This is a genomic window from Afifella sp. IM 167 (assembly GCF_020144925.1).
Lineage (GTDB): Bacteria > Pseudomonadota > Alphaproteobacteria > Rhizobiales > Afifellaceae > Afifella.
Window position 1 is genome coordinate 111,522 of sequence record NZ_NSLC01000001.1, and the last position, 54,974, is coordinate 166,495.

Below are 54,974 nucleotides of genomic sequence, written 5' to 3' on the forward strand. Positions count from 1 at the left end.
CACGATGACCGTGTTGCCGACGACGGCCGGGCTCGCGCCGGAAAGCACGCCCGCATTCTCCGGAATGCCCGGATAGGTCCAGGCCTCCGTGCCGTCGGCGACGTTGACCGCGTGCAGCACGTTCGTCTGCGTCACCACATAGACCTTGCCCCCGGCTGCCGTCGGCGCAGAGCGCGCCGGCGCCTTGAGGTCGTAGGTCCATACGCGCCCGCCATTGCTCGGATTGAGAGCGACGAGCTCGCCATAGCCGGTGGCGACGAGGACGACGTTGTCCGCCGAGGTGACGCCGCCGCCCGGGGAGCGGCTCTTCTCTCCCTCCGGCTTCAGCGCCACGGCCCATGCCTTGCCGCCGCCGGTGGAGAGCGCCGTCACCGTGCCGTCGGCGTCATAGGCGTAGATGCGCCCGCCGGAGATGATGGGCGGCGCGGAGGAGCGCGCATTGCGCTTGCCGGAGCCGAAGACGCGAGCCCGGAAGGCCGTCGCCGAAGCGTTGCCGGCGAGAGCCACGTTGCCCGGCGCATTGGCGGCGTTGCCGCCCGGCTGCGGCCAGTCGCTGCTCGTCGCCGCGCCGATCGCCACCGAACCCTCGGCGCGATTCGCCTCGTCGACGACGAGAACCTCGTGCCGTTCGCCGGGGAGGATCTCTTCCCTGGAGCCGAACGGGTTGATGGCGCCGAGCGAGCTGCAGCCCGATACGAGCGCCGCCAGTGCCGCAAGGCTCGCCAGCCGCACCCAGATTTTCGTCTGCCTTGTCATGAGCTCCGCCCGCTGTCCTTGCCGGCTCCAAAGGGCCTTATTGCGTCATTTCTGTGTCGGATGCGGCTTCGCCGGCCGAATTCGGCTCGCCCGCGCCGGCCGTACCGCTGTCGCTTGCCGTGCCCGCCTCGCCCGCTGCCGGCGTTTCCGCCTGGCCGTCGATCACGGCGATCATCAGCCCGGCGCGCGAGCGCAACCCCTGAGGAGCCTGCGCGTCCTCGCCGATGGAGATGAAGCGCTCGCGGGCCGCTTCCAGATCGCCGCGCTGATAGGCGACCAGGCCGAGAATCTCGCGGGCCGAATAGCGCCAGGGATTGCCGGCCTCGTCGAGGCCCTCCACCCGGCTCTCCGCCCCGTCGAGGTCGCCCGCATCGAGCGCGATCAAAGCGCCGCGCACATGGGCGAGATCGCGCATCACGGAGGGCACGGAGCCGTCGCTGGCGATGTCGTCGAAAGCTTTCAGAGCCGCCGAACGGTCCTCGCCGGAAGCGGCGAGCTCGGCCTCGCGAAGACGGGCGAGCATGCCGTAGCCGCCCCCCTCGCTGGCGAGCTTGTCGAGCGTGGCGCGGCCTTCCTCGACATTGCCCTTCTCGATGCTCTCCAGCGCGGTGAGATAGCGGTCGCCGGTCTCGCTCGCCTGCTTGGCCTGCCACCAGACATAGCCGCGATAGCCGCCGGTGATCACGACAACCAGGACGCATACGGCGATGATGAGGAGCCCGAAGCGGTCCCACAGGCTCTTCAGCTGCTCGCGGCGCAGCTCTTCGTCCACCTCGCGGATGAAGGGATCGGACGTGCGGTCGTCTTGGGTCATCGCCTCTTAGGATTCTTTTTCCCGCGGCCTCGGGGCGCGGCGGGTTTGGACTGGGCTTGCCAGGGCGGGCGGAACCTATCCAGTTTGCCCTTCCCGCGCAATGCGTGGCTCGGCGCGGTCTTGCCGCCTATTTCGGCTTTTCTCCGTAGACATGCTCCGGCCCCGGAAAGCTCTCCTCGCGCACCGCCTCGGCATAGGCGGCGACCGCCTCCTCGATATGGGCGCGCAGCGAGCCGAACTTCCGGACGAATTTCGGCACCCATTCGTTGAGGCCGAGCATGTCTTCAAGGACGAGCACCTGACCGTCGCAGGCCGGCGAGGCGCCGATGCCGATGGTCACCGCCGGCACCGCCTCGGTGATGCGCCGCGCCACCGGTTCCACGATGCCTTCCATGACGATGGCGAAGGCGCCCGCCTCGGAGATCGCCATGGCGTCCTCCTCCAGCGCCTTCTGCCCCTCCTCCGACCGCCCCTGCACCCGGAAGCCGCCCATCGTGTTCACCGATTGCGGCGTCAGCCCGACATGGCCCATCACCGGCACGCCGCGCCGCGTCATGAAGGCGACGGTCTCGGCCATGTGCTTGCCGCCTTCGAGCTTCACCGCCCCGGCGCCGGTCTCCTTGAGAATGCGCGCGGCGTTGTGGAAGGCCTGCTGCGGGCTCTCCTCGTAGGAGCCGAAGGGCATATCGACGACGACGAGGGCCCGGCTGGAGCCGCGCATCACGGCAAGCCCCTGCAGGATCATCATCTCCAGCGTCACCGGCACGGTCGTCTCCAGCCCGTGCATGACGTTGCCGAGCGAATCGCCGACGAGGATAAAGTCGACGTACTGATCGACGATGCCGGCCGTATGCGCATGGTAGGCGGTGAGCGAGACGACCTTCTCGCCGCCCTTGCGCTTGGCGATATCGACCGCCGTCAGCCGGCGAAGCTTGTTTTGAACGGACAAAATTCCTCCCAGGAGCTTTCGCTCTCTTACCGGCCGGCGAAATGCCGGCGAACGGGCACCGAACCTTAGCCGAGCGGCGAGACGCCGATCAGCCATTTGTGCAGGAAGAGCAGGAAGGCAAGCCAGAGCGCAAGCCCGATGCCCATGCGGATGAGCTCCGGCCGCCACGGCCCGGCCATGCGCACGACGCCGGCGCGCCTGTCGCGCCGGCGCGCGGCGGCATAGTCGGCGATCGCCCAGACGAGGAACGAGCCGAACAGGAAGATGTCGGCGAGGGTGCCGTTGGCCAGAAGATGGGCGAAGGCCCACACCTTGACGCCGAGCACCATCGGATGGCCGACGGCGGCCCGGACCGGGCCGCGCGATCCGTTGAGCGCCACGAGCGCGAAGGCCGCGGCGTTGAGGAGAATGCCGACATGGCGCGTCCAGACCGGCGGATCCCAGATGACGACCGGCGCCTGGCGCGCCATGCCGTAGCCCCAGACGATGAGCAGGAAGCCGAGGATGGAGGCAAGCGAGTAGATGCCCTTCCACACCCCTTCGCCGCGCTCGGCGATCAGGCGCTCGCGAAAATCCTCGCCCCAGATGCGTACCGAATGCGCGCCGAGGAAAAGGATGAGGCCGAGAATGAGGACGAACATTGCCGGAAGCCTCCTGCGGGGCGGCGGCCCGCCGCCGGCAATTCGCTAGCTCGAAACCGCCCCCCTCACAAGGGACGCGATGTCTCCCCATCGGCGCCTTGCGGCCCGCCTCCACCGAAAGGCCCGTTTGCCTCCGCCGAAAATCTGTGCCCCTTAGGGCGACCTGCCCGCTTCGGGATGCGTCCGGCCATGCCTGGATGCCCCCTTCGGGCGGCCATTCTCCGCAATATCGCACATCCGGAAGGCGCGCGCCGACAGGTGCAGCGACGTCTCACCATCGGACTGACCATGAAAGCCCTTTACGCCTATCGCGACCAGTGGACCGGAAACCTGCGCGGCGACATCCTCGCCGGGCTGGTGGTGGCGCTTGCGCTGATCCCCGAGGCCATCGCCTTTTCCATCATCGCCGGCGTCGACCCGAAGGTCGGCCTCTACGCCTCCTTCTCGATCGCGGTAATCGTGGCCATCACCGGCGGGCGGCCGGGCATGATCTCGGCGGCGACGGCGGCCACGGCCGTGCTGATGGTGACGCTGGTGAAGGAGCACGGGCTTGAGTATCTGCTGGCCGCGACCGTGCTGGCCGGGCTGATCCAGATCGCCGCCGGCCTCGCCAGGCTCGGATACCTGATGCGCTTCGTCTCGCGCTCGGTCATCACCGGCTTCGTCAACGCGCTGGCGATCCTGATCTTCATGGCGCAGGTCCCCGAACTGATCGGCGTGACCTGGGTGACCTATGCGATGGTCGCCGCAGGGCTTGCGATCATCTACCTGTTCCCGCTCCTGACCACCGCCATCCCCTCGCCGCTGGTGACCATCGTCGTGCTGACCTCGGCGGCGATCGCGCTGGGGCTCGACGTGCGCACCGTCGGCGACATGGGGGAACTGCCCGACTCGCTGCCCGTCTTCCTGATCCCGGACATCCCCCTCAATTTTGAGACGCTGCAGATCATCCTGCCCTATTCGGCGGCGGTGGCGGCGGTCGGGCTCCTGGAAAGCCTGATGACCCAGACCATTGTCGACGACCTGACCGACACCCCCTCGAACCGCAACCAGGAATGCATCGGACAGGGCCTTGCCAATACCGCGACCGGCTTCATCGGCGGCATGGCGGGCTGCGCCATGATCGGCCAATCGATGATCAACGTGAAATCGGGCGGACGCGGGCGGCTGTCGACTTTCGCGGCGGGCATGTTCCTCCTGTTCATGATCGTGGCGCTGGGAGACCTGGTGGCGCAGATCCCGATGCCCGCCCTGGTGGCGATCATGATCATGGTGTCGATCGGTACCTTCTCCTGGTCCTCCATCCGGAACCTGCGCGAGCATCCGCGCTCCTCCTCGATCGTGATGCTGGCGACGGTGTTCTTCGTCGTCTACACGCACAACCTCGCCATCGGGGTGCTGGTGGGCGTCCTGCTCTCCGGCATCTTCTTCTCGGCCAAGATCGCCCAGCTCTTCCATGTGAGCTCGGAAATCTCGCCCGACGGCCGCCAGCGGACCTACGTCGTCGCCGGCCAGCTCTTCTTCGCCTCGACCGAGGATTTCATGAAGGCGTTCGACTTCAAGGAGGCGCTGGAGCACGTCACCATCGATGTCAGCCGCGCCCATATCTGGGACGTCTCGTCCGTTGCGGCGCTCGACATGGCCGTGCTCAGGTTCCGCCGCGAGGGCGCGACGGTGGAGATCAAGGGCATGAACGCGGCCTCCGAGACCATCGTCGACCGCCTCGCCGTGCACGACAAGCCAGGCGCCATCGACACCTTGATGGACCACTAGGGGGATGGACCACTGAGGGGGAACAGAAAATGCCCGCAATCCTGATGGCGCTGGTCGATGGATCGGCCTATTCCGAAAGCGTCTGCCGCCACGCCGCCTGGATCGCCCGGCGCACGGGGGCGCAGGTCAAGCTCTACCACGTGCTCGATCCGCGCCGCGCCCCGGGCCAGCGGGACCTTTCCGGCTCGATCCGGCTGGGGGCGCGCACGAACCTTCTGAAAAAGCTGAGCGCCCTCGACGAGCACCACGCCAAGCTCGCCCAGGCCCATGGCCGTGCCATCCTGGAGGACGCCAAGGCGCTGATCGAGGCCGAAGGCGTGGCCGACGTCATCACCCGGCTGCGCCACGACGACATCGTCGCCACGGTCGAGGCCAAGGAAGGCCCGGCCGAGATGATCCTGATCGGCAAGCGCGGCGAGGCCGCAGGTCTCGACAAGCCGCATCTGGGCTCGAACTTCGAGCGGATCGTGCGCGCCAGCCACAAGCCGATCTTCGTGGCGAACCGCGCCTTCAAGCCGATCAAGCGCCTGCTGATCGCCTATGACGGCGGCGTCTCGGCGATGAAGGCGGTCGAATACGTGGCGCGCGATCCGCTCTTTACCGGGCTCGAGGTCATTGTCGCGACCGCCGGATCGGAGAATGCCGAGCTCACCCGCGCCCTCGAGAACGCGCGCGCCACGCTCAATTCCGGCGGCCACGCGGCCGAAGCGCGCGTGCTCAAGGGCGCGCCCGAGGAGGCGCTCGGCGAGATGGTCGAGAGCGGCGAGATCGATCTTCTGGTGATGGGCGCCTACGGCCATTCGCGCATCCGCACGATGGTGATCGGCTCCACCACCACCGAGATGATCCGCACCTGCCGATGCCCGGTCGTCCTGATGCGATGAGCCGGGCGGCCGGCGGATCTGCGCGGACCCGAAATGCTCTGCCCTGCCTTCAGCTGGTGACCACCAGCGTGACGCCCGAAACCGCCAGAAGCACCAGCACCAGCGCGTGGAAGCGCCGGTCGGAGAGCCGGCGATAGGTCCTCGCGCCGAGGAAGGCGCCCGCGAAGGTGCCGGGAAGCGCCGTGAGCACCAACACGCCGAGCCCGTCGGACGACAGGCCGGAGAGGAAGTGCCAGGCGACGACGGCCGCCAGGATCGTCAGGTTGAAGGTCTGGAAGACGCTGCGACGCTCGTCCCTTCCCCAGCCGCGCAGCGTCGCCCAGACCGTCGGGATCGGCGCGGAAAGGCCAGCAAGGCCGCCCATGATGCCGCCGGCAAAGCCCGCCACGGCGTCGGCGGGCCGGCCGCCCCATCGCAGCTGCATGTTGACCCGCCCGAAGAGCATCCAGGCCGAAAAGGCGATGAGAAAGACGCCGATGCAGGTGCGGAAAATATCGATGTCGACGCGCGTCAGGAGCAGGGTGCCGAGCGGCACGCCGAGAAGCCCGGCGGCGAGCATCGGCCAGACGCGCCGCCGGTCGACGGCGTGCCAGATCGTCGGCAGGGTCTGCGCCTGCGCCGCCACCGAGCAGATGGCGACGAGCGTTGCGGCCGGCGCCGGCTCGATCACATGCAGCCAGAAGCCGAGCGCGACCAGCCCCGTGCCGAAGCCGGCGAGGCCGGTGACGAAGCCGCCGGCAAAGCCGCCGGCGAGCACGACGAGAAGCCCGCCCATCGTCAGCATGAGGCCGCCACAATCAAATCTACCCTCTGAAGCCCGTTCGATACCGAACAGCGACCAGGAAACAGGGAGGAAGGCATGCGCGATCTCGTTCTGCCGGCGGAAGGCAGCTGCAGGTGCGGAAAAATCCGGTTCCAGATCAGCGCGCCGCCCCTGATGACGGCGGCCTGCCATTGCCGGGGCTGCCAGAAGATGTCCTCCAGCGCCTACTCCCTCAGCGCCGCAATTCCAAGCGAGGTCTTCCGGATCGTCGACGGCGAACCTGTCATCGGCGGCCTGCACGGGGCCAGTCAGCACTTCTGCTGCCCACATTGCATGAGCTGGCTCTTCACCAGGCCGGAGGGAATCGACTTCATCGTCAATGTGCGCCCGACGATGTTCGACGAGACCGGCTGGTTCGAGCCCTTCATCGAGACCTATGTGAGCGAGGCCTTTGCCTGGGCGAAAACGGGGGCCGTGCACAGCTTCGAGAAATTTCCCGAAATGAGCGCGTTCGGCCCGCTGATGGAGGAATTTGCCGCCCGCTACGGCGCGCCCGGCTGACGGCAACCTCGCCTCCTCTCCTCCTCCCCGGATAGATCGGGCGCATGCCTTTGAAAGAACTGGCGGCTTCGTTGCTGCCCTCGCCTTTCAACAGGGCCGGATTTGCTTTAGAAGAAAGCCTCCGCCGACAATCGGGGAACATGAACATCATGCCGGCGAACGATAACGTTTTTCATTTCGTCATGATCAAGCCGACGCATTACGATGACGACGGCTACCCGATCCAGTGGGTGCGCTCGGCCATCCCCTCCAACACGCTCGCCTGCCTCAACGGCCTTGCCGAGGATGCAAGGCGCCGCGAGATTCTCGGCACCGGCGTCGATATCCGCCTTTCCACCTATGACGAGACCAACCGGCGGGTCTTTCCCGACAAAATCATCCGCGAATTGAAAGCGGCCGGCGGCAAGGCCCTGATCGGTCTCGTCGGCGTGCAGTCGAACCAGTTTCCCCGCGCCGTCGACATCGCCAGAAAGTTCCGCGCAGCCGGCATCCCCGTCTGCATCGGCGGTTTCCACGTTTCCGGCTGCCTGTCGATGCTTGCCGAGCTGCCGCCGGAGCTCCAGGAAGCGATGGATCTCGGGATCTCCATCTTCGCCGGCGAGGCGGAGGAGAACCGGCTCGACATCGTCCTGAAGGACGCCTGGAACGACGAGCTGAAGCCGCTCTACAACTACATGGACGACCTGCCGGATATCGGCAACGCGCCCTCGCCGATCCTGCCGCGCAAGCATCTGGTGCACACGGCCGGGCACCATACCTCTTTCGATCTCGGCCGCGGCTGCCCCTTCCAGTGCTCCTTCTGCACCATCATCAACGTGCAGGGCAGGAAGAGCCGCTTCCGCACCGCCGACGACCTTGAGACGATCATCCGCGAGAACGTCGCCCAGGGCATCGACCGCTTCTTCATCACCGACGACAATTTCGCCCGCAACCGCCACTGGGAATCCTTCTTCGACCGGCTGATCGCGCTGCGCGAGGGCGAAGGCCTCGACATCAAGTTCGCCATCCAGGTCGACACGCTCTGCCACAAGATCGAGAACTTCATCGAGAAGGCGACGCGGGCCGGCGCCACGCGCGTCTTCATCGGCCTGGAGAACATCAACCCGGACAATCTGATGGCCGCCAAGAAGCGGCAGAACAAGATCACCGAGTACCGGCTGATGCTGCAGAAATGGCGCGACCACGGCGCCACCACCTATGCCGGCTACATCCTCGGCTTTCCGGGCGACACCAAGGAATCGATCCTGCGCGATATCGAGATCATCAAGCGCGAACTGCCGCTGGAGCTTCTGGAGTTCTTCAACCTGACGCCCCTGCCGGGCTCCGAAGACCACAAGAACATGCTCGCTCGCGGCGAATGGATGGATCCCGACCTCAACAAGTACGACCTCGACCACCGCGTCACGCATCATGCGAAGATGAGCGACAAGGAATGGGACGAGGTCTACCAGGAGGCCTGGAAGAGCTATTATTCGCGCGACCACCTGAAGACGATCCTGCGCCGCGCCGCCGCCCACAGACGCGGCCGGCCCGGCAACAAGCTCTTCCTCATCGCCTGGTTCTACCTGACGGTGAAGATCGAGGGCGTGCATCCGCTGGAGGGCGGCTTCTTCCGCAAGAAGTACCGGCTCGACCGCCGCTCCTCGCTGCCGGTCGAGAGCCCCTTCGTCTTCTATCCGCGCTTTGCCGCGGAGACGGCGTGGAAGCAGCTGCAATATGCGGCGAACATCCTCTCCTTCTACCTCATCTACCGCGAGGTGAAGCGCAATCCCGGCCGGCGCAGCTACACCGACCGGGCGATCGAGCCCGATTTCGGCGACTCGCTCGACGATCTGGAGATGATCCAGGGCACCAGGGGCGGCGAGGCCTGGGTGGCGCAGAACAAGCGCAACCGCGAGATCGTCGAAAAGGCCCAACGCGCCCCGGCCAACGCCGCCTGAGCGGGGCTGCCGGGCAAGCCATGCAGCGCCGGCATCGCGATGCTGGCTAAGGTAATTCTCCCCGCCATACCGGAACGCCGGCGGCCCGCTTCCGGTTTTGCGTCACAAGCCAGACGCAACACCGGAGACACGCATGTCGATTGAAAACCTCAAGGATCTCTACCTTCACACCCTGAAGGACATCTACTTCGCCGAGAACCAGATCCAGAAGGCGCTGCCGAAGATGGCCAGCAAGGCCAAGAGCGCGGAGCTGAAGAAGCTGTTCGAGGCCCATCTGGACGAGACCAAGGGCCAGATCACCCACCTGAAGGAGGTCTTCAAGATCCTCGGCGAGAAGGCCGAGGGCGAGGAATGCCCGGCCATCGAGGGCATCATCGAGGAGACCGAAGAGCTGATCGGCGAGATCAAGGATGCCGACACCCGCGACGCCGGCATGATCGCCGCCGCCCAGGCCGTCGAGCATTACGAGATCGCCCGCTACGGCACGCTCCTCGCCTGGGGCGAGCTGCTCGGCCTCGACGAGGCCGGCACGCATCTGCGCGCCATCCTGGAGGAAGAGAAGGCGGCCAACGCCAAGCTCACCAATCTCGGCGAGAACAAGCTCAACAAGAAGGCGGCGTAGACCTTCGCCTTCTCCCGGTCGGCTCACCCCGACCGGGGCGAGAGAAAGCCCCGGCCCGCCGCCGGGGCTTTTTCGTGCCTGTCAGCCGCGCCGGTAGATCAGGTGCGGCGAGGCGGGCACCCCGGCCGGACGCGCAACTTCCGCGTAGCCCGGCAGCTCCAGCGGCCGGTCGGTGACGACGTAGCCGCCCACGGCCGTCCAGCCGGCAACGAGCGGCGAGATCCATTCGCGCGTCGCAAGGTCGGCGGTCGCATCGCCCGCTCCCATATCGACATGCACCAGTACCGGCGGAGCCGGGATGCGCGGATGGCAGAGCCGGAGCGTGTCGCGCATGTCGCCGACGATCATGTGCTCGGCATCGGGGATGCAGCCGGCATGGGCCCGGATCGCCCGGTCGAAGGCGAAGATCTCGCGTGTGGGAAAGATCTGGCGCAGATGGTCGAAGGTGCGCCCGTTGCCGAGGCCAAGCTCGAACACCGTGCCGGACGCCTCGCCGATCAGCCCCGCCACGTGCTCCAGAAGCGCCTTCTGGGCGGTGAGGCGGTTGATGGCGGATTCAAGACGGCTCATGCGCTCTTTCCATGTTCTTTCGCGGCCCAGGCTCTTTCGCGGCAAGGCAACCGTGTTGGCACGGCCGGCGGCAAAGGCCAAGGCGGATGGGGCCGAAAAGCACCGCCGGGCCGCGGAACTCCGCAAGCCCCTCGCCCATTGGCCAGCACGGACACCCGAAGATTTTCAGGACGAGAACCATGACCGCCTTTCACATCGCCGAGGTCGGCGACATCCATCATCCCGAAGCCTGGCTGACCGGCATCTTGCGCAATTTCCCCTATGCCGCGAAGGTGCTGGGCGCGGCCGCCGATACGCTTGAGCTCCGCCTTGCCCGCTCCGGTCACGGCCTCGACCCGAACTACCAGATCGGCACCACCGACGGCGCCGATGCGGCCGCCTTCTCCGGCACGACGCACGAGCTCCTCTACGATGACGTCACCCACCATATCGACAAGGGCGAACTCGCCGGCCCGGCCTACACGGCCGAGCATGTCCGCGCCTGGCTCGACCAGGCGAGCGGCGCCGGCGACGACGACCCGATGTCGCCGGGCATGCGCGGCGAGACGGGATATTGAACCGATTGTGCGGTGCAAATGAACTTTTTCGCGGCTGCAGCGTAATCACGGAGAGTAGAGCTGGGAGACAGACCGATGCCCTCCGTTCCCCCCATCGCCGAAGAGGCGAGCCACCTTCGTTCCCTTGCAGAGCGCGACCATGCGCTTTCCGTGCCCCCGGTCGTCCAGCGGGCGGGCCCGGCAGGCCCCGCCACGGCCGCACCGCGCAAGTAGACGCCAGACAGGCCACCCGGTCCAAGACCGGGGACCGCCCCTCCTCCCCGGCCGGGGCGTATGCCTCGAGCCGGCGTGAACCTTTTTCGAGGCACGGGCCACTCACCTGGTAGCCAAACCAGGAGAAACACCATGTCCCCGATCCTTTCGCTGGCCGCCCAGGCCGAGAACGCCCGCCGCATCGCCGAGCGCGCGCAGGCGCTCACCGTCCCGCCGGTGATCCCGCGCGAGAAAAGGCTCTGGCTGTCGCTGTCGCGACTGCGTCCCGCGCCGGAGCGTGCCCATGCCGCGCGTCGCCGCCTCGCTCTGAGCCGCCCTTCAAGGCCCGCAGCCAGCCCCCAAGGGCATGCCAGTCGGACGGACGCGGGAAGAGGCGTTGCAGGCTCGCTTTACCGCATACTCGGCGGAGCGACCGTCATCGGCCATCGGCCGGCGGCGCCTGCTGCTTAACGCGCCATCAGGGCGAAGACGCCCCAGCCCAGATATTCGCGCGTATAGGTGGCGTAGCGTGCGGGCTCGGAGGCAAGGCGCGCCCGGACGTCCTGCGCGAGCTCGTCCTCAGGGTTCTCGTCGAGCCACAGGCGCATCGTCAGCCACTTGGCCGCCTCGTACCTGTCCCAGTCGTCCTTGTTCGCCAGCACCATTTCCACGACGTCGTAGCCAAGGGTGCGGAAAGTGGCGAGGAGCTCCGGAAGCAGGCAGAAGTCGGAACGCGCGCCGGCATCGCATCCCTTGGCGACCTCTTCCGTCGGCGGCATCTGCAGCCAGTACGGCTCGCCGATGAGGATGATGCCTCCGCGGCGGAGGCTTTTTGAAAGAAGCGCGACGGTGCCGGGAACGCCCCCGCCGATCCACGTGGCGCCGATACAGGCCGCGACGTCGACCTTCTCGTCCGCCACATGCCCGGCAGCATCGCCATGGATGAAGGCGACCCGGTCGGAGACCCCGAGCGCTTCTGCGCGCTCTCTGGCCTGCCGCGTGAACAACGGGCTCTTGTCGATGCCCGTGCCGCGGACCGCGTGATCGCGCGCCCAGGTGCAGAGCATCTCCCCCGAACCGCTGCCGAGGTCGAGGACAAGCGTGTCCGGTTTCAGGCGGAGCGCGGTGCCGAGAGTGGCGAGCTTTTCGGGCGCGAACGGATTATGGATCCGGTGGGCGCTTTCGCTGATGCTGAAGATGCGGGGGATATCCAAGGCGGATGCGCCCTTTCCTCGGTGAATACGCGGGTGACGCGCCAATAGAACTTCCCCCGCGCCCCCTGCCAGCGCTTCCTACAGAAGCTCGCGCAGGCGGGCCGGGTCGGGCATGCCGCTCACCATGATCTCCGGCTCGTCGCCGGCCGAATAGATCGTCACCTTCGCCGCGCCGAAGATGCGGTCGAAGAAGGACTGGTCGACATTCACCGAGCGGATGGCGGTCCGCTTCATCTCGCGCGTCTCCTTGGAGAAGAGCCCGACGCGGTAGTGCACCTCGTCCTCGGTGATCGTCAGTTCCTCGGTGCGCGCCTTGATCCACCACAGGACGAGCGCGATCAGCCCCACCCCGACCGGGATCGTCACCACACAGACCAGAAAGAGCAGCGGGCTGGAGCGGAACATCGAGGGATGGGCGTGGTAAAGTGGCGCAGCGGCCATGGGCAGGTCTCCGGAAGTAGGGCGTGACTCTCGGCAGAACGGGCGGAGTTCGCCGCCGTTCCCTCGCTAGCGCCTTATGCCGCAGCATGGCTGCATTACCAAACCTTCATTGGGCGAAGCCGCGGGCCGCGAGCATAAGACGGACGTCACATTCCATTTCGGAGATGCGTCCATGCAAATCTCAGACACAAGCCGCGGATACAGCCCCTTCTCGGTGGCGATCCACTGGCTGGCGGCTGCCGCCATCATTGCCATCTGGCTCCTCGGAAACCAGCTGGAAGATCTTCCCCGCGGCCCGGAAAAGGCAGCTGCCCTGCAGCTCCACATGGGCGTCGCGGTCACCCTCTTCGTCGTCCTGATCGGCCGCATCGTCTGGCGGCTGACGACGACGCGGCCCGAGCGGCCCGACGAGGCACCCGCCCTCAAGGCCGTCGCGGCCATCGTGCAATGGGGCCTGCTCCTGGCCCTCACCCTGCTCGTCGTCAGCGGTCCGCTGATGGTCTGGTCGGGCGGCCACGAAATCCCGGTCTTCGGCGCCTTCACCATTCCCGGCCCGATCGGCGAGAGCGAGGGACTGCATGAATTCGCCGAGGGGGTTCACGGCCTGGCCGCCAAGGCGATCATGATCCTCTTCGTGCTGCACGTGCTCGGCGCGCTGAAGCTCTGGATCACCCAGCCCAAATCGCTGCGCATGCTGCAGCCGGGGCGCTGATCCGCCAATTGCGGGCCGCCGCCGGCGGCCCGGACTGCACAAGTAATCATGACTGTAATAACAATTAAAAAGAGCGGGACACATCGAACAAAGCGACGCCGTTGATCGGCGTCAATTTCGGGTCGGACAGAAAATGATAGGATTCACCATTGGGGTGACCTGAAGAGATGGAGATCGACATGAAGACCTGTCTCGCACGACGTAGGACAAGACTTGCCGCCACGGCCGCGATCGCGGCTCTGGCGCTCGCAATCGGCGCTGTCGGCGCCACCGCCCAGCAGGGCCAGGGGCGCGGCATGGGCGCGGGAATGGGAGGCGGCATGGGCGCCGGACCCGGTGCCTATCAGCGCCTCCAGCAGATGGACACCAACGGCGACGGCGTCCTTTCGCCTGACGAGGCCGCCGGCTGGCAGGAGATGGCCTTCTCGGCCATGGATGGCGATGGCGACGGCAAGCTGACCAAGACGGAATTCATGTCCGTCAGCTTCGGGCCGGGTGGCGGCAAGGGCATGCGGGCGGCGAGCCGCAAGGGCGCCCGCTGGGCCGATGCCGACATGAACGGCGACGGCGTCGTCACGATGGAGGAATTCAAGACCTCCGGTGCCGCGCGCTTCACCGCGGCCGATTTCAACAAGGACGGCAAGGTGACCGTTCAGGAATTCTGGGCCAGCCACGCGCAATAGGCACGCGGCCTGCCAGATTTCAGCGCTCTTGTGGGGTCCCGCCATCCGGCGGGGCCCCGTTTCTTTTCCCAACCGCCGAAGAACCTTGACTTTACACGAAGTCTAGCGATTAACCGATTGTTAAATATGACGTATTAAATCGATTAACCGTCTTCTTGGAAGCCGGTGGAAGAGACGTGCGGCTTTTTTCAACAGTCGCCTGCCCGAAAACGGATCTCGCCCGGAGCGCCAACGCCCGGCATGCCGAGCCCGCGTCAGCCACGCGCCTCGAAACGTCGCTGGCAAGGCCTGTCCGCGCCCTGACGATCCGGCGGGCGCGGAGATGAGCCATGAGACCACCGCAGCCGATCTGCAAGGAATCGACGAAGCCGCGCGCCCGGCCGTCCGGTCGCGCTCGCGCCGCAGGCGGAGGGCATTCCGCTCCATGACCCCGAGACGGGCACGCCTGTCGCGCCGGATCTTCACCGCGGCGCTCATCCTCACCACGGTCGGGCTCTTCGTCGCGACGGGCATGCTCTATGTCGCACAGGACCGCCAGCGCCAGCTGCTGGCCACCAGCATCCGCACCTCCGGCTGGGTCGCCTATCAGGCGCAGCTGGAATACGTGAAGACAAGCGCGACGCTCGACCTAGGCCGCGAAAGTCTTCCGGAGGACATCGTCGACCGGCTCAGCCTGCGCCTGGAGCTCCTTTATTCGCGCATCGGCGCGCTCTACGGCTCGCAGGACGGCAAGGCCCTGCCCGGCATAGAGGCCTATGTCGGCGAATTAAGGCCCTACGAGGCGACCATATCGGGCTTTCTGGCTCGCCTCGAACAGCCTTTGCCCCCCGATTTCGCCGCCAAGAGGATGCTTTCCTCCTGGCGCGCCGAGCTCGCGCCGCTGGGGGAAACCCTGCAGAAGATCCTCGAGCGCTCCGTCGTCTACAACGAGGCGGTTTATGCGCGCGAGCGCGAGCTCGCGGGCGGCGTCACCATGATGCCGCTCCTTCTGATGTTTTTGAGCGGCAGCGGCCTCATCGCGCTCCTGCGCCTGCAGGCGCAGCGCGATCGCGACCGCCTCGACGACGTGCTGGCCGCCAGACGTGCCCAGGCCGTCGTCGAATCCAACTTCCGAGCCGCCATTGAATCGATGCCGAGCGTGATCGTCATCTTCGATCCGGTCGTGCAGAGGGTGAGCTTCGTCAACAAGCATGCGGCCGAGCTCATCGACCCCTCCCCTCACCATCCGGCATGGCAGCGCCTCATCTCGGCCGCCCTCGACAGCGGCAAGGAGGTTCCGGGCCAGAGCGCGGTGGCGGTCAATCTCGCCTTCTCTCGCCCGGACGGCCTCATCAGCTCGCTGCGCGGCTCCTTCTACGACGTGACCTGGGAAGGCCGCACCCAGCGCCTTCTCGCCCTTGCCGACGTCACCAAGATCCGCGACGCGGAGCTGCAGGTGATGCAGGCCGCCAAGCTCGCCACGCTCGGCGAGATGGCGACGGCGATCGCCCACGAGGCGAACCAGCCGCTCGCCGTCATCCGCATGGCGGTCACCAACGCCAAGCGCCTATACGAGAACGGCGAGGTGGGAGAAGCGCTGAACGCCAAGCTGACGCGCATTTCCGATCAGGTGGAGCGCGTCAAGCGGATCACCGATCAGGTCCGCCGTTACGGCAGGATGGGCTCCTCCATCCAGGAACCCTTCGTGCTGAAGGAGGCGATCGGCCTCGCCATCAGCTTCGTCGCCGAGCAGTACCGGGCCGCCGGCCTGCGCCTCGATATCGACGTCGACCTACCCCTCGACCTGAATGTCGTAGGGGAACAAACGATGTTTGAACAAGTTATCGTCAATCTTCTGGTCAATGCTCGTGACGCTTGCGAGAGTCGTCAGAGTAACCTCGGCGACCCGATCGTGACTGTGCGGACCGTGCTTGAAGGGAACAACGTGGCGATACAGGTCGAGGACAATGCGGGGGGAATAAATCCCGCCGTGATGAACCGGCTCTTCGAGCCTTTCGCCACCACCAAGCCGGCCGGCAAGGGAACAGGTCTTGGGCTTTCCGTCTCGCGCAACATCGTGCGCGACATGAACGGCGACATCATTGCCCAGAATGTCGGCTCGGGCGCCCGCTTTACCGTCCGACTTCCCGTGGCGATGGCGCGCATGTCCGTCGAGGAGGCGGCTTGAATCGGGATCGCTCCATCGTGATCTGCGACGACGAGCTCGAGCTTGCCAACGAGATCGGGGAGTTCTTCCAGTCGCACGGCTGGCGCGTCAGCGTCTGCGGCACGGCCAAGGATGTGCGGGCGATCCTGTCGCGCGGCTTCGCGCCGCTCTGTCTTCTCACCGATCTCAGACTGAAGGAAGAAGACGGCACCGAACTCATCGCCTTCGCGCGCACCCTTCCCCCTGCCCTTCGGCCCGGCGTCTGCGCCCTGATCACGGGCCATGCGGCCGACCCGGCGGTGGGCGACAACCTTGGCGCCGACCTCCTTTATTTCAAGCCCGCCGACCCGTTCGACATCCTCGCCGATCTCGAGCGCTATGCCGAACGCGTGGCGGCGCAGCCGGCCTGAAACCGGGACGCAGGCAGATGTTGGGCGGGCGGCCCGATCGCCACCCAACGCCTGTCCCACAGGCGCAGACGGAGGCTCCCTTTTTGCAAAAGGCGCCCTAGCTGGTTATGCCGGTGCCCAAGCTTTGCGCACGCCAGTCGAGTAAGGCAATATGCCGGCTAAGCAATGAGTCGTAGATGAGCGAAACCGACCAGCCGACACGAGCACGCTTCGAGGCCGAAGAAGGCGCCGGAGACGGCAAGCTCGCACCACGTCTGCTGATCGTCGACGACGACCCGGACATTCTCGAGGAACTCGGCGAAGGGCTCGATGCACTGGGCCTGCCTTCCCTGCGCGCCGGCACGGGGCGGGAGGCGCTCGATATCGTCCAGCGCCATCCCGAGTTGCAGGTGATGGTCACGGACCTGCAGATGCCGCAGATCGACGGCATCGAGCTGCTGCAGAAGCTGGCCGCAAGACGCCGCAAGACGCCGCTCTCGGCCATCGTCGTCACGGGCAACGCCTCGCTTGACCGTGCGGTCGCGGCCCTGCGCCTGAACGCGGTCGATTTCCTGCAAAAACCGGTCCTGCCCGAGGAGGTGGCCGCCGCCGTCAAGCGCGCCTTCGCGCTGGTGGAGGATGCCGGCCGCGTCGATACGGCGGCCGCATCTCAGCCGGATTACCTGAAGGCTCTGGTCGCGGCCCGGGTGGACCGCGAGGCCATCTTCAAGGCCGATCTCTTTTCCGATCCCGCCTGGGAGATGCTGCTCGATCTGGCGGTCGCGGAGGCGAGCGGGCGCTGGGTATCGGTGACGAGCCTGTGTCTGGCCTCGGGCGTATCGACGACGACGGCGCTGCGGCGCATCGACGATCTTCAGGAAGCCGGGCTCGTGGAGCGCTTTCCCGACGAGGCGGATCGGCGCCGCATCATCGTGCGGCTCACCGAAGCGGGCAGGACCCGCATGAAGGCCTTCGTGGAAAGACAGGCGGCGCGCATCGGCCTGTCGCTGGACTAGCAGGGCCGGGCTCGCCGGCCCGAAATCAGCCGACGAACTGGTAGCCGAGGTAGCGCTTGGCGTCGATGACCTCGTGGCCGAGACGCATGCGCAGCTTCTTGCGAAGCTTGCTGATATGGCCTTCCACGACCGTCTCGTCGACGCCGTCGTTGAAAACGCCGTAAATGGCGTTGAAGATCTGCGTCTTCGTCACACGCCGGGAGCGGTTCTTAGCGAGATACTCCAGGATATGGCGCTCGCGGCGCGGCAGGGTGAGCGGCACACCGTCCACTTCCGGGTCGCGGCCGTCGAAGAAGATGCGCAGGCGGTCACAGGAGATCTCCTGCGCCGGGCCGCTCATCCGCCGCCATACGGCGTCCGAGCGGGCGATGATCTCGCGTACATGCACCGGCTTGCGGACGACATCGTCGATGCCGGCGGTGAAGAGTTCGAGGGTCTGCTCCAGCGAGCGGATCTCGCTCAGTGCGATGATCGGAGCGCGAGACCGGTTGCGGATCACGCTCGGATAGTTGGAACGCTCGTCGAACTCGCCGAGGAGGAAACCCTGGACCGCTTCGATATCGCCTTCCGAGGCGCTGGTGAGCCAGTCGTGAAACTCTTCGGAATCGAAGCTGACGGCAGGACGGCCTTCCCGGTTGAACATGGCGGTGAAGCCCCCGGCGACATCTGCGCGCGGATCAACGACAACGTACATTACCCACAGCCCCATTTAACTAAAAATCAACACATGGGAGAGGTGAGTCGAAAGAAGTCATCGCGTCTTCAACTCATCTCGTGGGCAGACGCTAGATTTCAGTTCCATTCCATACAACAAGAACTGCTTATTCGTCTGGAGCCATTCCGCTCCAGATTGCAGGTTAATAGGTTCTTACAACGTATAATATACTAAAAATGTATTTATTTTTGCAGTTATAGAAAGGCAATTGTTGGTTTCATTAAAATTCGCAAGATCTGGGGGAGTTGGGGGCGCGAGGCCGGGAAAGAAGCGCGGTCGCCCGGATGGGCGGCCGCGCAGGAAGGCAGCCGGAGGAAATGAGGGATGACGGCTGCCGAGGAGGAGAGAGGAATATCTTCTGGACGGGAGAGGAGAAATCAGGCCTGGAAGACGGCCTCGATCTTGCCCTTCAGCGTCTGCGCGTTGAACGGCTTGACGATATAGTTGCTGACGCCGGCCTTCTTGGCGGCCACGACGTTCTCCGATTTGGCCTCTGCCGTCACCATGATGAACGGAATGTCGGAAAAGCTGCCGTCGGCGCGCACTTCCTTCAGAAGGTCGTAGCCGGTCATCGGCTCCATGTTCCAGTCGGAGATGACGAGACCGTAGGCGCGCTCGCGCAACTTGCTGAGGGCCTCCGTTCCATCGCTCGCATCGTCGACGTCTTCGAAGCCGAGCTGCTTCAGCAGGTTTCGGATGATGCGGACCATGGTCTTGTAGTCGTCAACGACCAGGATCGGCATGGATAGGTCCAGGGACATCAAATTCTCCGCAAGAATGCAGTCTTTTAACTTGTTCGGCTCGTCCGCCGTTCTCCGGACAGTTAAAATGCCTCTGACTTGCGTGGGGCTTGCAGCCCATTGTCGGCCCATCTTCCGACGAAACTTCACTTGTCTTATAGGCTTTCAAAGATGTTCGTTCGATAGGAACCAGCAATGTCGGCAAAGAAGAAAGTGGCCTGGGCGGCCGGAGTGGCCCAGGAGCTGAGCCCGCAGGACGGCAAGGGCCGCGTCTCCGCGCATCTTGAGCGCATCTTTTCGGAGCTCGACAGCCTGCGCTCCATGGTGCGGCTCGCCACCGAGATTCAGGACGACCGCGCCCAGCTGTGGAACGGCGTCGAGGCGATCGAGGAAGCGATCCAGCAGACCCGCGGCGAGATCTCGGCCCTGCATTCCAAGGCGGTGCACGACCGCGACTTCAACCGGGCGAGCGACGAGCTCGACGCCGTCGTCTCCGATACCGAGAGCGCGACGGAGACGATCCTCGGCGCCGCCGAGACGATCGACGAGATCGCCGGCAAGCTCGGCAAGGACAACGACGCCATCGAGAGCGAGGTCGCCGAGATCCGCGCCCAGGCGATCAAGATCTTCGAGGCGTGCAATTTCCAGGACATTACCGGCCAGCGCATCAGCAAGGTCGTCAACGTCCTGCACTTCATCGAAGGCCGGATCACCTCCATGCTGGAGATCTGGGGAGGCTCGGACACGGAAGGCGAGTTCATCGACGAGCGCACGGGCGACGACGCCCTGCTCAACGGCCCTGCCCTCGCCGACGAGGTCAACGTCGTCTCCCAGGACGATATCGATTCCCTGTTTCCGTGATCGCGGACGATCGCCGCCTGTCCCGCGAAAGAAAAAAGGCCCCTTGATCAAAGGGGCCTTTTTTCATGTCGTGGGGCCTGGCGCCGGAGCGACGAGCACCGCCAGCGGGTGCGGGCCGGACGCCCCTACTGACAGAACGCCTTCGATTGCGCTGTCCAGGCGCCGAAGCCCGTCGCCACCATGTTGCGGATGACGGCGCAGACATAGCGCTTCTGGGCCGGGTCGTTGTTCGGCCCGGCATGATAGCGCGCCACCGCCATGGTCCAGCTGCCCTCGCGCTGGCGCAGCTCCGTCAGGAAGCGGGCCGCATAGGCGACGTTCTTCTTCGGATCGAGCATCTCGGCGACCGAGCCGAAATTCTCGCCATGGAAATAGTGGTTCACCTGCATGCAGCCGAGATCGATCAGCTTCGCCCCGGAGCTGCGCGCCGAGGCGAACTTCTTCAGCGCTTCCTCGCGGCTCTTCGCGAAAAAGGCCTTGCCCTCGATATTGAGGGCGTTCGGCTGCAGCGAGCCCTTGCGGCCCGTCTCGGTGAGGCCGACCGCGTAGAGGACGCCGAGCGGAATCTTGTAGGCGCGGGAGACGGAGGCCATCTCCCGCTCGCAGATGTTGCCCGCCGCACCATGGCCGGAAGCGCCATGACCGGAAGCAAAGCCCGCTCCGGCACTCAGCGCCAGGCTAAACGAAAAGGCCGCTGCGTGTGCGGCTGTCCGGCGAAGTCGTGCCATCCCTTGCCTCTTGTGAATAGCTGCGCTGACCCTGGCCCTCTTCCTGCCGCGACGAACCCTGCCGCCCGCCGCCGCCGGCGGCCCCGGCGCCCGTATCGGTCTGAGGCTGCGCCGCTCCGCGGGCCGAGAGGAACTGCGAGCTGTCCGCACCCTGGACGCCGCGATCGACCGTCACGGAATGAACGACGATGTTGTCGCCGTCCTGCCCCGCACCCTTGAGGAGGTCGGAGAGCGCCTGGCTGTCGCGCTGGAGCATCCGCGCGGTCTCCGCCCGGCTCGCCTCCAGGCGCACCGAAAGGGCGTCGCCGCCGAGCCGGAGCTGGATCTTGACGCTGCCGAGATCGGCCGGGTGTAGCTGGATCGTCAATGTCTTGACCGGACCGGCGGCCCCTGTCTGAGCGGCGACCGCCACTGCCGGGGAAAGGCCGCGCTGGCTTGCCGGCACCTCTCCCGCGGCACGGCTTTCCGATGCGATCGCCGAGGCGATGCGATTGAGCTGCGCCGGCGGCAGGGAGGGCTCCGAAGAATCCGCTGCGCTCTCGCGCACGACACCGGCGTCGGCCGCCCGCATCTCGCCGGCATTCGCCGCGGCGGAGGATTTTGCGGCCGTGCGGTCGCGGCCGGGCTCGCGCTCGCCGGCCTGGCCGCCCTGCGCGCCCGCCGTCTCGCGCGCGCCCTCGACCGCGAGCGGCGCCTGCGCCATGTCCGCGGCCTTGGTCGTCGCGGCACGATTGCCGCCCTCCACCTTCGGCGAGAGCTCGTGCGAGGCCTCGCCGGCAAGCGTCAGCTTGAGGCCGTCGTCATCCGCGCCGGCATTCTCCGACAGCGCGCCCACGGGCGCCGCATTCTGCGCGGCCTCGGCGCCGGAGAGGCGTCCCGTCTGCCAGGTCGGAGCGAAATGCGTCTTGCGATCGGTGACGGTGAAGCGCAGCGGCGAGCGCCTCATCGCCTCTTCCCCGGCGTCGGTCTCGCCTTCGCCCGCTCCATCGCCCATGGCGGCGGCATCCTGCGCGCCCGGCAGACGGATTGCGGCGCCGCGATCCAAAACGCCCTTCACCGCCCCGGCTTTCTCGCCGCCCACGCCTTCGGCCGAGCCCGCCGCCCCGGCGAGAGCGAGGATGTCGGCGGCGGACATGACGGCGTCTTCCGCCGTGCCGTCCGTCCCGGCATCGCCGGTCTCCACCGGATCCCTGGCGTCCCTCGCCTCTTCGGCTTCCCCGCCCGCCTTGGCCGAGCCCGCGCCGCGGCGCGGCTCGGGACCGCCGAGACGACCCGGCATTTCCTGCAGAAGCTTCATGAAATCTCCCCGCGCGCCGTTCTCCGCCGTCGGATCCTCGCCGGCGAGCGTGCCCGTCCTGCCTCGTTCCGTCCGCGGCATCGCCTTGGCGGTGATGAAATCGATGTTGTTCATTGCGCTTCTCCAAGGAGAGTGTCGGCAAGCTTGAGAGCACCCTCGGCCCTTGCCATGACCTGGCTCGGCTCATCCGCCGCCGGCTCGCTCTTTTCCCCGTCCGAAGCGGCTTTCGGGGCGGACGGAACGGCGGCCTTCGCTGCCGGGAGGGCGGTCGCGGCCGTGCGGATGAGCTCGGCCGTCGCCGAGACCATGTTGTAGAGTTCGAGGTCGGCCTGCGGCAGGAGCGAGGTGTCGACGGCGCTCAGATCCGTCAGCCCTGCCTGGAGCCCGTTCTCGGTGGCAACGGTTGCCGCCGCGCGGTAGAGGAGCGCCCTTTCCGCCTCCGGCCGGCCCGGCTCGGAAAGATCGAGGGCACGTTGCGCGGCGAGCTTCGCCGGTTCCGACTTCGCCTGCACGACGAGCGCACGCGCGATGACCAGATAGAGCTCCAGCCGCGCATCCGGCTCCATCTCGGCAAGGATCTCGTCGAGCCTTGGAAGCTGCTTCGGATCCTCCATGAAGGTCATGCGCGTCAGCGCGGCGGCGAAGCGCTGGCGGAAATTGCCGGCATAGACGGAATGCCGGAAGCGCTGCATGTACTGGCGCGACAGAAGCTGGAAGCGATCGGTATCCTCGATCTGGGCGAGCACGATGATTTCGCGCCGGATGGCGGCTTCCTCGGCGAGCGTGCCCGGCGAGAGAAGCCGTGCCATGTCGAGATGGGCAGCGGCCGCTTTCGGGTTTTCCGGCAGGTCGAGCGCAGCCTGGGCGATCGCCACCTGGCTTCCCATGCTGCCGGCGAAGTCGCGCGCATCAATCTTGTCGAGCAGGCTCCGCGCCTCGGCAGCGCGCCCCTCGACATAGGCAAGCGCGCCGCGCATCAGCTGTTCGTCCAGCGCCGGCAAGGGCTCGCTCACGAGGAGCGCGGCAAGGAGGTTCGGCCGCCCGCCGCTGAGCACGTAGGTCACGAGAGCCTCGGCGTTGCGCCGGTCCTGCCAGGTTTCCGCCGGCGCGGCCTCGAACCTGGAGCCGATCTCTTCCAGGAGGGCGCGCTGCGCGTTGAAGGCCTCGGTCGAACCCTGGGCGATCTGATCCTGCAGGCTCTGCAGCCGCTGCACCAGATCGCGCGGCTCGCGTGAGCCCGGACGGGCCGGAACGGCAAGCGGCTCGAATCTCGGTTCTTCCTTGCCGCCTTCTTCAGCCGCCTCCCCTCCTTCGGCCGGGGCAGCGACGCTTCCCGTCACCGCATCGTCCACGACGATCTCGTCGTGCGTCGGCTCGTAGAAGGGCACGAAGATGCCGCGCGGCTCGGCGCCTGAACGCTCGCGCCCCGCCGGCCGGAAGAACGCTTCCGTCGAGACGTTGAAAGCCTTGCCCATGGCGAGCTTGCGCACCGCGGCGAGCTTGGCCTCCTCGAGCGGATCGAGCGGGCGGGCGAGCTGGACCCGGCCCGCGGGCGGAACTGCTTCGTCGGCCATATCGCCATCCGAAAGATCGATCACCCGCACGGCCTTCCGCGCGCCTGCCCGACCAGCGGGAGCGAGCGTATCGGCGGTGAGATAGATCTCGTAGGGATCCGGCAGAACCGCCGGTGCCTCGGCAACGGCTGGCGCGGTGGTCTCCGGCCCGGCGATGCTCGCTGCGGCGCGCTCGGAGGCCGGCGGGGCGGATGAAGCGGGAGCGACCGTCGCGGCACCGGGCGCGGCACCGGACGCTGTGGCCGCCGCCACGACTTCTTCCGGCACCGGCATGACCGCCGCAAGCGCGGCATCGAGCGCGGCGGCGTCCTCGCCCACTTCACTCGCGGGCGCCTCACGCCCAGCCTCCGCACTTGCCGGTCCTTCGATGGCAACCTCTTCGATGGCCGGCTCTTCGATGACGGGCGCGATCTCCGGCGTCCCAGCCGAAGCAACGGCTGTGGCTTCGGCGCTCAGCTCGCCGGCAGCGGGCATCTCATCTTCTGCCGGCACGGTTTCGCCATCCGTTGCCGGATCGGAAACGCTCTCTCCCGACGGAGCCGGCCAGGCGAGCGGCGCGGAGATTTCCGCGACATCGGCATTGCCGCCCGCCTCTTCTACCGCCGGAGAAAGCATGTCCTCCTCGGCGGAGACGTCGATCCCGTCAGGCGTGGCGGTAATCTCTGCCGTAGCGCTTTCGGTTGCATCGTCCGGCAGCACCGCTGCATCGCCGACGCGCATTTCGTCGGCGATTTCCACTTCGCCCGCAGGGCGCGCGCGCGGCAGGGCCGGAATGCGGGGGGCCGCCTGCACCGCCTTCCGGCGCGCGCTCTCGGCGCCCTCGTCCGAAGCGGAGCCGGGCTGGACGGCTTCAGGCTGGGATATATCAGCCAGAGCGGCGTCGGATTCTCCGCCAAAGAGGCGCACGGCCCGGCTGAACAGCGAGCTCTTTGCCTCCTGGGTCTTCCGCGGCAACAGCTGCACCGGCTGGCCTTCGGCCAGAACGGGCGGCGCCGCCAGAGCGGCGACGAGGAGCGCGACCGCTATCCTGCGCAGACCCATCACGCCTCGGTCTCCTTCAGAAGGATCTCGATGCGCCGGTTCTCGGCGGCGAGCGGATCGGCCGGGTTCTTCAGATTGCGGTCGGCGAAGCCTTCGATCGTGCGGATGCGCTGCTCGGGCAGATTTCCGCGGGTCAGCATGTAATAGGCCATATGGGCGCGCGCCGTCGAAAGCCGCCAGTTGTCGTAGGTCTCCGAGCGGAAGGGGCGGCCATCCGTGTAGCCGCGCACGATGATGTTGCCGGGCCAGTTGGCGAGCACTTCGGCAACCTTGTCCATGGCCACGACGACCGGCGGCTTGGGGATCGCCGAGCCGATCTCGAACATGGAATAATCCATCTCGTCGGTAAGGCTGATCAGGATGCCCTCGCTGGTCGCCTTCACCTCCACGTTCGGGGCGTCGGAGGCCTCAAGGCTCTGCTGGAGCTTCTCCGCCAGCTGCTCTTCGATCTGCCGCGCCTGGGCGATCGCCTCCTGGCTCACCTCGGGCCTGCGCTCTGCCTCGGCCTGCGGAGCGGACGCCGCCGGGGGAGGAGGAACGGGCCCGGCCGCCGCCTGATCGGTGTCGAGCGGCGGCGTGCGGGCCGCCACATCGAGCTTGCCGATCTGCGGCACCGCCTGCGCGCGGTTGAGCGGGCTCGGATTCTCCGCCCGCGCCCCATCGGATGAGGCGAGTTGCCAGTAGATCGGATCGAACGGGTCGCGGTAGGCCTCATCGCCCGGAACGCCCGGCTGGCCGGGCTCGCCGACGGGCGAATCCGGAACCGGTGAATCGGAAGGCTTGCTCACCTCGGCGGCGAGCTTGGCAAGGACGGCATAGGGGTCGCTGAAGGCGGCGCGCTCGGCCCTTTGCGCAGCCCCTTCGACGCCGCCGGTGATCGGCGCGTTCGGAGCGGCGGCATCGCCCTCCTTTTCGGTGACGTTCTCCGCCCCGCCCTCCTGCTGCATGTGCTGGCCGTGCTGCGGCCCGTCGGCGGGAATCTCGGCGCCATCCGGCACCGGACCTTCGCTCTCCACCTGGTTCTGGTCGTTGAGGCCCTTGGCGTCGGTCACGCTCGCCGACAGCTTCACGGGATTGAAGTAGTTGGCGATCGACTTCTTCATCTCGTCGTCGGTGACGTTGATCAGCCACATGATCAGGAAGAAGGCCATCATCGCCGTCATGAAGTCGGCATGGGCGACCTTCCAGGCGCTCGAATGGGCTTCGTGCTCGTCCTCCTCGTAGCGCTTGATGATGATCAGTTCCTGGTGCTCCTGATCAGACATCTTTCGCCTCGCTCAGAGCCTTCGAAAGCCGCATTTTCCAGCCTTCCAGCTGCGTCTCCATCACCGTGTCGCCAGCAAGAAGCCGGGCATCCACGCCGTCGGAGGGCTCGAATTCGACGGCGGCGGCACGCTCGCCCAGGCGGGCGCGCACAGATTCCAGAATGTCGACCGGCCCGCAAACCTGGATGAGCGTCTCCACCTCCTGCGCGAAAAGCTCCTCGACAGCCTGGCAAAGTTCCCTGGCGGCGCGATCGGCGATCAGCCTGCCGGCAAGAGGAAGAAGCACCCCGGCCGCAGCTTCCGAAAGCGTCTGCAACATCCCGGCGAAGGCGCCGTCAAAGGCCGCGACCAGCGCCCCGGCCTCGTCCTCCACCCAGGCCGCCCGTGCGGCGGCGAGCCGCTCCTCGGCAAGGGTGGCGGCTTCGGCGAGCGCGACTTCCTTCTCGGCGCGGCCTTCCGCAAGGCCGCGCTCATAGCCCTGCCGATCGGCATTCGCCTTCAGCTCGCATGCCGCGTCGGGCTTGCGGGACTGAAACACCGCCGCAAGCGTCTTGGGAGGAGCCTGTTCCAGCTCGAAGGCCGGAAGGAGACGGGCGAGTGCGCTCATGCTCATGCCCCTTCAGCGCGCATCCACTGCCTCAGAATGGCGGCGGCCTGCTCCTCGTCATATTCGACGATCTGCTCCAGCCGCTTCTGCGGCGTGCGGTTCATCTTCGACGTCAGATCCTCGATGAGATTGACGTGCTCGGGGCTCGGCAGCTCGCCGGGTCCCGCCACGGCGCCCGGCGCCGGCGCTCCGAGCACCGCGGCCGCCGCTTCCTGCGGGCCGGCGAGGAGATTGCCGGCCTCCGCCATCGGCCGGGTGACGACGGCGCGGATGGCCGGGCGCAGGCCGAAGAGAATGAGCAGGACGGCGACGCCGAGAATGGCGGCGGCGTTGATGACCGTGCCGAGCTGGCGCGTCAGCACCTCGCCGATACCCGGACCCGGAACGGGCTCCAGATCGTCGCCCGCGGCGGCGAAGGTGACCGCCGCGACCTTCAGCTGATCGCCGCGCTCCGCGTCGATGCCGGCCGCGGAAGAGACGAGCTGCTGGATCTCCGCAAGGCGCGCATCTTCCGGCTGGGCGTCGGCGCCCGCCTGGGCGGCCGCGAGGCGCTCGCTGTTGACGAGGACCGCGACGGAAAGATTTTCGATGCGGAAGCCCTCCTGCACCGTCTCGATGCGCTTGGAGGAGATTTCGTAGTTGGTCAGTTCCTCGCGCCGCTCGTTCTGCTCGGAGGAGGAATTGCCGCTCGCCCCGTTCATCTGCTCGATCGGGATGTTCTGCTGCACCGAGGCGGCCGTCTCCGTGGCGCTGTTGCTGGTGTTGCCGCTTTCCTTGACGACGCGCACGGAGCGCTCCACCCGCGAATCCGGATCGAAGACGACCTGGCTCACCGAGGTCCGGTCCGTGTTGAGCCTGGAAGCGACGCTGACCTGGAAATTGCCGATGCCGAGATAGGGCGTCAGCGTGCGGCGGATCTTCTCCTCGATCTCGCGGTCGACGCGCTGCTCCAGCGCGGCCATCTGCGTGCCGCCGTTGCTGGAAGGATCGTTGCCGGAGACGAGCACCTCGCCATGCGTGTTGAGCACCGTCACGGCGCCCGCCTTCATGGAGGGGATCGCGGCGGCGACCAGATGGCGGATCGCCTGGGCGGAGGCCGCATCGTCGGGCAGCGAGGTGCGGATGACGACGGAGGCGGAGGCCTCCTGCTGGTCGCGCCGGAAGGAGGCGCGGTCCGGCATGACGAGATGCACGCGCGCCGCCTTGATGCCGTCCATCGTCTGGATGGTGCGGGCGAGCTCGCCTTCCAGGGCGCGCACGCGCGTCACGTCCTGCATGAAGGAAGTGAGGCCGAAGGAGCCGAGATCGTTGAAAAGCTCGTAGCCGGTGCTGCCGCTCTGCGGCAGGCCCTTCTCGGCGAGGATCATCCGCGCGCGCGCGGTGTCCCCGTAGCCGACGAGAATTGAGGTTCCGTCCGCGCTGGCGTCGAAGGAGATGCCGTTGTCGGCGAGCACCCGGCCGATCTGCGCCACGTCCTCGCGGCTGAGACCGGTATAGAGCGTCTCGCGCTCCGGCTGGCTGAGAAAATACGTGCCGAGGGCGATCGCGATCAGAACCGTCGCACCGATCAGCCCGAGTGCTGCCAGGCGACGTCCGCCGAGCCCGGCAAGATTCGCCCACAGCCTTTCCATCTGTTCACGCCCGGCCATGCCCACCTCTTCTTAAGCGTGCCTTCGCCGGAAGATGTCGCGCGTGAAGCTTGCCTCAGCGTTGCGTAACAGAAAGCCACGCTCCGGGCGGAGCGTGGCCTTCCCTTTCGCGCGGATGGTGGGCTAACGCGAAAGGATCTCAAAGAGCCCTAGCTGGTCCTTAGCTCCGGAAGAGCGACAGGATGTTCTGGCTAGAGGAATTGGCGATGCTGAGGGACTGGATCGCCAGCTGCTGCTGGGTCTGCAGGGCCTTCAGACGGGTGGATTCCTCTTCCATGTCGGCATCGACGAGCGTGCCGATCGCGCGGTCATTGGCGTCCATCAGGGCCATCACGAAGCTCTCCTGCGACTGGATGCGGCTCGTCAGAGCACCGGCCTTCGTGGAGGCGTCGGTCAGGTCGAGCAGGGCCGCATCGACGACCTTCAGGTAGTTCTGAACGTCGGCAGTCGTGGCGCTCGTGATGTCGATGTCCTTCACCGCGACCTGGGTCGAGCCTGTCGTCACCGTCGGGGCGGTCGCCAGACCGAAGTCGGAGGCATCGAGGTCGGCCGTCGAGGCGTCGGTGACGACCGTCAGGGCGCTGAGCTCGAAGCTCTCGGCGCTGTCGATCGACACGGTGCCGGCGGTGTTGTCAGCCGTGATGCTGAGGTCGGACAGACCGGCATCCTTGAAGGCCTGGTCCAGGACGGCCTTGAAGTCGGCCGCGTTCGTCAGGGCGGTGGTGCCCGTGCCGAGAGCGGCTTCGACGGTCGCCTGGGTGATCGACACCGTGGTGGTCGCACCACCGACCTTCACGTTGAACTCCACCTCATCCGTCGCGTCGTCGAAAGCAGTCGCGACGACCGAAAGCGAGCTGGAATACGTGGTGGCCGAGCGGTTCTTGTCCATGATGCCGGTGTTGGTGCCAGCCTCGTAGAGAGCGTAGTCGGCCATGTCGACATTGATCGTGTCGAGCGTGATCGACGAGCCCGAGCGCGAGAAGGACACGACGATGTCCTTGGTCTCGCCGGCGGTCGCAACCGAAAGCCAGTTGTTGCCGGAGATGACCGAAGAATCGGCGGTGTTCTTGATGCCGTCGAGCAGGCTCTTGATTTCCGTCTGCAGCTTCGCCTTGTCGGTCTCAGGAGCGGCGGCCGTGACCAGCTTCTCTTTGATCTTCTGCAGGGACTCGCGAACCGTGTCGAGACCGGTGTTGGCGGTGTCGACGGAGGCGGCGCCGAGGCCGAGGGCGTCCTTGACGGAGCTGAGCGCGCCGTTGTCGGAACGCGTGGTCGTGGCGATCGACCAGTAGGCCGCGTTGTCGGATGCGGAGTTGACCCGCAGGCCGGTGGAGACGCGGTTGTTCGTCTCGTCGAGCTGGGAGTTGATGCCACGCAGGGTCTGCAGGGCAACCATCGACGAGGAGTTGGTGATAAGGCTAGACATAGTTGATGTCCCTTCGATCTGGATTTCAGAGATGTGATGGGGACATACCGGGCTTTCACCGGTACGGCAGAAGCGGCATCATGCCTTTGGTTGCGTGGAGCGTTGCGCGCCACTCTGCCCGTCTCATGCGGGCAGCCAACCTGCCGTGATTTGGAGAGATTGGCAGACAAAGCTTGCGCGAAGCTTACCAAAATCGCGGGTTTTGAACGCGCCCCGATTTTTTTGATGCCGGCCGGTTTTCCGCGGCAAATCAGAGACTTAGTTGCCTCCCGGAGCCTTGCGCCGGCGTCGGAGGCCACAAAAAACGGCGGGGAAGCTCCCCGCCGTCTGACTTTTTTCGAGCGAAGCTTGCGCCTCAGGCAGCCCGCACCGTCTGCAGGAACCTGTCGAGTTCCTGCTTCAGCCGGCTGCTCTCATGGGAGAGCGAGCGCGCCGAGGACAGGACCTGCGAGGAAGCCGCCCCGGTCTCTCCCGCGCCCTTGTTCACCTCCACGATGTTGGAGGCGACCCGCGCGGTGCCGGCGGCCGCTTCCTGCACGTTCTCGGCGATGTCGCGCGTCGCCACATACTGTTCCTCGGCCGCGGCCGCGACGGCGTCCGAGATCTCCGCCATGCGGGAAATGGTCCCGCCGATGGAGCGGATCGATTCCTCCGCCTCGCCGGTCGCCTGCTGCATGGAGCTGATCTGCTCGACGATCTCTTCCGTCGCCTTGGCGGTCTGGGCCGCGAGCGTCTTCACCTCCATGGCGACGACGGCGAAGCCCTTTCCGGCATCGCCCGCCCGCGCCGCCTCGATGGTGGCGTTGAGGGCGAGAAGATTGGTCTGCTCGGCGATCGCGTTGATGAGGTTGACCACCGCGCCGACCCGCTGTGCCGCCTCGGCAAGGTCGGCAACGCGCTTGTTGGCGCTGCTCGCCTGGTCCACCGCCTCGCCGGCGATCCTGGCGCTCTCCTGCACCTGGCGGCTGATCTCGCCGACCGAAGCGCCGAGCTCCTCGGCCGCGGAAGCGACCGACTGCACGTTCGCGGAGGTCTGCTCGGAGATGCTCGCCACATTCGTCGAAAGACGCTGGGTGTGGTCGGCCGTCTCCGTCATGGAGCCGGCGGAGGCTTCCAGCTCCGTCGCGGCAGAGGAGACGCTTCCCGTCACCTCGCCGACGGCGCTCTCGAACATGTCGGCAAGGCGGTGCATCTCGGCCTTGCGCTGCTCGGCCGCCACGCGGGCCGCCTGTTCGCGCTCTTCCGCTTCCAGCCGGGCCTTTTCCACGGCCTTCACCTTGAAGGCCTCGACGGCCCGGGCGATCTCGCCCACCTCGTCGGCACGCTCCAGGCCCGGAAGCACGACCTCGAAATTGCCGCCGGCAAGCTCGTTCATCGCCGCCGTCGTCGCCCGCATCGCCCTGGAAATACGCTGGGCGACGAGGAAGCAGATGGCGCCGACGAAAAGCAGGATGGCGAGCGTGATGGCGATCACCACTTTGGTGGTCGCCCAGGCCTGCGCCTGAAGATCGTCGATATAGACCCCGGTGCCGATCAGCCAGTTCCAGGGGGCGAAGCCCTTCACATAAGAGAGCTTCGGCTGCGGCTCGGAAAAGCCGGGCTTCGGCCATTGATAGCGCACCAGGCCCGCCCCCTCCTTCTTCACCACATCGATCATCTCGACGAAGAAGGCCTTGCCGTTCGGGTCCTTGAGCGACGTCACGTCCGTGCCGTCGAGGTCCGGCTTGATGGGATGCATCACCATCCTGCCGGCAAGGTCGTTGATCCAGAAATAGTCGCCGTCGCCGTAGCGCAGGTCGCCGATACGGCGCAGCGCGTTCGCCTTCGCCTGTTCGGTGGAGATGGTGCCGGCCCTCGCCGCCGCCTCCTCCTGCGCGGCGATATCGCCGGCAAGCTTGGTCAGATGAGCGAGCTCGATGCCCTTCTGCTCCTTGAGGGCGTTGCCCAGTTCGACGATCTGAAAGGCGGCGGTCGCGATGAGCCCGAGGAAGCTCAAGGCCAGGATCCCAAGGATCTTGTGGCCGAGCTTCAGGCCAGACTTCGGTTTCATGATGAAAGGTGCCCCACGTTTGCTTTAGCTCGCGGAGAGGAATCCCAGCCGGCTTGCGCAGGGCTTGCAATCGTTCCAGGCAACAACGCGTCCGGTAAATTGCGCTTAATGGAGAGTGAATCCGTTCAAAAGAACGATCGGACCAGGCCGCCCACGAGCAGGTTCCAGCCGTCGATCAGCACGAAGAAGAGGATCTTGAACGGCAGCGAGATGACGGCCGGCGGCATCATCATCATGCCCATCGACATGACGAGCGTCGCCACGATCATGTCGATGACCAGGAACGGAAGCACGATGAGGAAGCCGATCTCGAAGCCGCGCCGCAGCTCGGAAATCATGAAGGCCGGCACCAGCACGCGCAGCGGCACGGCCTCCACGGCTCCCGCCTCCGGGGCATCCGCTCCGCCGCCCGTCTCTGGCGCCGGCGCATTCTCCGGCTGCGGCCGGGCGGCGTCGTTGGAGGCGAGATCGGCGAAGAGCTGGAGATCCTTCGGGCGCACCTGGGTCAGCATGAACTCGCGGAACGGCTGGGTGATGCGCTCGAAGGCCTCTTCCTCGGTGATCGCGTTGTCCGTCAGCGGCTTGACGCCGTCCTGCCAGGCCCGGTCGAAGGTCGGCCCCATGACATAGAAGGTCATGAAGAGCGCTAGGCTGATGAGGACGAGGTTGCCCGGGGTGCCCTGCAGGCCAAGGCCGGAACGCAGGAACGACAGGGCGATGACGAAGCGGGTGAAGCTCGTCACCATGATGAGAAGACCCGGCGCCACCGAAAGAACGGTGATGAGCGCCACGAACTGGACGATACGCCCCGCCGCCGAGGCGTCGCCGGCCGGAATGAGGCTCGCAATGTCGTCGACGACCTGCGCATGCGACGCGCCTGCCATGACGAAAGCCAGCGCAAGGCCCGCCAGCACGCTCTTCATCGCGCGCGCTCCCGGCAGACGGCCAAGGCCCTTCGCCGTCATCACTGAACGACCATCGAGACGATGACGAGCTCGCTCACTTCACCGTTGGTGCGGATCTGCACCCGCTCGTTGAGGTCGTCGCGCAGATGCTGCAGGGCGCTCGGCCCCTCCAGCTGCTTCAGCGGGACGGTGCGCGCATAGGCGACGATGTCCTGGCGGATCTCGGCCGCCGTCACCTGCGGTTCGGGCAGCTTGCCGTTCGCAAAGACGATCGCCGTCTCAAGGCGGATCCAGACGTCGCTCGGATCGGAGAGATTGGTGATGACCGGCTCGATCGGCTGCAGGACCATGTCGCCCGAATAGCGAAGCGCCGGCTTGTTCACGTCCTCCGGCGTTTCCTTCAGCCGGGCGGTTACGGTGTCCTCGATCGCGCCGGCAAGATAGATGCCGATGCCGCCGCCGGCGCCGCCCGCCAAAAGCGTGACGACGAGAAGGCCGACGATCGCCATCAGGATGCCGCCGCCCTTCTTCTCCTCTTTGGAGGTCTCCTGGCCCGCCTTGGCTCCCTCGCCGGCCTCGTCGAGCCCCTCTTCCTGCTCGCTCATCAGTACGGCACCACCTTGTCGTAGACGCGCTGGCCCCATGCTGGCTGCTGCATTTCGGAGATGCGCCCGCGGCCGCCATAGGAGATGCGGGCTTCGGCGATCTTGTCGTAGGAGACGGAATTGTCGGTCGCGATGTCGGTCGGGCGCACGATGCCCGCGATGTTGAGGACGCGGACCTCCTTGTTGACCATCACCTCCTGCGAGCCGCTGATCAACAGGTTGCCGTTCGGCAGCTGCTCCACAACGACGGCGGCGATCGAAAGCCGCAGCTTCTCGGATCGGTCGATCGAGCCCTGCCCTGCGGTGGAGGTCTCCGAATCGACGTCGAGGTTGCCGGAGATATTGCCGGAATCGGCCTCGATCCCGAGGCCCGCCCAGCCGAGCGCAGCGCCGAGGCCGAACCTCGACTTGGCCTTGCGCGAGCGGTCCGTGGCGTTGTCGAACTGCGCTTTGTCGTTGATGTAGATGTTGACGGTCACCACATCGCCCACCGAGCGCGCCTTGCGGTCGGTGAAGAGGTTCGGGTCGTTGTTCGCCCACAGCGACTGGAAAGTCGTCTGCTTCGGCTCCTGATAGCTGACCGGCAGCGGCGCGCGCTGGGTGATGATGCCCTCGCCGACGGGGCTGAGTTCCGGACCGGTCAGCAGATTGTCATGCGCGCCACAACCGGCGAGCGTCAGCAGCGCCGCGGCCAATGCTACGTGTTTCATCCTGGCGTCTTCGCCTCATCGCTCGGCCGGGCCAGCCCCACCATCGTGCCCGTAAGCTGCGCCGCCTTCGCCGGGCTCATCTCCGCCAGGATCGCACTGGCGATCCGAGGCTTGAGCTTGACCAGGATGGCGGCGGCCGCCTCGCTGGGCATCAGCGACATTTGCTGAGAGGCCGCATCGGGGCGCATCTGCGTAAATATCGCGACGACGCTTTCGTCAGCCTTGCGCAGGAAATCCTCGCGGCGTTTCAGCCACTCCTCGTATTCCGCCCGCTTGGCTTCGAGCGCCACGATGCGCTCGTCGATCTGCGTCTCGAGTTCCTTCAGCGCGGCCGTCTGCCGGGCGTAGCGGGCATCGGCCGCCGCATCGGCAATGTTGGTGCAGTATTTGCGCGCATTGTCGTCGATGCCGTCGGGGGCGCCCCCCCTCTCCAGAAGATCTGAATGGGACTGGCGCACGGCAGCTTCCTGACTTGCCGGATCATGGACGACCGGATCCTCGGCGCGCGCGGAAGGCGCCCCGGCGAGGAGGAAGGCGACGCCGGCGCAAAGAAGAATCCTGCCTTTGAGAGCATGAACAGCGTGGCTCATCGCGAAAGACCTTGTTCTGTCAGCCGTCTTGGGCGGCTATTGCACGATCAGCTCGGCCTGCAGCGCGCCGGAGGTCTTGATGGCCTGCAGGATGGCGATGATGTCCGTCGGCTTCAGCCCGATCTGGTTGAGGCCCTGGACAAGGTTCTGCAGATTGGTGCCGCCGACGACCGCCAGATGCCCGTCCTGCTCCGAGGCCGCGACCTCCGTGGCGGGCGTCACGACGGTCTGGCCGTTGGAGAACGGATCGGGCTGGGAGACCTGCGGCATCTCCGTGACGCGCACGGTCAGGTTGCCGTGGGTGAGCGCGACGGTGGAGATCTGCACGTCCTCGCCGATGACGACGGTGCCGGTGCGCTGGTCGACGACGACGCGGGCCGGCGTATCGGGGGTAATGGCGAGTTCGCCGATCTCTCCCAGAAGCCGCGTCGGCGAGATGTTGCCCGGCCGGCGGACGACGACGCTGCGAAGGTCGCGCTCCTGCGCGATCGGGCGACCGAAGCGACCCTGGGCATAGGCGTTGATGGCATCCGCCATGCGCACGGCGGTCTTGAAATCGGGATTGGTCAGGATGAGGACGAGGTCGCCGATATCTTCCAGGCTGCCGGCGACGGCGCGCTCCATGATGGCCCCGTTCGGGATGCGCCCGACGGTCGGCACGCCCTGCGTCAGGGATTCGGCCTGGCCCTGAACCACGAGGCCGGAGACCGCGACCGGACCCTGCGCCACGGCATAGACCTCGCTGTCGGGTCCCTTCAGCGGCGTCATCAGGAGCGTGCCCCCCTTGAGCGAGGTCGCATCGCCGATCGAGGCGACGTTGACGTCGATCTCCGAGCCCGGCCCCGCGAAGGGCGGCAGATGCGCCGTCACGGTAACCGCGGCGACGTTGCGCCCGCGCAGCGGAATGCCGCGCACATTGACGCCCATCTGGTCGAGCATCGATTGCAGCGCCTGCTCGGTGTAGGGCGCGTTGCGCATCGTGTCGCCCGTGCCTTGCAGGCCGATCACGAGGCCGTAGCCGATCAGAAGGTTCTCACGGACGCCCTGGACGCTGGAAATGTCCTTGAGGCGGGTCGTCCCGCCGATCACCTGGACACGCGTTCCAACGCCGGCACCGACGCCAACACCGGCACCGGCACCGCCCCCTCCCACGGGGGCCGCGCTCGCCATGTCGGCCGCATAGGCCGGCACTGCGAGGCATGCGAGCGCCGCTGCGACGGCGATCATGTATTTCATTGAAGGCCCACCCGGACGGTTCCGTCCGCCTCGACAACGCCGGCGATCACCTTGCCGGAATCGATATTGCGCACCCGCACGATCTGGCCGAGATAGCCGCTCTCGAGCGCCACGACGCCGGCCGTCATCGACAGGCCGCTCGCATCGTAGCGCGCCGTCGTCAGCGCGCCGCGCGAGACGAGCTCCGGCTCGGAGACGGCATTGGTCGGGATCAGCCGGTCGGCCACCAGCGTGCGCTTGGCGACCTTGCCGACGAGATCCTGCACATCGACGACGATCGGGAAGCGCGAACGCGTGTTCGGCAGGAAATGCAGTTCGTGGAGCATCTCCGCGCGGATGACGTTGCCCGGGAAGATCGTCACGTTCGGCACCGGCAGGAGATCGTATTCCGGCTGCACCACCTGCTGCGCCGACGCGCCCTGCGCGCCGATGGCGAGCAGGAAGGCGAAGACGGCGGCGCGGGCGGCACGTGCCAGCGAAGACGCGCGGCGCAGACTTTCCCCAACAGCGCCCATCATCCTCACCTGATGCCCTTGGAGACCGTGCCGGCCATCTCGTCGGCCGCCTGGATCACCTTGGAGTTCATCTCGTAGGCGCGCTGCGCCGAGATGAGCTCGGTCAGCTCCGTCACCGGATCGACGTTGGAGGATTCCAGGTAGCCCTGGTGAATCTTGCCGAAGCCGGTATCGGCCGCCGTGCCGGTCGTCGCCTGCCCGGAGGCGACCGTCTCGCGGTAGAGGTTGTTGCCGAGCGGCTCCAGGCCGGCATCGTTGGCGAAATTGACGAGCGTGATCTGGCCGAGGAGCTGCGGCGCCGCCTGTCCGGCCACCTGCGCATAGACCTCGCCGGATTCGTTGACGGTGATCTCGGTCGTATCCGCCGGGAAGGTCATCGCCGGCTCCACCGTATAGCCGTCGATGGTGACGAGCTCGCCGTTCGGGCCCTTGTTGAAGGAGCCGGCGCGCGTATAGACGGTCTCGCCCGCCGGATTGGTGATCTGGAACCAGCCGCGCCCGTCGATCGCGAGGTCGAGCGGATTGCCGGTCTGGGCGAGCGGGCCTTGCAGGTGCAGGTTCCGCACGCCGAGCGTGCGCGTGCCAAGGCCGATGCGCGTGCCTTCCGGCACCGGATTGCCGCCGCCGGCATTGGGCACGCCCGCCGCCCGCTCCGCCTGATAGAGGAGATCGGAGAACTCCGCCCGGGCGCGCTTGAACGACGTCGTGTTGATGTTGGCGATGTTGTTGGCGATGACCTCGACATTCGTCTGCTGCGCAGACATGCCGGTCGCCGCGATAGCGAGCGCTCTCATCTTCTCAAGGCTCCTTAGATCTGCATCCGTGCGAGTTCCTGATAGGCCTGGACGACCTTGTCGCGGATCGCGAGCGCCGCCTGCAGCGTCTGCTCCGCCGCCATGACCGCCGAGACGACGTCCTGCACCGCCGCGCGGCCTTCCAGACCGGAGATCGCCGTCGCCTCGCCGGCCTTCAGCGTGCCGATCGCATCGCTCGACATATTGGCAAGGACGGTGCCGAAATCGCTGCCCGGCGCGGAAGCGGCGGACGGGGCGGCGGGAGCGGCCGTGCCGCCCACGGCATTCACGCCGCCGACCAGCGACGTGATCGAACCGACAGGATTGACCATTATGAACTCCTCAGAAGATCGATGGTGGCGCTGAACATGGCGCGGACCTGTTTCATCATCTGCAGATTGGCTTCGTAGGACCGGGTGGCCTCGCGCATGTCGGCCATCTCCATGATCATGTTGACGTTCGGCATCTTCACGTCGCCGTTCTCGTCCGCCGCCGGATGCTCCGGATCGTGTTCCAGGCGGAAGGGCGCGTCGTCGGTGCCGACCGTCTTGACCCGCACGCTGGCGCCGCCGCTCGTGCGGTCGTAGATCGTCTCGAAGGAAATGGTCTTGCGCGAATAAGGGTCGCCCCCCGGCGTGGTGCTGGTCGACTGCGCGTTGGCGATGTTTTCCGAGACGACGCGCAGGCGCGTCGACTGGGCGCGCAGGCCGGCGGCGGAGATCTGCGAGGCGCTTGCGAGCGGATCCATCACGAACCTGACTTCATGCTGGAGAGCAGCATGCGGTGGAAAGATTTCACGACGCTGGTGTTCAGCATGAAGGCGCGATTGACCTCGCCGGCCTTCACCATCTCCTCGTCGAGGCTGACGGAATTGCCGGAATAGTGGACGTTCCAGGTGTCGCGCTGGACATCGGGGCTCGTCCCGGCGGCGGCGCCGGAAATATCGAGGTGGTTCGCCTGTGTCTTGGCCATGACGAGATGCGTGGAATCGAGAACGGTCTCGAACGGCTCAACATCGCGCGCGGCAAAGCCGGGCGTGTTCGCGTTCGCGACATTCCCGCTGATCACGGTCTGACGAATGGATGCCCACTGCGCGTGCCGCGCGGCAAGGTCGAAGAGGTGGACGGGCTGCAATTCGGTCCTCCGTTGCGCTCGACGGAAGACACCTAAGCGGCGAGCCTTGCACGAAGCTGGTGCCCGGCCCCCTTCAGGGGCTCAGAGCCTCAGGCGTCGGTGCGCGACAGGTCCGCAACGGCGCGCACGAAGAGCTCGTAGCTCTCCTGCGGCTCGGCAGGCGCGTCGCGGTAGGAGATGCCGGAAATGTCGACGCCGACGAAGTCGCTGTTGAAGACGAGCTCGAACTTGGCGGTGAGCGAATCGTGCACGAACTCCATGCCGAGCGTGATCGCCATGCGGCTCTGGGGATCGATCTCCACGGCCGCCCGCCGCCCGTAGCGCAACAGCTCGGGATGGCGGAGCGATTCCATCGACGATTCCAGAATGTCGCGAAGGTTCGCGTCCGACTTGGAGAAAATGTACGAAGCCATGATGCCGCAATTGACGAGATAGATCTCGGCCATGAACGGCTTCAGCGTCTCCCCGAGCATGCGCTCGCAGGTGACGAACTGATGAGCGTTCTCCTCGCCCTTCTGCAGGACGAAAGAGCCGTCAGCGTGCTGCATGGGAATCCCGCGCATAGATGTAGTGAAGGAGCTTGGCCACGGCGACGTAGAATTCCGCCGGGATCCATTGATCGACCTCGACCGCCTTGTAGAGGGCGCGCGCCAGCGGCTTGTCCTCGACGATCGGAATATTGTGCTTGTCCGCGATCTCGCGGATCTTGAGGGCGACGAGATCGGCGCCCTTGGCCACCACCATCGGCGCGCCGCCCTCCTGGCGATCGTAGCGGATGGCGATCGCGTAATGGGTCGGGTTGGCGATCACCATCGTGGCGGGCGGCACCGCCGCCATCATGCGATGGCGGGCGCGCTCGCGGGCGATGGAGCGCAGGCGTCCCTTGACGATCGGATCGCCCTCGGCCTGCTTGAACTCTTCCTTGAGCTCCTGCTTGCTCATCCTGAGGTCGGTGCGCCAGCGCACGCGCGACCAGACGAGATCGGCCGCCACCAGCACGATCGTCGCCACGCAGATGGAAGCGACGAGGCGCACGGAGATCGACAGGATCAACGCCGGCATCTGCGTGGGGTCCGTATACATGGCTGCTGCCAGGGCGCTCTGATCCGCTCGGATGATGATGAGGGCGACGAAGCCCACGGCGACGAACTTGAAGAGGGACTTGGCGAACTCCACCAGGCCCTGCTTGCCGAACAGCTTCTCCCAGCCCTTCGTCGGGCTGAGGCGCGACCATTGCGGCTTGATACGTTCCAGGACGAGGCTCGGCGCGTTCTGGAAAAGCGATCCGGCAAGGCCGAAGACGCCAAGCACCGCGATCACCGGAATGATCGTCTTTCCGCTTTCCAAAGCGACGCGCCACAGAAGGTGGATGGTCTCCGTCCCGTTCGCCAGCGAGAAGGCGCCGGGATCGTCGATGAAGTGGACGAGCAGGTTGGTCAGCTCGACGACACGGCTCTGGATGAGGAGGGACAGGACGACGAGGATTGCCAGCATGGAGGCGAAGACGGTCGCCTCCCGCGAGAAAGGCGTGTTGCCCTTCTCGATCGCGTCAGAGATCTTCTTCTCTGTCGGCTCTTCGGTTTTGCTTTCCTTGTCCTCCTCTGACATGAGCGGTCGCGCCTACATGATGTAGGCGTCTTCCTCGCCATCCGAGCTGAGCTCGATCTCTCCCTTGCCGGCCATGTCGAGCGCCATGTCGGTGATCGCCCTGCGTGCCTCGGCCACCTCGCGCTGCGAAGCCGGCTCGCTGGAATTCAGCTCCTGCTCCACCATGCGCCGCACGCGCGAGGAGAGCGAGGAGAGGATGACCTCGCGGAACTCCGCATCGGTGCCCTTGAGGCCCATCACCACCTTGTCGGTCGGCGCGCGGTCGAAGAGCGCCGTGCGCGCCTTCGGCGTGATCTTGATGATGTCGTCGAAGGTGAAGAGGAGGCTCTTCAGGATCTCGGCCGATTTTGGGCGCGTTTCCGCCAGGCTCTCCAGCACGCCCTCCATGTGCTCGCGCTCCATCTTGTTGACGATGTCGGCCATCTTGGCGTGGCTGTCGGCGCCCATGTTTCGCGAGAAGTTCATCATGAAGTCCTCGTGGATGACGCGCTCGATGACGCGCATCGTGTCCTCCACGATCGGCTTGAAGCCGAGCATCCGGCGCATCAGCTGGTTGCGCAGCTCGGCGGGCAGATGTCCCATGACCTTGGCCGCGCAGCTCGGCTTCACCTTCGACAGGATCAGCGCCGCCGTCTGCGGATGCTCCTTCATGATATAGTTGGCGATCAGGTTCTCCGAGACACCGGACATGCGGTCCCAGACGGAGCGGCTGGCATTGCCGAGCACATCGGCCATGATGTCGCCGATCTGGTCGGGCGGCAGGACGCCTTCCAGCATCCTCTCCACGTCGCCGGCATTGCCGACGAGATTGGCGCCGCCGGCGAACTGGCCGGCGAATTCCTCGATCAGGGTCTCGATCTGCTGGGGCGGAACGCCTTTCAGCTGCGCCACGGAACGCGTGACGACACGGATCTCCTCAGGCTCGAAATGCTTCATCACCCGCGTTGCGGCGGGCTTGCCCATGGTCATGAGCAAGGCCGCGACACGGTCCGCCCCCTGCAGGCGGCGCATCGGAGGCATCTTGGCAGCAGGCGCGGCCATCCTGGTTCACTCAGCTGTTGATGTCCGCGCCCGCCGGGCTGACGAGTTCCGTCAGCGAGACGCCGAAGCGCGAATTGTCGTCTTCCACCACCACGACTTCGCCGCGGGCGATGACCCGCCCGTTGACGACGACCTCGACGGGCTCGCCGACGCGGTGATCGAGCGGCACGATGGCGCCGCGGCCGAGCTTCATCAGGCTGGCGACCGGCATCGTCGCCGAGCCGAGCACCACCTGCATCTGCACGGGAATGCGCATGACGGAGCCGAGATTGCGGCGCGAGCCGAAAGTCTCGTTCTTGGAGGCGCGGGCTGCCGATGCCTCGGCCTCATAGGCTTCTTCGCCACCAGCGAGGTTCTCGCTGATCTCGTCCTGCATATCCTTGACCGGATTGGTCGACATTTTGGTCTCCGCACTCAATGTCAGGCGTCGAAGCCGGCCGTGCGACGCCGCACGGTCTCAGGCTGCGAACGGCCAAGCTTGCCGTCGATGATGGCGAGGAGACCGTTGGCCTCCTCGATACGCTCTCCGAGGAGATGGGCGACGTTGTGCCCCTCGCCGTTCAGCCGGGCGACCGCGTCGTGCGCCGCGTCGAGCGCCCGCGACGTCTCCGACAGGATGCGCTGATAGTCGGCGTGATAGGCATCCAGGCGCCTCAGCCGGAAATGCAGCATGAGGGCCACGGCGCTGGTGGCGGCGAGCGCCACCAGGAGCAGCGGCTCAACGAGCGAGAATATCATTGAGGAACTCCTGTTCGGGGTCGAACACTTCGTCGACCCGCAGCGTGTAGGTGCCGTCCGCCTGCCCCAGCTCGCACCAGAAGAGCGGCTGTTCGTTGCTTTCCAGCTTGATCCGGCTGCGCGGCCCGGCATGCAGGTCGAGCACCTGCCCCACCTTGAAGTTGGCGACGTCGCCGAGATCGATCATCCATTCTTCCATCACGGCGCGCAGCGGCACCGTGGTCTTTTCGACCTCGTTGCGGATCTGCTTCGACCAGACCGGATCGCCGGCGTTGGATTCGCCGGTCAGCACGCGCGACAGCGCCTGGCGCATCGGCGTCAGCGCCGATTGCGGGATGATCACGAACATCTCGCCGCCGCGCCCGAGCGCCTGCAGGAGGAAGTTCGCCACCACGGCCATGTTGTTGCGCCGGCCGATGACGGCGAAGTCCATGCGGCTTTCCTGCCGCTCGAACTTGAACGGCGTGTCGGAGACGAGAGCGAAGGATTGCTGCAGCGCCTTGCCGGCGAGCTCGAACAGCATCTCGCAGATGCGCATCTCGATCGTGGAGAAGGAGCGATCGTCGTCGAAGGGCGGCTCGGAGCCGTCCGCGCCGAAGAGGATCTCCACCATCGAGAAGATGAAGTCGCGGTCGAAGCCGACGATGATGTGGTTGTCCCAGGCGGGAGCGTGAAAGATGCCGGCGATCGCCGTCATCTCGTAGCGCTCCAGGATATCGCCGATGCGCCCGCTCTCCACGTTGGAGAGGGAGTAGTAGGCCTGCGAGGCTGCCAGGTGGCGCAGATTGTCCGCGCAGAATGTCGCCATTCTGTCGAAGATGATCTGCAGCATCGGCAGCTTGTCGAGCGACAGGCCAGCCGCGTCGAGCAGCATGTCGCGGATGTCGGTGGAAGCTTCGTTCATGTCTTATGCCGCCTGCTTCTGCTGGGCTGGCGCCGCCGATGAAGAGGGCGTGTTGGAAATCGCCTCGCTCTCCACCTCGTCGATGGTGGGGCGCTCCTTGGAGGAGATCGTCTTGCGTCCGTGCTCGAGCGCGACCTGCGGCAGAGCGCCGTTCATGAAGGCGATCAGCGTCTGCTTGACGATGACGTAGGGCTGGCACTGGGATTCGCGCAGCACCTTCATCTTGTGCGCCAGCGGCGAGAAGATCGCATAGGACGAGAAGATGCCGACGAAGGTCCCGATGAGGGCCGAGCCGATATAATGGCCGAGGATCTCCGGCGACTGGTCGATGGCGCCCATGGCCTTCACGATGCCGAGCACGGCGGCGCAGATGCCGATCGCCGGCAGCGCTTCCGCCATCGTGCCGATCGCCCCCGACGACTTCACCTTGTGCTTCTTGATGGTGGAGATTTCCTGCTCCATCAGCCCTTCGATCTCGTGCGAGCGGGCATTGCCGATGATGATGAGGCGGACGTAGTCGCAGATGTACTGCGTCAGTTCCTTGTCCTTCAGGATCGCCGGAAAGTGCTGGAAGAGCACCGAATTGGCCGGATCGTCGATATGCGCCTCAACCTCGTTGCGCGGCCGCGTTCTGAGGTCGCGCATCAGCGCGAAGAGGAGGCTGAGGAGGCCGAGATAGTCCTTGCGCTTCGGCGAGGTGCCCTTCAGCACCTCCAGGATCCCCGCGCCGGCGTCCTTGATGACGCCGAACGTGTTGGCGATGATGAAGGTCCCGAGGGCGATGCCCAGGATGATGACGTACTCCCACGGCTGCCAGATAACGCCGACATGGCCGCCCATGGCCATGAAGCCGCCGAGCAGCGAACCGATACCGATGATCAAGCCGATGAGGACGGCCACGGGCAATGCTCCGGCGGGTTGTTTCGTGTCGTCAACCAAGTCGCTCATGTGGCTTGTGCGAAGCTTGGGTTACCGGCCGGGTGCCGGCGCCGGGCGCGAGCGGCGCGTCGGTCAGTCTCATGCAAGCTTCGGGTCCTAGCCTGACCGCGATCATGAGGGGCCGATGGTATCCACCTACGTCACATATCAGCGCATCGCCGCGAACCTGGACCAGTCGCTGACCCTGACAGCGTCCAAAAAGTCCGTGCAGCTGGAGAGCGACTACTACCTGTCGAAGATCGGCGACGTGAAATCGGTCGAGGAATTCCTCGGCGACACACGCCTCTTCAAATTCGCGATGACCGCCTTCGGACTGGAGGACATGGCCTATGCCAAGGGCATGATCCGCAAGGTTCTGGAAGAAGGCGTCTCCGACCCGACGAGCTTCGCCAACCGGCTGAACGACGACCGCTTTCTGGATCTGGCGACCGTCTTCGACTTCACCACGAACGGCGAGAACACGACGGCCACCACGGCCGCCCGGCAGGGCGTGGTCGACAAATACGTGCGCCAGACGATGGAAGTGAATGCCGGCGAGGAAAACGACGGCGTCCGCCTCGCCCTCTACTTCCAGCGCGCCGCGCCGAAGGTGGAATCCGCCTATGGCCTACTGGCCGACGACGCGCTGTGGGAGGTGGTCAAGACCGTCTACGGCTTCCCGGACGAGATGGCGAACGCCGACATCGACAAGCAGGCGGCCGCCGTCGAAAAGCGCCTCGACATCGAGGATCTGAAGGATCCGGAAAAGCTTGCCCAGCTCCTCGTCCGCTTCACCAACATGTGGGACGTGACGCAGAACGTGGAGCCCTCTCCCATTCTCAATCTCTTCACGAACTCCAGCACGCCTTCGATCGGGCTCGACCTCGTCATGACCCTTCACAATCTCAAGCACGGCGGAGGCTGAGACATGTCCTCGAGCGTCTATGTCGGGCTGTCCGGCCAGGTTGCGCTGGACCGCCGCATGACAACGATTGCCAACAACGTCGCGAACATGAACACGCCCGGCTTCCGCGCCGAGGAAGTGAAGTTCGACAGCATCATGTCGAAGGCCGGCCCGCGGGAAGTCGCCTTCGCCTCCGATGGCGACACCTTTCTGTCCCGCCGCGCCGGGCCGGTGAAACTCACCGGCAACCCGCTGGACGTGGCCATCAAGGGCGATGGATGGTTCGGCATCTCGACGCCGTCCGGCAACGTCTACACGCGCGACGGCCGCTTCCAGATCACCGAGAACGGCGATCTTCTGAGCTCGGCCGGCTACCCGGTCCTCGATCCCGGCGGCTCGGCGATCATTCTCAATCCGGCGGGCGGCGAAATCACCATCGGCAACGACGGCGCCATCTCGCAGGGCGGCAAGCAGGTGAGCTCCATCGGCCTCTTCGCCATCGCCGAAGACGCCGATCTCGCCCGCTTCGAAAATTCCGGCGTCGTCCCCTCAAAGCCGGCAGAGCCCGTTGCGGACATGACCTCCAACGGCGTGCGCCAGGGTTTCCTGGAGGGCGCGAACGTCAATCCGATCATGGAGATGACGCGGCTCGTCATGCTCTCGCGCGCCTTCGAGAGCGCCGCCTCGGCGATCGAGCAGGGCGAATCCACCGAGACCCAGGCGATCCGCCAGCTCGGCGCCTCCAGCTAGGCGCCGGACCGCTGATGACCGCCGGAGCCTGAGCCATGCATGCCCTTTCGCGCCTGAAGACGGCGATCGACAGCGCCTTCGTGGAAATGCCGCTCCTGCGCATCGGCGGCGTCGTCACCGAGGTCTCGCCGACCTATTGCCGGGTCTCCGGCCTGTCGCCCTTTCTCCGGCTCGGCGAGCGCGTCAGCTTCCATGATGGCGCGCGCACGGCGATCGGCGAAGTCATGCGCATCGACGAGGAAGGCGCGACGGTCAAGCCCTTCGAGGCGCGCATGACCTTCGGCATCGGCACCCAGGCATGGCGGGCCGGCCCCGTCAGTCTCGCCCCCCTCCCCGCCTGGAAGGGTCGCGTCATCAACGCCGTCGGAGAGCCGGTCGACGGCCTCGGCCCGCTCGCCCATGGGGAGAAGGCGGTACCGGTCGACGCCGAGCCGCCCAAGGCGATGACGCGCGCGCGCGTCCAGCGCCCGCTCGTCACCGGCGTCAAGGCGATCGACATCTTCACCCCGATCTGCGAGGGCCAGCGCATCGGCATCTTCGCCGGTTCCGGCGTCGGCAAGTCGACGCTGCTTTCCATGCTGGCCCATGCCGACAGCTTCGACACGGTCGTCGTCGCCCTTGTCGGCGAGCGCGGCCGCGAGGTGCGCGAATTCCTGGAAGGGGCGCTCGCCGCCAATCGCAGCCGCTCCGTCACCGTCGTCGCCACCGGCGACGAGGGCCCGATGATGCGCAGGCTGGCGCCGCTCTCGGCCATGGCCATCGCCGAATATTTCCGTGACCGCGGCGATTCCGTCCTCCTCATCGTCGATTCCGTCACCCGCTACGCCCATGCCGCGCGCGACGTCGCGCTGGCGGCCGGCGAGCCGGCGGTGGCGCGCGGCTATGCGCCGAGCGTCTTCTCCGACCTGCCCAAGCTTCTGGAGCGTGCCGGCCCCGGCGCCGAGGGCACCGGGGCAATCACCGGCATCTTCGCCGTCCTCATCGACGGCGACGACCACAACGACCCGGTCGCCGATGCGATCCGCGGCACGCTGGACGGCCATGTGGTGCTCGACCGCGCCATCGCCGACCAGGGCCGCTACCCGGCGATCAACCTCCTCGGCTCGATCTCGCGCCTGGCCAACCTGGCCTGGAAGCCCGAGCAGCGCGAGCTGGTGCGCAACCTGCGCACGCTGATCTCCCGTTTCGAGGACACGCGCGACCTGCGCCTCATGGGCGGCTACCAGGCCGGCGCCGATCCGGAGATCGACCGCGCCGTCGCCATGGTGCCGCGCATCTACGAGGCGCTCCGGCAGGATCCGGGCCATCCACCGGCGAAGGACGCCTTCGCCGACCTCGCCGCGCTTCTGCGCCCGCAGGCGCAGCCGGCCGGCGACAGCTTCACGCAAGCTCGCCAAGGTTAGCTCCGGGCGAATTCAGCTTAGTCAGAGGGAATAGGCGCGATGAGTCTTTACGGCGTGCTGCGCACGGGCGTTTCCGGCATGAACGCACAGTCCAACCTTCTCGGCACCGTTGCCGACAACATCGCCAATTCCGGCACCACCGGCTACAAGCGGGCGAGCGTCGAGTTCTCCAGCCTGCTCCTGCAGAGCGGCCACGGCAACTATTCCTCCGGCGCCGTCGTCTCGGAAGTTCGCCACTCGATCAGCGACCGCGGCCCGCTCGCCTACACCACCTCCGACACCGACCTTGCCATCCAGGGCGACGGCTTCTTCGTGGTCAACGACGCCACCGGCACCCCGTACCTGACGCGGGCCGGCTCCTTCACCCTCGACGGATCTTCCGGCAACCTCGTCAATTCGGCGGGCTACACGCTGATGGGCTACGACCTCTCGGGCGGCGCCGCGAGCGGCGTCCTCAACGGCTACGCCAACCTCGTGCCGATCAACATGTCGTCGATGACCATGCGCGCGGCGCCCTCCACCATCGGCGAGTTCATGGCCAACCTGCCCTATAAGGCGGCCCCGGTGACGGGCGACCTTCCCAGCGCCAATCTCGGCACCTCGACCTACTCCGAAAAGGCCTCCATCCTGGCCTATGACAACGTCGGCAACGAGGTGACGCTCGACATCTACATGACAAAGACCGCCACCTCCCCCGATACCTGGGAGTACTCGGTCTTCGACCAGTCGCAGGCGACCTCCGGCGGCTTTCCCTACGCCTCCGGCCCGCTAACGACCGCCAACTTCACCTTCGACGCGACCGGCAAGCTGAGCGGGGCGACATCCTTCAGCTTCACCGTGCCGAACGGTCAGACGCTGACCATGGACATCACCGGCACTACCCAGCTTGCCGAGAGCTACACGCCGGTCAACGTCGGGGTCGACGGCAATGCCCCGGCCTCGCTCGACGGCATCACGATTTCCGACGACGGCGTCGTCTACGCCAATTATTCCAACGGCGCCGTGACCCCGACCTTCCGTCTGCCGCTCGCCGACGTGCCGAGCCCGGACAAGCTGAAGGTCCTGCCCGGCAACGTCTTCGCCGTGACGCCGGATTCCGGTGACGTGCGCATCGGCTTCCCGAACGAGGCAGGCCTCGGCTCGATGGTGTCGGGCGCGCTCGAGCAGTCCAACGTCGACATGGCCTCCGAACTGACCGAGATGATCGTCGCCCAGCGCGACTACACCGCGAACTCCAAAGTCTTCCAGACAGGCTCGGAGCTGCTGGAAGTCCTCATGAACCTCAAGCGCTGATCCAGCTGAACTCTTCTGAAGGACCGGCGGCTACGCCGGAGGTGGGCACATGAGTCTGACGGCCGCGTTGAACACAGCGCGCTCCTCGCTTGCCGCGACGAGCGCGCAGATCTCGGTCTCCAGCCGCAACGTCTCCGGCGCGAGCGACCCCACCTATTCGCGCAAGCTCGCGCCCACCATCACCAATCCGGACGGCTCGGCCCGGGTGGTGCAGGTCTCCCGCGCCACCGACAGCGCCCTTTACTTCACCATGCTCTCGGCGACCTCCAAGGCCGCCGGCCAGGAGGCGATCGCAAGCGGCCTGGAGCAGCTCTCCGCCACGATCGGCGACCCGCAGGCCGACCAGTCGCCGGCCGGCAGGCTGTCGGCGCTCACCACGGCGCTTCAGCAGTTTGCCAACGAGCCCGATTCCCAGGCGCTCGCCGAACGCGTGCTGATGCAGGCGGGCGAGCTCGCCAGCACGGTCAACAACGCGGCGCAGACGGTTCAGAAGGTGCGCCAGACCGCCGACGCGGACATCTCCGCCTCGGTGACCAACATCAACGAGCTGCTTTCCCGCTTCGAAAAGCTCAACAACCAGGTCGTCCAGGGCACTTTCGCCGGTCGAGACATCAGCGACGCGCTCGACCAGCGCGACGCCGTGCTGTCGTCGCTGTCGGAAGAGATGGGCGTCTCTGTCGTCTCGCGCGCCAACAACGACATGGTGATCTACACCGACAGCGGCGTGACGCTCTTCGAGACCCGCGCCCGCACGGTGACCTTCCAGCCCTCGAACGGCCTCACGCCGGGCGTGGCGGGCAATGCCGTCTATATCGACGGCGTGCAGGTGACCGGCGCCGGCGCCACGATGCCGCTGCGCGGCGGCGCGCTCCACGGCCTCTCGGAGCTGCGCGACACCGTCGCCGGCACCTACGAGGCGCAGCTGGACGAGCTTGCCCGCGGCCTCGTGGAAGCCTTCGCCGAGACGGATCAGATCGCCAGCGGCCAGCCCGACGCGGCCGGCCTGTTCACCTGGGATGGCGGCCCGGCGGTCCCCGCCAGCGGCACGCGCGCCGCCGGCATCGCCCTGACGCTGAAGGTCAACCCGTCCGCCGACCCGGTCGCCGGCGGCAACCTCGACACGCTGCGCGACGGCGGCATGAGCGGCGCCGCCTATGTCTACAACACCAGCGGCGCGGCGGCGTTCGGAGACCGGCTCGACGCCCTTTCCGACGCGCTTTCGGCCGATCGCAGCTTCGACGGCGCGAGCCGCCTGCAGGCGACGCAGAACCTCCTCGACTTCTCCACCTCCTCCGCCGGCTGGCTGGAAGGCCAGCGCTCCAGCGTGTCGGCCGATCTGGACTATCAAAAGACGCTGGTCTCCCACGCTTCCGACGCCCTTTCCAACGCCACCGGCGTCAACCTCGACGACGAATACGCGCTGCAGCTCCAGCTGGAACGCAGCTACGCGGCCGCCTCCAAGCTCTTCGGCGTCGTCGCCGATCTCTTCGACACGCTGATGCAGAACGTGAGGTAGTCACCCATGAAGACGACCTTCGTATCCACCTATTCGCAGGCCAGCAATCTGCGGGCCGCCCTGCCGAAGATCCAGTCGGAGCTCGCCAAGGCGGCAACCGAGGTCTCCACGAGCCGCCATGCCGATATCGGCCTGACGCTCGGTCGCGAGACCTCGCGCACGCTCTCGCTCAGGCACGAATTCGCCGCCATCGAGGCCTATGTCGATTCCAACGCCATCACTGCGGGCCAGCTCCAGCGCACCCAGGTGGCGCTCCAGTCGCTCCTCGACGGCGCCAACAGCTATCTGCAGGACCTGGTCTCCTCGCCGGATCCTTCCGGTACGGTCACCCAGCTGACCGACAGCGCCCAGCACAATCTCGAGGTCTTCCAGCAGCTGGTGAATTCCTCCGGCGACGGCCAGCAGCTCTTCGGCGGCATCAACTCCGGCGTGCCCCCGCTCGCCGATTACGAGACGACGCAGAAGCTGGCGATCGACACGGCGTTCTCGACCTTCTTCGGCATCGCCATGCCCAATCCGCAGGACGACCCGGCCGTCGGCTCGATCACCGCCGCGGACATGAAGACCTTCCTGGAGGGCGACTACGCCGCCCTCTTCGAGGATCCGGCATGGACGACCAACTGGTCTTCCGCTTCCAGCACCAACACGACCTCCAGCATCTCTCCCAGCGAGGAGGTCGAATCCTCGGTGAACGCCAACGAGCCAGCCTTGCGCAAGCTCGCCATGGCCTACTCGATGATGGCGGATCTGGGAGGTGCGAACCTTTCCGACGAAGCTCTCGAGGTGGTGGCCCAGAAGTCCCGCGAGGCCGTGGGCGAAGCAATCTTCTACCTCGGAAACATGCAGAGCCGTGTCGGCTTCGCCGAGGCGCGGATCGAATCCGCCACACAGAGGATCAAGCTTGAGAAGGACGTGATTCAGACGAACATCAATACGCTGGAAGGTGTCGATCCGATAGATGCGAAGGTTCGCTTCGATTCACTCACCACCCAGCTGGAAATGTCCTACGCGCTGACCTCAAAGATACTGAGCCTCAGCATGATCAATTACGCATAGCGGTGGGTAGTGCGACGATGTACACGTTTTCTTACGCGGAAATTCTGGACGAATCCGGCGACGAGAGCCGGGGACGGGAGCAGGTCGCGCTCGACGAGGCCCTGGAGCTTCTGACGGTCGCAGAAGCCCGCGGCCCGCGCTCGGTCGAGGCGCAGGACGCCATCCGCTACATCCAGAAGCTCTGGAACTTCCTCATCGCCGATCTCGCCAGCCCGCAGAACGCGCTGGCCGATCAGCTGCGTGCCGACCTCATCTCCATCGGCATCTGGGTCATCCGCGAGGCCGACCGCATCCTCAACGATCCGACCCGGACCTTCCAGGCGCTCATCGAGGTCAACAGGACGATCAGGGACGGATTGAAATGACCACCATGCAGATCTCTCTCCGGCCGGGCCAGAAGCTCTTCCTGAACGGCGCAGTCGTCCGCGTCGACCGCAAGGTGACGCTGGAGCTCATGAACGACGCGACCTTCCTCCTCGACAACCATGTCATGCAGCCGAACGAGACCACGACGCCGCTGCGCCAGCTCTATTTCGTCGTGCAGACGATGCTGATCGATCCGGCGACGGCCGATGCGACGGGCAAGCTCTTCAAGGAGATGCATGCCGCGGTCAGCGACATTTTCCACAGCCGGCCGGTCCAGTCCGGCCTTGCCGAGGTCGGCGAGCTCGTTGAGCGCGGGCGCGTCTTCGACGCGCTCCGGGCGCTCCGCAACCTCTTCCCCGTCGAGGCGAGCGTGCTGGCCGCGCGCGCCGAGGCCAAGGCAGAGGCCGCCTAGCGGCCAAAAACGGCCGGAGGGTGGGCCTCCGGTCGCCAATAAAGGACGGCAGACGATGACTTCGACCTCCGGCGTCTCGGGCGGCGCTTCCACGGCCGGCCAGTCCGCGACCAGCGGCACGACGGCGACGACCGACTACGACGCCTTCCTGAAGCTCCTGGTGACGCAGCTCAAGAACCAGGACCCGACGAAGCCGATGGATTCCACCGAGTACATGGCCCAGCTCGCCACGTTCTCCCAGGTGGAGCAGTCGATCACGACCAACACCAAGCTCGACAGCCTTTTGACGAGCTCGGCCATCGAGCAGGCCAACCAGATGATCGGCCGCACGCTCACTTCCGCCGACGGCTCCGTCTCCGGCGAGGTGAAGTCCGTGCGCATCGTCTCCGGGGGCCTCGTCGCCAATCTCGCCGACGGCTCGCAGCTCGAGGTCGGGGCCGGCACGGTCGTCAGCTGAGATGAACGAGGCAGACGCGTTCGAGATCGTGCGCGGCGCCATCTGGACGATCGTCGTCGCCGCCGGCCCGGCGGTCGGCGCGGCCATGCTGGTGGGCATCGCCATCGCGCTCTTCCAGGCACTGACGCAGGTGCAGGAGATGACGCTGACCTTCATTCCGAAGATCCTCGTCATCCTGCTGATGACGGCGATCAGCGCACCCCTCATCGGCTCGCAGATCTACTCCTTCACCAGCGAGGTCTACGGGCACATCGGAGACGGCTTCTAGGCCGTCGCGCATTTTCAGCGCCGTCCGCCGGGCGGCGCCATGGTGGGCAGAGGTAGGAACATGGCCGACACATTCGTCGTCGGAGCCGGCGCCGAGGAGCGCCGCTCCAGCCGGGATCTCGGCTTCGCAGCCCTGATCGTCGGCATCCTGACGGTCCTGTTCCTGCCGATTCCGACCTTCCTGATCGATTTCGGCCTGGCGCTTTCCATCGCCTTCTCGGTGCTCATCCTGATGGTCGCGCTGTGGATCCAGAAGCCTCTGGAATTCTCCGCCTTTCCGACGGTGCTGCTCATCGCCACGATGCTGCGCCTGTCGCTCGGCATCGCCACAACGCGCCTCATCCTCGCCCAGGGCGACCAGGGCGTGATGGCCGCCGGCCATATCATCAACGGCTTTTCCAAGTTCGTCATGGGCGGCGACTTCGTCATCGGCATCGTCGTCTTCCTCATCCTCGTCACGGTGAACTTCCTCGTCATCACCAAGGGTGCGACGCGCATCGCCGAGGTCGGCGCCCGCTTCACCCTCGACGCCATCCCCGGCAAGCAGATGGCGATCGATGCCGACCTGTCCGCCGGCCTCATCGACGACAAGGAGGCACAGTTCCGCCGCCGCGAGCTGGAGGAGGAAAGCGCCTTCTTCGGCTCCATGGACGGCGCCTCGAAATTCGTGCGCGGCGAGGCGATCGCCAGCCTGATCATCATCGCCGTCAACATCTTCGGCGGCATCGTCATCGGCACGACGCGGCACGGCATGCCGCTCGGCGAGGCGGCCGACGTCTTCACCCGCCTGTCCGTCGGCGACGGCCTCGTCTCCCAGATCCCCGCCCTCATCGTCTCGCTGGCCGCCGGCCTGCTCGTTTCCAAGGGCGGGACCAAGGGGCGCGCGGAGGTCGCGGTCTTCGGCCAGCTCGGCGCCTATCCGCGCGCGCTCATGGTCGCCGCCACGCTGATGATCGTCCTCGCCCTCGTGCCGGGCATGCCGCTCGTTCCCTTCGCCGCGCTCGGCGGCTTCCTCGCCTTCATCGGCTATTCGATCCCCCGCCAGCAGGCGGAACTGCGCAAGATCGAGGAAGAGAAGACCGCCAAGGCCAAGCGGGAGGCCGAATATGCGGCGCAGAACTCGGTCAAGGAATCGCTGAAGACCCACGAGATCGAGCTCGCCATCGGCAAGCAGCTTGCCGCCCAGATCCTGCGCGATCCGACCGAGATCGCCCACCGCGTCGCCCGCATGCGCCGCAAGTTCGCACAGCAGTACGGCTTCGTCGTTCCGGAGATCAAACTGACGGAGAGCCTCAACGCGCCCTCCAAGAGCTACGAGATCCGCATCCACGGCGCCGTCTTCGCGACCCAGGAAATGCGCATCGGAGAGATGCTGGTCGTCACCGGCGACACGCACAAGCCGGACGTGCCGGGCGACGAGGTGCGCGAGCCGGCCTTCGGCATGAAGGCGATGTGGATTTCCGACGCCTTCATCGCCGAAGTGAAGCGCGAGGGCTTCACCCCGATCGACAACCTTTCGGTCGTCCTCACCCATGTGAGCGAGGTCATCCGCAACAACCTCGCCCAGCTTCTTTCCTACAAGGACGTGCGCTCGCTGATCGACCGGCTGGAGCCGGAGTACAAGCGCCTCATCGACGACATCTGCCCGAGCCAGATCACCTATTCCGGCCTCCAGGCGGTGCTGAAGCTGTTGCTTGCCGAGCGGGTCTCGATCCGCAACCTCAACCTCATCCTGGAGGCCGTGGCGGAGATCGTTCCCCATGCCCGCCGCGCCGAGCAGATTGCCGAGCATGTGCGCATGCGCATGGCCCAGCAGCTCTGCGGCGACCTCGCAAGGGGCGGGGTGGTCAGCGTCCTGCGCCTCGGCAGCCGCTGGGACCTGGAATTCCACCAGGCGCTGAAGCGCGACGCCAAGGGCGAGGTGGTGGAGTTCGACATCGATCCGCGCCTCGTGGAGGAATTCGCCGGTCAGGCCGCCGAGGTCATCCGCCAGCGCATGGCCGAGACCGAAAGCCTCGTCCTCGTCACCGCCCCCGACGCGCGCATGTATGTGCGCATGATCGTGGAGCGGATGTTCCCCTCCCTGCCCGTCCTCTCGCATCTGGAGATCGCGCGCGGCATCGAGATCAAGTCGCTCGGATCGATATCGTGAGCGGCATTGGCTCCGAAACCGTTCTCGGCGCCTTCCTGATCTTCTGCCGCATCGGCGCCTGCCTGATGCTGGTGCCGGGCTTTTCCTCCTCGCGCATCCCGATGCGCGTGCGCCTTTTCGTGGCGATGGCGGTGAGCCTTGCCCTCTCCCCGCTCCTCATCGAACAGGTCGGCCCGCTGGTCGCCGCCGGCACCGCGCCGAGCGCCCTACTGGGATCGATTGGCTCCGAACTCCTGATCGGCTTCATGATCGGTCTGCTTGGCCGGCTCTTCTTCATGGCGCTGGAGTTCATCGCCGTCGCCGCCAGCCAGGCGATGGGGCTCGCCGTGATGCCCGGCATCAGCGTCACCGACGACGAGCAGATGCCGCCGATCGCCTCACTCTTTTCGCTGACGGCCGTCACCATCATGTTCGTGACCAATCAGCACTGGCTGCTTCTGGGCGGCCTCGTCGATTCCTATACGACGCTGAAGCCCGCGCTCGGCTTCCAGGCCCAGGCCAGTCTCATCAGCGTCGTCGACCAGCTCTCGGCGGTGTTCTTCCTGGCGCTGAGGATCGGCAGCCCGTTTCTCATCTATTCGATCCTCGTCAACTTCGCGATCGGCCTCACCAACAAGCTGAGCCCGCAGATCCCCGTCTACTTCATCGCCATGCCCTTCGTGACCGCGGGCGGCCTTCTCCTGCTGATGGTCACGGTCAACGAGTTCATGGCCAACTTCATCGACGCCTTCGGGCTCTGGCTGTCCAACGGCTAGGACGAGGCTCGCCGCCATGCAGAACCGCCGCAAGAAGATCGCCCGCATCCTGGAGGTCCGTCGCCAGATGCACCGGATCGAGGAATGGAAGCTGGCGCACATCGCGCGCCGCGGCGTCGCGCTCGGCGAAGAGCAGGTGGCGCTTGTGGAGGCCCTCAACCAGCCGGGGGACTTTCAGGCGCTCTTTGCCGATTCCCTCGCCCGCCGCCTCAACCGCCTCTCGCTGGAAGCGGCTCATGTGGCATCCGAGGAAGCCGCCCAGTCGCAGCGCCTGATGGCCGAGGCCAGGTATCTAAAGACGGCCGAGCGCCTCTCCGAAAAGGTCGAGAAGCAAGCCCGCCGCGAGAGCGAGAAGCTGGAGTTCCGGGC

The 54,974-nt window shown here is 66.2% G+C and carries 62 protein-coding genes (2 of these 62 cut by a window edge); 27 read left to right on the top strand and 35 right to left on the bottom strand.

Annotated elements, in window-relative coordinates:
- The 4 genes from CLD20_RS00530 to CLD20_RS00545 all read right to left on the bottom strand — a co-directional run.
- Positions 1–756, bottom strand: the 5' portion of a protein-coding gene (locus CLD20_RS00530) for a PQQ-like beta-propeller repeat protein (RefSeq protein ID WP_224404634.1). It extends 564 nt beyond the left edge of the window; 756 of the gene's 1,320 nt are visible here — the first part of the coding sequence; the start codon lies at positions 754–756; its stop codon lies off the left edge, out of view.
- Positions 757–793: 37 nt separating this feature from the next.
- Positions 794–1,570: a tetratricopeptide repeat protein gene (locus CLD20_RS00535; RefSeq protein ID WP_224404635.1), complete on the bottom strand. Its 777-nt coding sequence runs from the start codon at positions 1,568–1,570 to the stop codon at positions 794–796.
- Positions 1,571–1,697: 127 nt separating this feature from the next.
- The gene (gene panB / locus CLD20_RS00540; RefSeq protein WP_224404636.1) at positions 1,698–2,519 is read right to left on the bottom strand and encodes a 3-methyl-2-oxobutanoate hydroxymethyltransferase; all 822 of its coding nucleotides are present in this window, start codon (positions 2,517–2,519) and stop codon (positions 1,698–1,700) included.
- Between the two features lie 65 nt (positions 2,520–2,584).
- Positions 2,585–3,160, bottom strand: a complete 576-nt coding sequence (locus CLD20_RS00545; RefSeq protein WP_224404637.1) for an NnrU family protein — start codon at positions 3,158–3,160, stop codon at positions 2,585–2,587.
- Positions 3,161–3,448: 288 nt separating this feature from the next.
- On the opposite strand from CLD20_RS00545, the gene CLD20_RS00550 reads away from it, so the two are divergent.
- Positions 3,449–4,933, top strand: a complete 1,485-nt coding sequence (locus CLD20_RS00550) for a SulP family inorganic anion transporter (protein ID WP_224404638.1) — start codon at positions 3,449–3,451, stop codon at positions 4,931–4,933.
- Between the two features lie 29 nt (positions 4,934–4,962).
- Complete coding sequence (locus tag CLD20_RS00555) at positions 4,963–5,817, top strand: universal stress protein (RefSeq protein WP_224404639.1); 855 nt, start codon at positions 4,963–4,965, stop codon at positions 5,815–5,817.
- A gap of 49 nt (positions 5,818–5,866) precedes the next feature.
- Here the strand turns inward: CLD20_RS00555 and CLD20_RS00560 are convergent, their stop codons facing one another.
- Positions 5,867–6,601: a sulfite exporter TauE/SafE family protein gene (locus CLD20_RS00560; RefSeq protein ID WP_224404640.1), complete on the bottom strand. Its 735-nt coding sequence runs from the start codon at positions 6,599–6,601 to the stop codon at positions 5,867–5,869.
- A gap of 75 nt (positions 6,602–6,676) precedes the next feature.
- Between CLD20_RS00560 and CLD20_RS00565 the strand changes: the two genes are divergently transcribed.
- The 3 genes from CLD20_RS00565 (at position 6,677) to CLD20_RS00575 (ending at position 9,703) form a co-directional block, all read left to right on the top strand.
- Positions 6,677–7,141, top strand: a complete 465-nt coding sequence (locus CLD20_RS00565; RefSeq protein ID WP_224404641.1) for a GFA family protein — start codon at positions 6,677–6,679, stop codon at positions 7,139–7,141.
- Positions 7,142–7,290: 149 nt separating this feature from the next.
- Positions 7,291–9,081, top strand: a complete 1,791-nt coding sequence (locus tag CLD20_RS00570; protein WP_224404642.1) for a radical SAM protein — start codon at positions 7,291–7,293, stop codon at positions 9,079–9,081.
- A 133-nt stretch (positions 9,082–9,214) separates the two neighbouring features.
- Positions 9,215–9,703 (top strand): ferritin-like domain-containing protein, encoded by a 489-nt coding sequence (locus CLD20_RS00575; RefSeq protein ID WP_224404643.1) that lies wholly within the window; start codon positions 9,215–9,217, stop codon positions 9,701–9,703.
- An 81-nt stretch (positions 9,704–9,784) separates the two neighbouring features.
- Here the strand turns inward: CLD20_RS00575 and CLD20_RS00580 are convergent, their stop codons facing one another.
- Positions 9,785–10,273, bottom strand: a complete 489-nt coding sequence (locus CLD20_RS00580) for a class I SAM-dependent methyltransferase (RefSeq protein WP_224404644.1) — start codon at positions 10,271–10,273, stop codon at positions 9,785–9,787.
- A 179-nt stretch (positions 10,274–10,452) separates the two neighbouring features.
- On the opposite strand from CLD20_RS00580, the gene CLD20_RS00585 reads away from it, so the two are divergent.
- The 3 genes from CLD20_RS00585 (at position 10,453) to CLD20_RS00595 (ending at position 11,493) form a co-directional block, all read left to right on the top strand.
- A complete protein-coding gene (locus tag CLD20_RS00585) occupies positions 10,453–10,830 on the top strand; it encodes a hypothetical protein (protein WP_224404645.1) in 378 nt (125 codons plus the stop codon).
- Positions 10,831–10,905: 75 nt separating this feature from the next.
- Positions 10,906–11,043: a hypothetical protein gene (locus CLD20_RS00590; RefSeq protein ID WP_224404646.1), complete on the top strand. Its 138-nt coding sequence runs from the start codon at positions 10,906–10,908 to the stop codon at positions 11,041–11,043.
- 132 nt (positions 11,044–11,175) lie between these two features.
- Positions 11,176–11,493 carry a hypothetical protein gene (locus CLD20_RS00595; protein ID WP_224404647.1) on the top strand — a complete coding sequence of 106 codons (318 nt, stop codon included), beginning with the start codon at positions 11,176–11,178 and terminating at the stop codon, positions 11,491–11,493.
- On the opposite strand, the gene CLD20_RS00600 is transcribed toward CLD20_RS00595, so the two are convergent.
- Positions 11,490–12,236 carry a cyclopropane-fatty-acyl-phospholipid synthase family protein gene (locus CLD20_RS00600; protein ID WP_224404648.1) on the bottom strand — a complete coding sequence of 249 codons (747 nt, stop codon included), beginning with the start codon at positions 12,234–12,236 and terminating at the stop codon, positions 11,490–11,492. The genes CLD20_RS00595 and CLD20_RS00600 overlap by 4 nt on opposite strands.
- 78 nt (positions 12,237–12,314) lie before the next feature.
- Positions 12,315–12,677 carry a PH domain-containing protein gene (locus CLD20_RS00605; protein WP_224404649.1) on the bottom strand — a complete coding sequence of 121 codons (363 nt, stop codon included), beginning with the start codon at positions 12,675–12,677 and terminating at the stop codon, positions 12,315–12,317.
- Between the two features lie 172 nt (positions 12,678–12,849).
- Between CLD20_RS00605 and CLD20_RS00610 the strand changes: the two genes are divergently transcribed.
- From CLD20_RS00610 to CLD20_RS00630, 5 genes are all read left to right on the top strand, one after another.
- The gene (locus tag CLD20_RS00610) at positions 12,850–13,389 is read left to right on the top strand and encodes a cytochrome b (protein ID WP_224404650.1); all 540 of its coding nucleotides are present in this window, start codon (positions 12,850–12,852) and stop codon (positions 13,387–13,389) included.
- A 179-nt stretch (positions 13,390–13,568) separates the two neighbouring features.
- The gene (locus tag CLD20_RS00615) at positions 13,569–14,072 is read left to right on the top strand and encodes an EF-hand domain-containing protein (protein ID WP_224404651.1); all 504 of its coding nucleotides are present in this window, start codon (positions 13,569–13,571) and stop codon (positions 14,070–14,072) included.
- Between the two features lie 424 nt (positions 14,073–14,496).
- Positions 14,497–16,239, top strand: a complete 1,743-nt coding sequence (locus tag CLD20_RS00620) for an ATP-binding protein (RefSeq protein ID WP_224404652.1) — start codon at positions 14,497–14,499, stop codon at positions 16,237–16,239.
- Positions 16,236–16,628 (top strand): response regulator, encoded by a 393-nt coding sequence (locus tag CLD20_RS00625; protein WP_224404653.1) that lies wholly within the window; start codon positions 16,236–16,238, stop codon positions 16,626–16,628. The genes CLD20_RS00620 and CLD20_RS00625 overlap by 4 nt, the downstream gene beginning before the upstream one ends.
- 176 nt (positions 16,629–16,804) lie before the next feature.
- Complete coding sequence (locus CLD20_RS00630; RefSeq protein WP_224404654.1) at positions 16,805–17,623, top strand: response regulator; 819 nt, start codon at positions 16,805–16,807, stop codon at positions 17,621–17,623.
- A gap of 25 nt (positions 17,624–17,648) precedes the next feature.
- Here the strand turns inward: CLD20_RS00630 and CLD20_RS00635 are convergent, their stop codons facing one another.
- Positions 17,649–18,317: a response regulator transcription factor gene (locus tag CLD20_RS00635; RefSeq protein WP_224404655.1), complete on the bottom strand. Its 669-nt coding sequence runs from the start codon at positions 18,315–18,317 to the stop codon at positions 17,649–17,651.
- A 398-nt stretch (positions 18,318–18,715) separates the two neighbouring features.
- Positions 18,716–19,099, bottom strand: a complete 384-nt coding sequence (locus CLD20_RS00640) for a chemotaxis response regulator CheY (RefSeq protein ID WP_224404656.1) — start codon at positions 19,097–19,099, stop codon at positions 18,716–18,718.
- A gap of 174 nt (positions 19,100–19,273) precedes the next feature.
- Between CLD20_RS00640 and CLD20_RS00645 the strand changes: the two genes are divergently transcribed.
- Positions 19,274–19,939, top strand: coding sequence for a protein phosphatase CheZ (locus CLD20_RS00645; RefSeq protein WP_224404657.1), 666 nt, complete (start codon positions 19,274–19,276; stop codon positions 19,937–19,939).
- Between the two features lie 125 nt (positions 19,940–20,064).
- On the opposite strand, the gene CLD20_RS00650 is transcribed toward CLD20_RS00645, so the two are convergent.
- The 25 genes from CLD20_RS00650 to motA all read right to left on the bottom strand — a co-directional run bounded on the left by CLD20_RS00650 (position 20,065) and on the right by motA (position 43,256).
- A complete protein-coding gene (locus CLD20_RS00650; protein WP_224404658.1) occupies positions 20,065–20,532 on the bottom strand; it encodes a transglycosylase SLT domain-containing protein in 468 nt (155 codons plus the stop codon).
- An 85-nt stretch (positions 20,533–20,617) separates the two neighbouring features.
- Positions 20,618–22,078 (bottom strand): flagellar hook-length control protein FliK, encoded by a 1,461-nt coding sequence (locus CLD20_RS00655; RefSeq protein ID WP_224404659.1) that lies wholly within the window; start codon positions 22,076–22,078, stop codon positions 20,618–20,620.
- Positions 22,075–24,582: a hypothetical protein gene (locus CLD20_RS00660; RefSeq protein WP_224404660.1), complete on the bottom strand. Its 2,508-nt coding sequence runs from the start codon at positions 24,580–24,582 to the stop codon at positions 22,075–22,077. The genes CLD20_RS00655 and CLD20_RS00660 overlap by 4 nt, the downstream gene beginning before the upstream one ends.
- Positions 24,579–25,844 (bottom strand): MotB family protein, encoded by a 1,266-nt coding sequence (locus CLD20_RS00665; RefSeq protein ID WP_224404661.1) that lies wholly within the window; start codon positions 25,842–25,844, stop codon positions 24,579–24,581. The genes CLD20_RS00660 and CLD20_RS00665 overlap by 4 nt, the downstream gene beginning before the upstream one ends.
- Entirely contained in the window at positions 25,837–26,451 is a 615-nt protein-coding gene (locus CLD20_RS00670) for a hypothetical protein (protein ID WP_224404662.1), read from the bottom strand. Before CLD20_RS00670 ends, CLD20_RS00665 begins: the two co-directional genes overlap by 8 nt.
- A gap of 2 nt (positions 26,452–26,453) precedes the next feature.
- Complete coding sequence (gene fliF, locus CLD20_RS00675; RefSeq protein WP_224404663.1) at positions 26,454–28,100, bottom strand: flagellar basal-body MS-ring/collar protein FliF; 1,647 nt, start codon at positions 28,098–28,100, stop codon at positions 26,454–26,456.
- Positions 28,101–28,260: 160 nt separating this feature from the next.
- A complete protein-coding gene (locus CLD20_RS00680) occupies positions 28,261–29,526 on the bottom strand; it encodes a flagellin (protein WP_224404664.1) in 1,266 nt (421 codons plus the stop codon).
- A 355-nt stretch (positions 29,527–29,881) separates the two neighbouring features.
- Positions 29,882–31,576, bottom strand: coding sequence for a methyl-accepting chemotaxis protein (locus CLD20_RS00685; RefSeq protein WP_224404665.1), 1,695 nt, complete (start codon positions 31,574–31,576; stop codon positions 29,882–29,884).
- Between the two features lie 125 nt (positions 31,577–31,701).
- On the bottom strand, positions 31,702–32,499 hold the full coding sequence (locus tag CLD20_RS00690; RefSeq protein ID WP_224404666.1) for a flagellar type III secretion system pore protein FliP: 798 nt from the start codon (positions 32,497–32,499) through the stop codon (positions 31,702–31,704).
- Positions 32,500–32,540: 41 nt separating this feature from the next.
- A complete protein-coding gene (locus CLD20_RS00695) occupies positions 32,541–33,086 on the bottom strand; it encodes a flagellar basal body-associated FliL family protein (RefSeq protein WP_224404667.1) in 546 nt (181 codons plus the stop codon).
- Positions 33,086–33,796, bottom strand: a complete 711-nt coding sequence (flgH, locus tag CLD20_RS00700) for a flagellar basal body L-ring protein FlgH (RefSeq protein WP_224404668.1) — start codon at positions 33,794–33,796, stop codon at positions 33,086–33,088. Before flgH ends, CLD20_RS00695 begins: the two co-directional genes overlap by 1 nt.
- Positions 33,793–34,386, bottom strand: coding sequence for a MotE family protein (locus CLD20_RS00705; RefSeq protein WP_224404669.1), 594 nt, complete (start codon positions 34,384–34,386; stop codon positions 33,793–33,795). The genes flgH and CLD20_RS00705 overlap by 4 nt, the downstream gene beginning before the upstream one ends.
- A 36-nt stretch (positions 34,387–34,422) precedes the next feature.
- The gene (gene flgI / locus CLD20_RS00710) at positions 34,423–35,556 is read right to left on the bottom strand and encodes a flagellar basal body P-ring protein FlgI (RefSeq protein ID WP_370636775.1); all 1,134 of its coding nucleotides are present in this window, start codon (positions 35,554–35,556) and stop codon (positions 34,423–34,425) included.
- Between the two features lie 62 nt (positions 35,557–35,618).
- Positions 35,619–36,137, bottom strand: a complete 519-nt coding sequence (gene flgA, locus CLD20_RS00715; RefSeq protein WP_224404671.1) for a flagellar basal body P-ring formation chaperone FlgA — start codon at positions 36,135–36,137, stop codon at positions 35,619–35,621.
- 5 nt (positions 36,138–36,142) lie between these two features.
- A complete protein-coding gene (gene flgG / locus CLD20_RS00720) occupies positions 36,143–36,931 on the bottom strand; it encodes a flagellar basal-body rod protein FlgG (protein WP_224404672.1) in 789 nt (262 codons plus the stop codon).
- A gap of 14 nt (positions 36,932–36,945) precedes the next feature.
- On the bottom strand, positions 36,946–37,263 hold the full coding sequence (locus tag CLD20_RS00725; protein ID WP_224404673.1) for a flagellar hook-basal body complex protein FliE: 318 nt from the start codon (positions 37,261–37,263) through the stop codon (positions 36,946–36,948).
- Positions 37,263–37,679: a flagellar basal body rod protein FlgC gene (gene flgC / locus CLD20_RS00730; RefSeq protein WP_224404674.1), complete on the bottom strand. Its 417-nt coding sequence runs from the start codon at positions 37,677–37,679 to the stop codon at positions 37,263–37,265. Before flgC ends, CLD20_RS00725 begins: the two co-directional genes overlap by 1 nt.
- Positions 37,679–38,065, bottom strand: a complete 387-nt coding sequence (flgB, locus tag CLD20_RS00735; protein WP_224404675.1) for a flagellar basal body rod protein FlgB — start codon at positions 38,063–38,065, stop codon at positions 37,679–37,681. Before flgB ends, flgC begins: the two co-directional genes overlap by 1 nt.
- 89 nt (positions 38,066–38,154) lie before the next feature.
- Complete coding sequence (locus CLD20_RS00740) at positions 38,155–38,613, bottom strand: hypothetical protein (RefSeq protein ID WP_224404676.1); 459 nt, start codon at positions 38,611–38,613, stop codon at positions 38,155–38,157.
- On the bottom strand, positions 38,600–39,673 hold the full coding sequence (gene flhB / locus CLD20_RS00745) for a flagellar biosynthesis protein FlhB (protein WP_224404677.1): 1,074 nt from the start codon (positions 39,671–39,673) through the stop codon (positions 38,600–38,602). Before flhB ends, CLD20_RS00740 begins: the two co-directional genes overlap by 14 nt.
- A gap of 12 nt (positions 39,674–39,685) precedes the next feature.
- Positions 39,686–40,714: a flagellar motor switch protein FliG gene (locus CLD20_RS00750; protein ID WP_224404678.1), complete on the bottom strand. Its 1,029-nt coding sequence runs from the start codon at positions 40,712–40,714 to the stop codon at positions 39,686–39,688.
- A gap of 10 nt (positions 40,715–40,724) precedes the next feature.
- Positions 40,725–41,132, bottom strand: coding sequence for a flagellar motor switch protein FliN (fliN, locus tag CLD20_RS00755; protein WP_224404679.1), 408 nt, complete (start codon positions 41,130–41,132; stop codon positions 40,725–40,727).
- 2 nt (positions 41,133–41,134) lie between these two features.
- The gene (locus CLD20_RS00760; protein ID WP_224404680.1) at positions 41,135–41,452 is read right to left on the bottom strand and encodes a hypothetical protein; all 318 of its coding nucleotides are present in this window, start codon (positions 41,450–41,452) and stop codon (positions 41,135–41,137) included.
- A complete protein-coding gene (locus CLD20_RS00765) occupies positions 41,433–42,356 on the bottom strand; it encodes a flagellar motor switch protein FliM (protein WP_224404681.1) in 924 nt (307 codons plus the stop codon). Before CLD20_RS00765 ends, CLD20_RS00760 begins: the two co-directional genes overlap by 20 nt.
- Positions 42,357–42,359: 3 nt before the next feature.
- The gene (motA, locus tag CLD20_RS00770) at positions 42,360–43,256 is read right to left on the bottom strand and encodes a flagellar motor stator protein MotA (RefSeq protein ID WP_224404682.1); all 897 of its coding nucleotides are present in this window, start codon (positions 43,254–43,256) and stop codon (positions 42,360–42,362) included.
- A gap of 163 nt (positions 43,257–43,419) precedes the next feature.
- On the opposite strand from motA, the gene CLD20_RS00775 reads away from it, so the two are divergent.
- The 13 genes in view from CLD20_RS00775 to CLD20_RS00835 are tightly spaced (at most 60 nt apart) and all read left to right on the top strand, a layout consistent with a single transcriptional unit that may run on beyond the window.
- A complete protein-coding gene (locus CLD20_RS00775; protein WP_224404683.1) occupies positions 43,420–44,199 on the top strand; it encodes a DUF1217 domain-containing protein in 780 nt (259 codons plus the stop codon).
- Between the two features lie 3 nt (positions 44,200–44,202).
- Positions 44,203–44,928: a flagellar basal-body rod protein FlgF gene (gene flgF / locus CLD20_RS00780; protein WP_224404684.1), complete on the top strand. Its 726-nt coding sequence runs from the start codon at positions 44,203–44,205 to the stop codon at positions 44,926–44,928.
- A gap of 35 nt (positions 44,929–44,963) precedes the next feature.
- Positions 44,964–46,331: a flagellar protein export ATPase FliI gene (fliI, locus tag CLD20_RS00785; RefSeq protein WP_224404685.1), complete on the top strand. Its 1,368-nt coding sequence runs from the start codon at positions 44,964–44,966 to the stop codon at positions 46,329–46,331.
- A 39-nt stretch (positions 46,332–46,370) separates the two neighbouring features.
- Positions 46,371–47,624, top strand: coding sequence for a flagellar hook protein FlgE (locus tag CLD20_RS00790; RefSeq protein WP_224404686.1), 1,254 nt, complete (start codon positions 46,371–46,373; stop codon positions 47,622–47,624).
- 49 nt (positions 47,625–47,673) lie between these two features.
- Positions 47,674–49,140 carry a flagellar hook-associated protein FlgK gene (gene flgK / locus CLD20_RS00795; RefSeq protein WP_224404687.1) on the top strand — a complete coding sequence of 489 codons (1,467 nt, stop codon included), beginning with the start codon at positions 47,674–47,676 and terminating at the stop codon, positions 49,138–49,140.
- Positions 49,141–49,146: 6 nt separating this feature from the next.
- A complete protein-coding gene (locus CLD20_RS00800; RefSeq protein ID WP_224404688.1) occupies positions 49,147–50,196 on the top strand; it encodes a flagellar hook-associated family protein in 1,050 nt (349 codons plus the stop codon).
- Between the two features lie 17 nt (positions 50,197–50,213).
- Entirely contained in the window at positions 50,214–50,561 is a 348-nt protein-coding gene (gene flaF / locus CLD20_RS00805; protein ID WP_224404689.1) for a flagellar biosynthesis regulator FlaF, read from the top strand.
- Positions 50,558–50,974 (top strand): flagellar biosynthesis repressor FlbT, encoded by a 417-nt coding sequence (gene flbT, locus CLD20_RS00810; RefSeq protein ID WP_224404690.1) that lies wholly within the window; start codon positions 50,558–50,560, stop codon positions 50,972–50,974. Before flaF ends, flbT begins: the two co-directional genes overlap by 4 nt.
- Positions 50,975–51,029: 55 nt before the next feature.
- Positions 51,030–51,431, top strand: coding sequence for a flagellar hook assembly protein FlgD (flgD, locus tag CLD20_RS00815; protein ID WP_224404691.1), 402 nt, complete (start codon positions 51,030–51,032; stop codon positions 51,429–51,431).
- Position 51,432: 1 nt separating this feature from the next.
- Positions 51,433–51,699, top strand: a complete 267-nt coding sequence (gene fliQ, locus CLD20_RS00820; RefSeq protein WP_224404692.1) for a flagellar biosynthesis protein FliQ — start codon at positions 51,433–51,435, stop codon at positions 51,697–51,699.
- A gap of 60 nt (positions 51,700–51,759) precedes the next feature.
- Entirely contained in the window at positions 51,760–53,850 is a 2,091-nt protein-coding gene (flhA, locus tag CLD20_RS00825; RefSeq protein WP_224404693.1) for a flagellar biosynthesis protein FlhA, read from the top strand.
- Positions 53,847–54,605, top strand: coding sequence for a flagellar biosynthesis protein FliR (fliR, locus tag CLD20_RS00830; protein ID WP_224404694.1), 759 nt, complete (start codon positions 53,847–53,849; stop codon positions 54,603–54,605). The genes flhA and fliR overlap by 4 nt, the downstream gene beginning before the upstream one ends.
- A gap of 16 nt (positions 54,606–54,621) precedes the next feature.
- Positions 54,622–54,974, top strand: the 5' portion of a protein-coding gene (locus CLD20_RS00835) for a hypothetical protein (protein WP_224404695.1). It continues 46 nt past the right edge of the window; only the first 353 of its 399 coding nucleotides appear in the window; it begins with the start codon at positions 54,622–54,624; its stop codon lies off the right edge, out of view.

Coding starts and splice junctions, on each gene's coding strand:
- CLD20_RS00680 (WP_224404664.1), bottom strand. CDS start 29,526: ATGTCTAGCCTTATCACCAACTCCTCGTCGATGGTTGCCCTGCAGACC.
- flgK (WP_224404687.1), top strand. CDS start 47,674: ATGAGTCTGACGGCCGCGTTGAACACAGCGCGCTCCTCGCTTGCCGCG.
- flgC (WP_224404674.1), bottom strand. CDS start 37,679: ATGGATCCGCTCGCAAGCGCCTCGCAGATCTCCGCCGCCGGCCTGCGC.
- flgG (WP_224404672.1), bottom strand. CDS start 36,931: ATGAGAGCGCTCGCTATCGCGGCGACCGGCATGTCTGCGCAGCAGACG.
- CLD20_RS00765 (WP_224404681.1), bottom strand. CDS start 42,356: ATGAACGAAGCTTCCACCGACATCCGCGACATGCTGCTCGACGCGGCT.
- CLD20_RS00695 (WP_224404667.1), bottom strand. CDS start 33,086: ATGAGCGAGCAGGAAGAGGGGCTCGACGAGGCCGGCGAGGGAGCCAAG.
- fliF (WP_224404663.1), bottom strand. CDS start 28,100: ATGGCCGGGCGTGAACAGATGGAAAGGCTGTGGGCGAATCTTGCCGGG.
- CLD20_RS00650 (WP_224404658.1), bottom strand. CDS start 20,532: ATGGCCTCCGTCTCCCGCGCCTACAAGATTCCGCTCGGCGTCCTCTAC.
- CLD20_RS00610 (WP_224404650.1), top strand. CDS start 12,850: ATGCAAATCTCAGACACAAGCCGCGGATACAGCCCCTTCTCGGTGGCG.
- CLD20_RS00635 (WP_224404655.1), bottom strand. CDS start 18,317: ATGTACGTTGTCGTTGATCCGCGCGCAGATGTCGCCGGGGGCTTCACC.
- flgF (WP_224404684.1), top strand. CDS start 44,203: ATGTCCTCGAGCGTCTATGTCGGGCTGTCCGGCCAGGTTGCGCTGGAC.
- CLD20_RS00790 (WP_224404686.1), top strand. CDS start 46,371: ATGAGTCTTTACGGCGTGCTGCGCACGGGCGTTTCCGGCATGAACGCA.
- CLD20_RS00750 (WP_224404678.1), bottom strand. CDS start 40,714: ATGGCCGCGCCTGCTGCCAAGATGCCTCCGATGCGCCGCCTGCAGGGG.
- CLD20_RS00570 (WP_224404642.1), top strand. CDS start 7,291: ATGCCGGCGAACGATAACGTTTTTCATTTCGTCATGATCAAGCCGACG.
- CLD20_RS00655 (WP_224404659.1), bottom strand. CDS start 22,078: ATGAACAACATCGATTTCATCACCGCCAAGGCGATGCCGCGGACGGAA.
- CLD20_RS00645 (WP_224404657.1), top strand. CDS start 19,274: ATGTCGGCAAAGAAGAAAGTGGCCTGGGCGGCCGGAGTGGCCCAGGAG.
- CLD20_RS00580 (WP_224404644.1), bottom strand. CDS start 10,273: ATGAGCCGTCTTGAATCCGCCATCAACCGCCTCACCGCCCAGAAGGCG.
- flaF (WP_224404689.1), top strand. CDS start 50,214: ATGTACACGTTTTCTTACGCGGAAATTCTGGACGAATCCGGCGACGAG.
- flhA (WP_224404693.1), top strand. CDS start 51,760: ATGGCCGACACATTCGTCGTCGGAGCCGGCGCCGAGGAGCGCCGCTCC.
- CLD20_RS00630 (WP_224404654.1), top strand. CDS start 16,805: ATGAGCGAAACCGACCAGCCGACACGAGCACGCTTCGAGGCCGAAGAA.
- fliI (WP_224404685.1), top strand. CDS start 44,964: ATGCATGCCCTTTCGCGCCTGAAGACGGCGATCGACAGCGCCTTCGTG.
- CLD20_RS00740 (WP_224404676.1), bottom strand. CDS start 38,613: ATGCAGCACGCTGACGGCTCTTTCGTCCTGCAGAAGGGCGAGGAGAAC.
- CLD20_RS00550 (WP_224404638.1), top strand. CDS start 3,449: ATGAAAGCCCTTTACGCCTATCGCGACCAGTGGACCGGAAACCTGCGC.
- CLD20_RS00575 (WP_224404643.1), top strand. CDS start 9,215: ATGTCGATTGAAAACCTCAAGGATCTCTACCTTCACACCCTGAAGGAC.
- CLD20_RS00585 (WP_224404645.1), top strand. CDS start 10,453: ATGACCGCCTTTCACATCGCCGAGGTCGGCGACATCCATCATCCCGAA.
- CLD20_RS00560 (WP_224404640.1), bottom strand. CDS start 6,601: ATGCTGACGATGGGCGGGCTTCTCGTCGTGCTCGCCGGCGGCTTTGCC.
- CLD20_RS00615 (WP_224404651.1), top strand. CDS start 13,569: ATGAAGACCTGTCTCGCACGACGTAGGACAAGACTTGCCGCCACGGCC.
- CLD20_RS00670 (WP_224404662.1), bottom strand. CDS start 26,451: ATGAGCGCACTCGCCCGTCTCCTTCCGGCCTTCGAGCTGGAACAGGCT.
- flgH (WP_224404668.1), bottom strand. CDS start 33,796: ATGAAACACGTAGCATTGGCCGCGGCGCTGCTGACGCTCGCCGGTTGT.
- CLD20_RS00800 (WP_224404688.1), top strand. CDS start 49,147: ATGAAGACGACCTTCGTATCCACCTATTCGCAGGCCAGCAATCTGCGG.
- CLD20_RS00665 (WP_224404661.1), bottom strand. CDS start 25,844: ATGTCTGATCAGGAGCACCAGGAACTGATCATCATCAAGCGCTACGAG.
- flhB (WP_224404677.1), bottom strand. CDS start 39,673: ATGTCAGAGGAGGACAAGGAAAGCAAAACCGAAGAGCCGACAGAGAAG.
- CLD20_RS00545 (WP_224404637.1), bottom strand. CDS start 3,160: ATGTTCGTCCTCATTCTCGGCCTCATCCTTTTCCTCGGCGCGCATTCG.
- CLD20_RS00690 (WP_224404666.1), bottom strand. CDS start 32,499: ATGAAGAGCGTGCTGGCGGGCCTTGCGCTGGCTTTCGTCATGGCAGGC.
- flbT (WP_224404690.1), top strand. CDS start 50,558: ATGACCACCATGCAGATCTCTCTCCGGCCGGGCCAGAAGCTCTTCCTG.
- CLD20_RS00595 (WP_224404647.1), top strand. CDS start 11,176: ATGTCCCCGATCCTTTCGCTGGCCGCCCAGGCCGAGAACGCCCGCCGC.
- CLD20_RS00535 (WP_224404635.1), bottom strand. CDS start 1,570: ATGACCCAAGACGACCGCACGTCCGATCCCTTCATCCGCGAGGTGGAC.
- fliQ (WP_224404692.1), top strand. CDS start 51,433: ATGAACGAGGCAGACGCGTTCGAGATCGTGCGCGGCGCCATCTGGACG.
- flgA (WP_224404671.1), bottom strand. CDS start 36,137: ATGGGCGCTGTTGGGGAAAGTCTGCGCCGCGCGTCTTCGCTGGCACGT.
- CLD20_RS00760 (WP_224404680.1), bottom strand. CDS start 41,452: ATGATATTCTCGCTCGTTGAGCCGCTGCTCCTGGTGGCGCTCGCCGCC.
- CLD20_RS00605 (WP_224404649.1), bottom strand. CDS start 12,677: ATGGCCGCTGCGCCACTTTACCACGCCCATCCCTCGATGTTCCGCTCC.
- CLD20_RS00620 (WP_224404652.1), top strand. CDS start 14,497: ATGACCCCGAGACGGGCACGCCTGTCGCGCCGGATCTTCACCGCGGCG.
- CLD20_RS00590 (WP_224404646.1), top strand. CDS start 10,906: ATGCCCTCCGTTCCCCCCATCGCCGAAGAGGCGAGCCACCTTCGTTCC.
- CLD20_RS00555 (WP_224404639.1), top strand. CDS start 4,963: ATGCCCGCAATCCTGATGGCGCTGGTCGATGGATCGGCCTATTCCGAA.
- CLD20_RS00775 (WP_224404683.1), top strand. CDS start 43,420: ATGGTATCCACCTACGTCACATATCAGCGCATCGCCGCGAACCTGGAC.
- CLD20_RS00565 (WP_224404641.1), top strand. CDS start 6,677: ATGCGCGATCTCGTTCTGCCGGCGGAAGGCAGCTGCAGGTGCGGAAAA.
- flgI (WP_370636775.1), bottom strand. CDS start 35,556: ATGGCGAGCGCGGCCCCCGTGGGAGGGGGCGGTGCCGGTGCCGGTGTT.
- CLD20_RS00705 (WP_224404669.1), bottom strand. CDS start 34,386: ATGAGCCACGCTGTTCATGCTCTCAAAGGCAGGATTCTTCTTTGCGCC.
- CLD20_RS00640 (WP_224404656.1), bottom strand. CDS start 19,099: ATGTCCCTGGACCTATCCATGCCGATCCTGGTCGTTGACGACTACAAG.
- flgD (WP_224404691.1), top strand. CDS start 51,030: ATGACTTCGACCTCCGGCGTCTCGGGCGGCGCTTCCACGGCCGGCCAG.
- CLD20_RS00725 (WP_224404673.1), bottom strand. CDS start 37,263: ATGGTCAATCCTGTCGGTTCGATCACGTCGCTGGTCGGCGGCGTGAAT.
- CLD20_RS00685 (WP_224404665.1), bottom strand. CDS start 31,576: ATGAAACCGAAGTCTGGCCTGAAGCTCGGCCACAAGATCCTTGGGATC.